We start from the raw sequence: 57,671 nt of genomic DNA on the forward strand, positions 1-57,671 counted from the left end.
TTGCCGCCCGCTTCCTTCAGATTCCGCGTCACCACGGACACCCTTGCGTTAAGCTAACCACTACTTCTGCCTTCGTGGCTCGGGACTTGCACCCTATAGACTACACCCATGCCGGGCGCACTAAAAATGGTTCCAAGCAAATGTTAGTGCTTGGAACCATTCTTTTTTGGATAGTTATGACTCAGTTACTTTTAATTTGACATCCAATCGGTACTTTCCGGGTTATTTTTCCAGAGTGATAGTCTCGCTTCTTCTTCTTTTGTAATATAACCGCTTTCTCGGGCAGCTTCTAGTAAGACTTCGTAGTCCGTTAAAGTGTAATATGTAAGGTCTGCTTCTTTTAGTAACTGTTTCCCTTTTTCTAGTCCGTACGTAAAAATGGCTGCCGCTCCTAACACATCGGCCCCTGCCTCCAATAACGCTTTTTGGACATGAATGACACTTCCGCCAGTAGAGATTAAGTCTTCGATAATAACGACCCGATCCCTACGCTTTATTTTTCCTTCAATTTGGTTCCCTTTTCCGTGAGACTTCGATGAGCCACGTACATAAATCATCGGAAGGTTCATCTGTTCCGCGACAAGTGCAGCGTGAGGGATACCGGCAGTAGCCGTTCCTGCAATCACGTCGACGTCAGGAAAATGTTCTTTGATGAGTCCTACCAATCCATTTCGAATCTCACTTCGTAACGACGGGTAAGAAAGAGTTAAACGGTTATCACAATAAATGGGAGACTTCATACCGGATGACCATGTGAAAGGGTCATCGGGTCTTAAGGCGACCGCTTCAATGTTTAATAATTCGCGAGCGATGCGATGCTTCATTCTTTTCCCCTCCATTCTGTTTTTATTTTTTCATAGGCAGCTTTTGGGTCGTCAGCTGTTGTAATGCTTCTTCCAACGACGATGGCATCGCTTCCTAAGCTTTTCGCTTTTACTGGCGTGACGACTCGCTGTTGGTCGTCATGACTGTCACTTTGTAAACGAATTCCCGGAGTGACCGTATAAAAGGAAGGAGATACTTGTTCTTTAATATGCCCCGCTTCCAATGCGGAACAAACGACACCATGTAGCCCTGCACGTTTTGCATTGTTCGCATAATGAACGACGGTATCTTCAAGGGAATGAGCAATGTATAGTTCTTCTTTCATCATTTCTTCGCTCGTACTCGTTAATTGCGTCACCGCTACACAAATCGGAAGGTCTCCCGTAGTCGTTCCTTCTTTTAACCCTTCCATCGCCGCTGCCATCATCTTTACTCCCCCAGCAGCATGCACAGTAGTCATATCGACGCCAAAAGTAGCGAGTTGTCTCGCCGCTCGTTTCACCGTATTCGGAATGTCATGCAATTTTAAATCTAAAAAAATGCGATGTCCCTCTCTTTTCCAATCTCTCACTAAAGAAGGTCCTTCTTTATAAAAAAGTTCCATCCCTACTTTTAAAAAGAGCGACTCTCCTGAAAATGATGTCAAAAATCGTTCCGCTTCCTGTCTATTTTCGAAATCCATCGCAATGATGACGGGACGGTTCATGCCCAGCCCCCCTTTCTTTTCACATCGCGAAGATGATGATAACCTTTTGCTTCCATCCATTCTTCCAGTTCTTTAATTAATGTCGGACAAATGTAAGGATTGATGAAATTTGCGGTTCCGACGGCGACGGCATCCGCTCCGGCAAGGAAAAATTCAATCACATCTTCGACAGAAGTAATCCCGCCCATCCCGATAATTGGAAGTTCTGTTTGCCTTCTTACTTCCCGGATCATGCGAATGGCAATCGGCTTTATCGCTGGACCGGATAATCCGCCCGTTTCGTTCGCAATCAACGGCCGTCCTGTGTTTATATCGATTTTCATCCCTGTAAGCGTGTTAATCATCGAAAGACCATCGGCACCGGCTTTTTCTACTGCCTGTGCAATGACAACGATGTCTGTCACGTTCGGAGATAATTTGACGTATACCGGAATATCCGAGACGGCTTTTACACGTCTCGTTAATTCTGCTGCCAAATCCGGGTCTGTCCCAAATGCAATGCCGCCTTCTTTCACATTTGGACAAGAGATATTTAATTCTAGTGCGGCCACTTTCCCGGATTGTGAAAGGACTGTTGCTGTTTCTACGTAATCTTCCACTTGCGATCCTGCCACATTGGCTAGAAGCGGTGTCTCAAACTGTTCCAACCAAGGGAGTTTTTCAGAAACAATTTTTTCGACCCCTGGATTTTGCAACCCGATCGCATTTAACATGCCCGCTGGCGTTTCTGCTACACGGGGAGTTTCGTTCCCAAAGCGCGGTTTGTGGGTCGCTGCTTTTAATGCAATGGCTCCGAGCACATTCAAATCATAAAACTTTGCATATTCTTCTCCAAAACCGAAACAACCCGAAGCAGGCATGATCGGATTTTTCATATCAAGCCCCGGTAATTCGACGCGAAGTGCTGTCATAGTACCACCTCTCTCCATGGAAATACCGGGCCGTCACTGCACACTTTCCGGTAATCGTGCCCGGACGCATCCCCTTGCACGTGACAAACGCAAGCAAAACATGCACCAATCCCACAACCCATGCGAATTTCTAACGATAAGCTTCCCACAGCTTCCGGATAGTTCGTCTCTAACGCTTTTAACATCGGAACGGGTCCGCACGCATACAAACGGTCAAAAGAGATGTTTTTTTCTTGAATCACATCGGTGACAAATCCTTTCGTTCCAATCGAACCATCCACGGTACTCACGAACACTTCCCCAAACGATTGGAAAGCTTTTTCATAAAACATCGCTTCTTTATTTTCAAATCCGAGAACCGTTGTAACGTTGGCCTCTCGTTCTTTTAACGCACGAGCAAGATCGTAGAGTGGCGGGACACCGACTCCTCCTCCTACAATCAAGACGCTATCTCCTGCGGACACTTCTTCCACTTGAAAGCCATTTCCAAGCGGACCTAGTACGTCCACAGTATCTCCAGGAGTTTTGTTCGCGAGTAGCGTCGTCCCTTCTCCTTCTCTTCGGAATACAATCGTCAATTCCTTCTCCTCTTGATTGACATGAGAAATGCTAATGGGGCGACGAAGAAGTGGTTGCAGCTGATGGCTCGGTAAAATATGCAAAAATTGCCCTGGCATTTTCACCTCTGTTGCAATGGTTCCAAATAACTTCATTTCATAAATACGATGAGCAATCTCTCGAATCGCCCCCACCGTCATATGTTCTTTTTTCATTTACTCACCTCATTATCCCCTTCTAGTCGCTCTTTCATCACCGGTAGCGCCTCCGCTGAGAAAGTAATCATTTCCAATACGTTTAAGAGAGCATCAGCTGTGTCAATGGATGTGAGACAAACCACTTCATTTTCGACTGCTTCTCTTCGTATACGGAAACCATCTCTTCTTGGCTGCTTTCCTTTCGTTAACGTGTTAATAACAAACTGTGCCTTCCCTTCACGAATAATGTCTAATAAATTCGGTGAGGGTTCCGATACTTTATGGACCTTATCCACTGGAATATCGTACTTTTTCAAATAATTAGCAGTACCTTCTGTCGCTAAAATATGATAGCCAATTTGATGGAAACGACGAGCAAGGGACACTGCTTCTTCTTTATTTTTATCTGCAATGGTAAATAAAACGGACCCATGTGGTGGAATATTCATTCCTGAAGCGATCAGCCCTTTGTAGAGCGCTTTTTCAACTGAAATGTCTCGACCCATCACTTCTCCTGTTGATTTCATTTCCGGACCAAGGCTTATATCTACCCGACGCAATTTCGCAAAAGAGAAGACAGGCACTTTCACCGACACTTCCTTTTTCTCCGGCAACATTCCGCTCTCATAGCCTAATTCTTTTAAACTTCTTCCAGTAATCACTTTTGTTGCAATAGAAGCAATCGGCACACCGGTAATTTTGCTTAAAAATGGTACCGTTCGACTAGCCCGTGGGTTCACTTCAATGACGTACACTTCATCTTCATGAATGACAAATTGGATGTTTAAAAGTCCTTTAATATTTAAGCCGCGTCCAATTGCAATCGTCCGATCTACTAATTTATCCTTCATCTCTTGAGAGAGAGTTTGCGGAGGATAGACCGCAATAGAGTCACCCGAATGAACACCTGCCCGTTCAATATGTTCCATGATCCCAGGAACAAACACATCCTCCCCATCGGAAATCGCATCCACTTCGATTTCTTTTCCGATCATGTAGCGATCAATTAATACCGGATGTTTTTCGTTCACTTTCACCGCACGACGCATATACGATTGTAATTCTGTTTCATTGTCAACAATTTCCATCGCACGGCCACCAAGAACGTAAGAAGGTCGGACTAAAACCGGATATCCAATCTCATTCGCTATTTCTTGCGCTCCTTTGACAGAAGTCGCTGTTTTTCCTAGTGGCTGCGGAATTTCCAATTGTTGAAGCGCTTGTTCAAATTTATCTCTATCTTCGGCACGGTCCATGTCTTCCATCGTCGTACCAATCATCGGAACGCCCCGCTCGTGTAATCCGTCCGCTAAATTAATCGCCGTTTGTCCGCCAAACTGAACGATCACCCCTTCCGGTTGTTCTAATTCAATGACATGCATCACATCTTCTAACGTGAGGGGCTCGAAATATAATTTGTCAGAAATGCTAAAATCGGTAGAGACCGTCTCCGGGTTGTTGTTAATAATAATCGCTTCGTAGCCCTCTTCTTGTAACGCCCAAACGGTATGAACGGTTGCGTAATCAAACTCCACCCCTTGACCAATTCGAATCGGACCGGAGCCAAGAACGAGAATGGATGGTTTATCTGTTTTCTCGCTTTCGTTTTCTTCTTCATACGTCGAGTAATAATAAGGAGTTTCTGTTTCGTATTCCGCCGCACACGTATCCACCGTCTTGAACACCGGTGTGATTCCATGTTCTTTTCGGAATTGATACACTTCTAATTCCGTCCAGTGCCACATGTCTGCAATGGTCACATCCGCAATTCCAACCGATTTTGCTTGCATAAGCTTTTCTATATTTCCTGGAACCTCTTTTAATTCTTCGCTTAATTGTACAATTCCATTAATTTTTTCTAAGAAAAAGCGGTCAATGGCAGTATGTTTATGGACCGATTCCACCGACCAACCACGACGAAACGCTTCTCCGATGACAAATAGTCGTTCATCTTCTGCTTTTTCTAGTTTCGAAATGATTTCATCCTCATCCATCGTTTGATGCGTATCATCGTACAGATGAAGGCGATCCATTTCCAATGAACGAATCCCTTTCATTAATGATTCTTCAAAAGTACGCCCAATTGCCATGATTTCTCCCGTCGCTTTCATTTGTGTGCCAAGAGTACGATTTGCCGCTTCAAATTTATCAAAGGGCCAGCGCGGGATTTTCGTGACGATATAGTCAAGAGACGGTTCGAAGCTGGCATACGTCGTTCCGGTGATAGGATTTTTCAACTCATCAAGAAAATATCCGCACGCTATTTTGGCAGCTATTTTCGCAATTGGGTACCCGGTCGCTTTTGATGCTAACGCAGAAGAGCGACTCACTCTCGGGTTGACTTCGATAATGTAATAATCAAAGCTATCTGGTGACAGGGCGAATTGGACGTTACAGCCCCCTTCAATTCCTAATGCTTCAATGATTTTTAAAGAAGAGTGGCGCAGCATTTGATACTCCCGGTCCGAGAGCGTTAGACTCGGCGCAACAACGATAGAGTCTCCGGTATGAATACCGACGGGATCGACATTTTCCATGTTGCAAATGACTAAACTTTGTCCTTTCGCGTCTCGCATCACTTCGTATTCCACTTCTTTAAATCCGGCGATGCTTTTTTCAATTAAACATTGGGAAACAGGGCTATATTTTAAGCCAGAAGCGACAATTTCTTCGAGTTCTTCTTCATTGTCAACAAGCCCACCACCAGTTCCTCCTAACGTATAAGCAGGACGGACAATGACCGGGTAACCGATTTGTGCGACAAACTCTTTCGCTTCTTCCAACGAATGAATGATTTCGCTTTCCGGCACCGGTTCATTTAATTCGTGCATGAGAGCTCGGAACTGCTCCCGGTCTTCTGCTTGTTCGATCGCTTCTAACTCTGTTCCAAGCAAGGTAATATTAAATTCTTCTAAAATTCCTTCCCGATGAAGCTCCATCGCCATATTTAAACCTGTTTGACCGCCAAGAGTTGGTAAGATGGCGTCAGGTCTTTCTTTCCGAATGACGCGTGATACGAAGTCTAGCGTAATCGGCTCGATATATACTTTGTCTGCCATATTTGTATCCGTCATAATCGTCGCTGGGTTTGAGTTAATTAACACGACTTCGTATCCTTCTTCTTTTAACGCTTGACAAGCTTGCGTTCCGGCGTAATCAAATTCTGCTGCTTGTCCAATGACAATTGGACCTGATCCAATGACGAGAATCTTGTGAATATCAGTACGTTTTGGCATAATATCTCTCCTATTAATACGTAGGTTTCTCCGCATCCATACGCGTGATAAAACTGTCAAAAATATCGTTCATATCCCTCGGTCCTGGACTTGCTTCGGGATGAAACTGTACACCAAATACCGGCTCCGTTTTATGCGCGACTCCCTCAACTGTCCCATCATTGACATGAATGTGCGTCACTTCCAAAGAAGTAGAACGAAGGGATTCACGCGCTACCGTATACGCATGGTTTTGAGAAGTCATATAGACGTGGTTTTTGCGTAAATCTTTTACCGGATGACTCGTTCCGTGATGTCCGGTCGCCATTTTCATTGTTTTCGCACCAGATGCAAGACAAATCAACTGAAAGCCAAGTCCGATTCCAAAGAGAGGAACTTTCCCAATAAACGATTTAACTGTCTTCATGGATTCTCTCACATCTTCAGGGTTCCCCGGACCGTTACTTAACACGATTCCATCAGGATGATATGTCATCACTTCTTCGTAACTCGTGTCGTAAGGTAGGACAAAAATATCGGCTTCCCGTTCAATTAAACTTTTTACGATGCTATGTTTCACCCCGAAATCGAGTAACACCAATCGTTTGCCAGAGCCAGGAACGTGATAGGCATTTTTCGTCGATACTTTTTTGACCCGATCTCGAGATGGCTGAAACGCCCGTAATTCCTCAATTGTATCCGTCTCTTCTCTTTTCATGGAAGTGATTCGTCCTATGAGCGTTCCGTCTTTTTGAAGCATACGTGTCAGCTTTCTCGTATCAATACCAGCAATCCCCGGGATGTCTTTTTCTTTTAACCATTCATCTAAACTCATGATGCTACGAAAGTTACTCGGATACGTTGCATGTTCTTTTACAATCACTCCTCCGACAGAAGGATGGAGAGATTCAAAATCATCCCGATTAATCCCGTAGTTTCCAACGAGAGGATAAGTCATTGTCATTAAATAGTCACAACTAGAGGGGTCAGACAAGAGCTCTTGATATCCGGTCATGCTCGTCGTAAAAATTACTTCTCCCGTACATTCCCGTTCACTTCCAAAAGCTTTTCCTTCGAACACGGCCCCATTTTCTAAGATGAGCTTACGATTCATGGTTACTTGTCCCCTTTCTCATAAACAACATGCCCTTCCACCATCGTCCACACCGGCTCTCCTTTTGCTTTCCAATCGGTAAATGGTGTATTTTTTCCTTTTGAAACAAATGTGCTCGGATCAATTGTGTATTCTTTCTCCAAATCAATGAGGGTAAGGTCCGCTCTTTCTCCTTCTTGAATCACCCCGCCATCGATCTGAAAGACTTCTTTCGGATGAAGGGTAAGAGACGATAATAAAAATTCTAACGAACATGTTTTTGTCTCAACAAAATGTTGATACATTAGCGGAAAAGCAGTTTCAAGCCCAACAATACCAAAGGGTGCTCTCTCTATCCCAACCCCTTTTTCTTCCTCCGTATGAGGCGCGTGGTCTGTCGCGATAAAATCAATCGTTCCGTCTAACCAGCCTTCGATTAATGCCTCTTGATCTTCTTTGGAACGAAGCGGTGGATTCATTTTATAGTTCGGGTCGGGAGACGGAATATCTTCCTCACAAAGTAATAAATGATGTGGGGTGACTTCCGCCGTCACGTGAATTCCCGCTTTTTTCGCATCGCGAATGACGCGCACAGATTCTTTCGTACTGACGTGACAAACGTGATAATGAGCACCCGTTTCTTCTGCTAAAAGCACATCGCGAGCAATATGTACCGACTCACAAACCGATGGAATTCCTTTCACACGATGTTTTTTCGCAAATTGTCCGTCGTGAACACTGCCGCCGTATATTAATGTGTTTTCTTCACAATGAGCGACAATTGGCAGACCTACCCGTGCTGCTTCTCTCATCGCTTCATACATGACCGATGCGTCTTGCACGCCTACTCCGTCATCGGTAAAAGCAAAAGCACCGGCTTCTTTCAGCCCTTTAAAATCCGTCCGTTCTTTTCCTAACTGCCGAATGGTAATGGACGCATATGGTAACACGCGAACGACCGCAGAAGCGCGAATTCTCTCCCACAGCTTATCCATTTCTTCCACCGTATCCGGTACCGGGCGCGTATTCGGCATCGGACAAACGGTAGTAAAACCGCCTTTTGCCGCTGCTTTCGTCCCGGTTGCAATCGTTTCTTTATGTTCTCCCCCCGGCTCCCGAAGATGAACATGGACATCAATAAAGCCAGGAGAGAGTAATTTTTCTTTTGCATCAATGATGATGTTTGCTTCCGTTGGGGCTTTCCCAACTGTTGCAATTTTCCCGTCTTTTACTTCCACATCCGTTTTCACTAATGTTTCGTCTTTTGTAAACACTACGCCATTCGTAATCCAACCGTTCATCGCTACTCCTCCTTCAAAGTATTCTTTATCGTCTTTCTAAAACGTATTCGAGCACGGCCATCCGTACGTACACTCCATTAGTCATTTGTTTAAATATGCGGGAACGCTCACATTCTACTAATTCACTGGCAATCTCTACTCCTCGATTGATCGGAGCAGGATGCATGATGATGCTCGTTGGTTTCATCCGTTTTTCTCGTTCGACCGTCAATCCGTATGTTTCATGGTATTCTGCTGGACCTGCCACCATTTTAACGGCATGTCGTTCATGTTGAATTCGAAGCATCATCATCACATCCGCAATTTCTACCGCTTCATCCATGGTGACGTAACGAGCCATCCATTCCTCCGACATCCATTCTTTCGGACCGGCTACGTATACTTTCGCCCCTAATCGTTCCAGTAAATATATGTTGGAGCGAGCCACACGACTGTGGGAAATATCCCCCGCGATGACAATGTTGACATCTTCAAAAGTTTGAAATTCTTGTTGGATTGTGAGCAAATCGAGAAAAGATTGGGTTGGATGGTGACCGCAACCATCACCGCCATTAATGATCGGAATGTGAATTGCATCCATCAATTCATCAAAATACCGTTCTTGACTATGACGAATGACAACAACATCCACACCGATACTTTCCAACGTCTTTACTGTATCATAAAGAGTTTCTCCCTTTTTAATACTGGACGTATTCGCTTCAAAAGGAAGGACTTGTAAGCCTAATTTTCTTTCTGCCGCTTCAAAACTAATTTTCGTTCTTGTGCTCGGTTCAAAAAATAAATTGGCTGCAAACAACTGTTCATGAATAAAGGAACGAGAAGAAGTTTGAAAAGATTGGGCGCGCTCCAGAAGGGCATAAATCTCATCATTCTCCCAATTTTCCACAGTTAAAACATGCGTTGGCTTTTTCTGTTTATCATAATGATTTCCCATGAAAATCATTCCCTTCCTTTTTCAAATGATCGAAGGTTCTTTCATTTGCTTTGATCTTCTAACGAACGAAACATTGCTCCGTTTCCATAACCTAGTTGTTTCTGTGGCAAGACTTGATGAAGTATCATTCCAAGAATGGTTGCAAGCGCCATTCCTGTGATTTCTAAATGCTCGTTCACAGGAATAAATGCACCGCCAATGCCGGTGACAAGAATAACGGAAGTGATAATTAAATTTCTTTTTTTGCCGATATCGACTTCATTGTCGATAAGCATGCGTAAACCAGAGGAAGCGATAATTCCAAAGAGAAGTATGGAAACACCTCCCATGACGGCTCCTGGAATGCTCGCAATGATCGCTTCCACTTTCCCAATGAATCCGAAAAGAATCGCTAATATTGCCGCTCCGCCAATGACAAATACGCTAAAGACACGAGTAATGGCAAGAACACCGATATTTTCTCCATAAGTCGTATTCGGTGGGCCTCCGATGAAAGAAGCAATCATCGTGGCCACGCCATCTCCTAAAATCGAGCGGTGCAGTCCGGGATCTTTGAGAAAATTTTTTCCTACTACCTTACTTAACACCATTTGATCCCCAATATGCTCGGCAATGGTTACCACTGCGATCGGTGCCATGATAAAAAGAATTGTCCACGACCATTCCGGAGTAAAGGTAACAAACGGAGTGACAAAGGACGGAATATACAACCAAGGGGCTGCTTGAATCTCTGTAAAATCAATGAATCCAATGATAGCCGCAAGAATATATCCACCTACAATTCCAAGTAAAATCGGGATTAAGTTGAAAAATCCCCGAAAAAAGACAGATGCAATAATGGCAATAAATAAGGTGAACAATGCAACGGATAAATGAAGCATTGGGTCCACATATTGCCCGGTCGTCTCATCGAAGTTCATCGCCATGTCAATCGCTGTTCCTGCTAGTCCCAACCCAATCACCATAATTACGGGGCCAACAACAACCGGCGGGAGAAGATTCATTAACCACTCCACCCCTGTCGTTTTCATGAACAAAGCGACAATGCCATACACCATTCCTGCAGCAAAAGTTCCAATCATGACTCCTTCAGGTCCACCGATGGTCATCGCTGCAATAATAGGCATGATAAAGGCAAAGGAAGAGCCGAGATAAGCAGGAATTTTTCCTCTCGTAATGAACAAGTAAGAAAGTGTTCCAAGTCCACTAGAAATTAAGGCAACAGATGGATTTAATCCCGTTAATAACGGAACGAGAATGGTTGCGCCAAACATGGCAAATAAATGTTGAATACTTAGGAAAAACCACGTGTGCCATTTAGGTATTTCACGAATTTTCACATTGATTTGCTCGTCCATTGGATACCTCCCATAAAATCTCCGCCATACCACTCAGACTAATCGATCAGTTACTATATCCTTTTCAGCAAGGGCATAAAAAAACTCTTTCCCTCACATGAGGCAAAGAGGTACAATGTCAAGCGATTCCTGAACAATCGCTTCACTTTATACCTCTTTTCAGCCTCCCGGACTGATTTAAAGAGGGTGCTTATGTCGGACGTTGTTGAATGGTCACGGTTTCTCTATCGTCTGTTTCTTTCAAATGAACAGCAATCATTTCATTTTTTGCTGTCGGTACATTTTTCCCAACGTAATCTGGACGTATCGGAAGCTCGCGATGGCCGCGATCGATTAACACTGCTAGTTGTATTTGCGCAGGTCGTCCGAGATCAATCACCGCATCCATGGCTGCCCGTACAGTACGGCCGGTGTAAAGAACGTCATCTACTAAAACAATTTTTTTGTTTTCAATATTCACCGGTATATTCGTTCCTTTTAACTCCGGGTCTAAACTGTCATTTCGATGACTTAAATCATCCCGATAAAGCGTAATATCCACTTCCCCAACTGGTATATCTACCCCTTCTATTTTTTGAATATTGGACTGAAGGCGATTGGCAATATAAATTCCTCTCGTCTTAATCCCGATGAGAACACAATCATCAATCCCTTTATTTCGCTCGATAATTTCATGGGATATACGGGTAAGCGCTCGGCGAATGGCTTGATCATCTAATAAAACGCGTTCTTCTTTCACAACAATAAAACCTCCTTACATAAAAAATCCTCTCACCCGCAGGGGCAAGAGGATGATATACCTATATGGGCATACAACGAGCGTCCAATTACTTCCATGTTCACTCGCTAGGTGTTTTCATCCTTCTCAGCCTCACGGGACTGATGTTAAAGGAAATGTGATTTGCTTCATTATGACAAAATTCTCTCCATTGGTCAAGGTGTATTTTTTAATTTTTCCAATTCCTTCACCATATCATCTGGAAGAGGTGCTTCAATTGCAATGGTCTCGTCTGTCATCGGGTGTACAAATGTCAACGAAAATGCATGTAACGCTTGTCCGTCAATCGGTAATGTTTTCTTCCGTCCATAAAGAGGGTCTCCTGCAACCGGATGACCGATGTACGCCATATGCACGCGGATTTGATGGGTGCGACCAGTGACTAATTCACATTCGACAAACGTGTAGTCTTGAAATCTTTCCAGCACTTGAAAATACGTTACTGCTTCTTTCCCGTGATGGTCAGTTACTGCCATTCGTTTTCGATTTTTCGGATCTCGACCGATGGGAGCATCGATCGTTCCTTTCTCATGTAAAATGGACCCATGAACGATTGCTTTGTATTTTCTTTCAATGTTTCTATGTTTTAATTGCTCCGCTAATCGTTCATGTACGTCATTATGTTTGGCAATGAGGAGAAGTCCTGAGGTGTCTTTATCAATGCGATGCACAATTCCTTGACGTTCCTCTCCATATACATCCGATAAAGAAGTGTATGCCAAAAGCCCATGTAGGAGAGTTCCTGTCGCATGCCCCGGAGCAGGATGAACAACAAGCCCACGCGGTTTATTGACAATGAGTAAATGTTCATCTTCATAGCGGACATCCAGTGACATCGGCTCTGGTTTGAGGGAAAAAGATGTCCTTTCCTGAATGGCAATACTAATTTCATCATCACGTGCCAATACATAATTATTTTTCACCTGCTTATTGTTAACTAAAATATTCCCTTCTTTAATCAATGTTTGGACCGATTGTCGTGACATATTCGTATGTGCTGCGACATGTTTATCCACTCTTTCCCCGACACCATCTTCAGCGATTTTCCAAGACTTTTTAGTTTCCATGTTGTTGCCTCTTTTCTTTTCGATCGTCCATTATTATTTTCATCATTAACAGAATCACTCCGACAACAAGCGCAGAATCTGCTACGTTAAAAATAGGATAATTGTATGTAAATATATAAACGTTCAAAAAGTCGACCACTTCTTGGAACAATAAGCGATCGATAAAATTCCCGATCGCCCCACCAAGGATGAGAGCAAGAGGGATTCCTATCATACGGCTTTCACGCCCATGTTTTTGTAAATAATAGACGACGAAAAAAATGACCACGATCGTGGCAATGTAAAACAACCACATTTGTCCTTGTAAAATACCAAAGGCTGCTCCAGCATTCCGGTGAGATGTAATGTAAAAAAATGAAGGAATGACTTCGATGCTTTCACCAATTTCCATATAATGAACGACGAGATATTTTGTCAATTGATCGATCCCGATAATAAGGAGGGCAAGCACATAATAGTAAATGACCATAATTCTACCTCTTTATTTTTGTCATGATGGAGAAAGAAGGCGTAAAGACGCCTCCTTTCACTGATTATTGAATCTCGCTATAATGTTCTTCTACAATGGATGCACAACGGGTACATAATGTAGGATGTTTTTCTTCCGTACCGACCGTTTCCGTTACCTTCCAGCAACGTTCACAAGTCTCTCCTTGCGCTGGTTGGACAAGAACTTCCGTTAGTGCAAAGGCTTCCGCAGAAGAAGGAGCGTTCTCGGCACTAATCGTCACATGTGAGACGATAAACAGTTCCGCTAATTCCTCTTCCATTTCTTGAAGCAATGAACGAACGGAATCTTTTGGATAAAGGATGACGGAAGCGGCTAATGACTTACCAATGACTTTTTCATTCCGAGCTTCTTCCAGTGCTTTTAACACTTCATCACGAACTGCCATTAGTTGATCCCATTTATCCCGTAACTGTTCTGATTCTTTTAATGGATATTCATTTGGCATGTCTGTTAGTTGCACGCTGTCTGCTTCTGTCTCAGGAATATAGCTATACACTTCTTCTGCAGTATGAGGCAAAATTGGCGCCACTAACTTTGCAAGCGCAACAATCGTATCATATATGACGGTTTGCATTGCACGACGTTTCGGATGGTTGCTATGTTCAATATAAAGGATATCTTTCGCGATGTCTAAATAAAAGGAACTTAAATCAATCGTGCAGAAATTGTGAATCGCATGATACACGCCGGCAAAATCATAGGCATCATAAGATTCCTTAACCTTTTGAATAACATCATTTCTTTTTAAAATCATATAACGATCTAATTCTGAAAATTGTTCGTCTTGGACGCGATGGCTGGAAGGGGAAAAGTCATGTAAATTTCCTAACATAAAACGGAACGTATTTCGCATTTTCCGATATGCTTCCGACACTTGTTTTAAAATCGAATCTGAAATGCGAACGTCTCCTCGATAGTCTACAGAAGCAACCCAAAGACGTAAAATATCCGCTCCTAATTGCTTCATCACTTTATTTGGAACGATGACGTTCCCGAGCGATTTACTCATCTTTCGCCCTTCTCCATCTAAAACGAAGCCATGGCTTAATACCATTTTATACGGTGCTTTTCCAGTAGTAGCTACACTTGTAGAAAGGGAAGAGTTAAACCAACCGCGATATTGATCCGATCCTTCCAAATACATATCTGCTGGTCGTACTAATTCTTCACTTTCCTCTAGCACCGCTTGATGGGACGATCCACTATCGAACCAAACATCCATAATATCCATTTCTCGCGTGAATTCACCATTCGGGCTATGTTCGGACGTAAATCCTTCCGGAAGTAAGTCCTTTGTCTCCCATTCAAACCAAATGTTAGACCCGTGTTTGCGGAATAAGTCGGAGACATGTTGGATCGTTTCATCCGTAATGATCGGCTCCCCATCTTCTCCATAAAAAATCGGGATAGGTACGCCCCAAGCACGTTGACGGGAAATACACCAGTCACCTCGATCACGCACCATATTATAAAGTCGCTGTTCGCCCCATTCCGGAAGCCACCTTACATTTTTAATCTCTTTTAATAAGTCTTCCCGGAAGTTTTCGATGGAAGCAAACCATTGCGAAGTTGCACGGAAAATCACCGGTTTTTTCGTTCTCCAATCGTGAGGATACGAGTGAGTGACAAAGTCTAGTTTTAACAGCGCCCCTAGTTCTTCTAACTTTTGGGTGACCACTTTATTGGCATCATCATAAAAGAGACCTTCAAATCCTGGCGCTTCTTCGGTAAAATACCCTTTATCATCCACAGGACACAATGTCTCTAACCCGTATTTTTGACCGGCGATATAGTCATCTTCCCCGTGACCTGGCGCGGTGTGAACGCATCCTGTCCCAGCGTCAAGCGTCACGTGATCCCCTAACACGACGAGGGAATCGCGGCCATAAATGGGATGGGTAGTCATGACATGTTCTAATTGATGACCAGGAATGGTACGTGCAACCACCGGCTGTTCCCACTGCAGTTCGTGCGTTAATTGTTCAACCAACTGTTCTGCTACGACAAATTTATTTTGATTCACTTCTACGACAGCGTACGTCACATTTGGATGAACCGCAATCGCTAAGTTCGCAGGAATCGTCCAAGGTGTTGTTGTCCAAATAATAAATTTTTCATCGCCATCTAACACATTTTTTCCGTCTTTCACAGAAAAAGATACGTAAATAGAAGGGGAACGTTTATCGTGATACTCAATCTCTGCTTCTGCAAGGGCTGATTCTGACGATGGAGACCAATAAACTGGCTTCTTTCCTTTGTAAATGTGACCTTTTTTCGCCATTTCCCCAAACACTTTAATTTGAGCCGCTTCATAATCGTGTGTCAAAGTAATGTATGGATTCTCCCAATCACCACGGACACCGAGCCGTTTAAATTGCTCTCGTTGCCGATCAATTTGTTCCAGTGCATATTCTTCACATAATTTTCTAAACTCGGCCACGGACATTTTTTTGCGATCCACTTTTTTATTTTTCGTAAGAGCTGTTTCAATCGGTAATCCGTGCGTATCCCAGCCAGGTACATACGGAGCATGATAGCCACTCATCGATTTGTACCGAATGATCATATCTTTAATGATTTTATTGAGTGCATGCCCAATATGAATATCTCCATTGGCATAAGGAGGTCCATCGTGAAGAACGAATAACGGTCTTCCTTTCGTACGTTCCTGTACTTTTTCATAAATTTTTTCTTCGTCCCACTTTTTTTGCATTTCTGGTTCCCGATTTGGTAAATTTCCTCGCATCGGAAATTTCGTTTTCGGCATTAATAACGTTTCTTTGTAACTCATTCCAATTTATCCTCCTCAACGATACGTTAAAATAAAAAAACAACCCATCCCTGACAAGGGACGAGTTGTACTCGCGGTGCCACCCTTCTTGTATGCACGTGAAAACACGCATACCTACTCATTGTAGTAACGGTTCCAACCGCTGACACTTACTTATTTTTCAGTATCAGAACTCCAGGGTGATGTCTGTTTTGTCGTTTCTACCGTGCTCCCACCATCCACAGCTCGCTAACAGAAACGAATAAAACAGCGCGTCCCTTTCTTCGTTTTTATTTATGTCTTTGTATCACATAAAAAGTGAACTACTTGTCATTAAGATGACGAGCTTCCAGTTCTACGCCACGAACTTTTCGTAAAACGTATACACTGTCGGCGTGTTCAGCACCACTACTCTTTGAGATAAGCTGATTATCTCTTTCTGCGGTGATTCTCCCAAATAGAGAAGTTCTGACCGCTTTATTCTGAAGAAATTATAGAACAATTGGTTTCATTTAGTCAACTTGATTGTGTTCTTGTGTTTCATGCTCTTCCGGTTCTTCATCGATCACTTCATCCCAGCGATCATTATGTAACATTTCTAATTGCGCTTCAATCAACATTTTGAAGCGCATGCGATACACCGATGCTTGTTTCTTTAACTCTTCTATTTCCAACTCAATTTTACGAGATTTCGCTAACGCGTCATTGATAATACGATCGGCGTTTTTTTCCGCTTCCCGAACGATGAGTTCCGCCTCTTTTTTTGCGTTTCTTCTCACATCTTCCGCCGATTCTTGCGCGACAAGAATCGATTTGTTTAATGTCTCTTCCATGTCAGCAAAATGTTCTAATCTTTCTTCCAGTTCATTTACTTTCGCAAACAATTCATTTTTTTCGCGAATGACCATTTCATAATCTTTAATCACTTGATCTAAAAACTCATTCACTTCATCTTCGTCGTAACCACGAAATCCTCTTGTAAATTCTTTATTATGAATATCCAATGGTGTTAATGGCAAATTGCTGCACCTCCAGCCGCTAACGGTTTTATGAGTTATGTTTCGACAACTTTTAAAGATTCCCTTTTTTTAAGTTTCAAGCATTTCTCCATAACGAATACGCAAACGACCTTTTTTCGTTTCTCCATCAATTGCAAACAGTTTTCTTCGACCAAGGCCACGAACAGATAAATAGTCGCCCGCTTCTAAAGGATAGGAAGGATCATCCATCAGTTGCCAATTTACTTTCACTCGTTTTTTTTCAATATATGGGAGTACTTTGTTGCGAGATAGATGATACATTTCAGACAGCAATGCATCCAGACGTAATGAGGATACAAATCCTGTTTTTTCTTTCCATTCTTCTTTCATTGGTAAAAGATGATGGAGTGGTTTTTCCTTTAATGTGACAGACGCTTGTCCCACTTTTTCAAGATTCGTTTGAACGAACATCGAGACTTCTTTTGTGGTGAGGAATTGAAAACAACCTTCCCCTTCAATGATATCACCAAATTTTTGACGGACTAAACCAATATTTAATAGTGCTCCTAAACAATCGCGATGGCTTAATGTAATGAATTTGTTCGGATAAATGATTTCAAATAAAACGAGTTCAAAATCTTCTTCCGTCACTTCTTCATAAAATGGATAAAGAATCGCTCGCTTTCTTTCGCTATTTGCTTGACCGCCCCAAAAGGAAAGGAACACGGTCTCATCTTTTCCAACGATCGACGATAAAATCGCCTGTTCCCTTGGATCTAAAAACTCTGTTAGTTTTCGTTCATAGCGCGTCTCTACTCCTTCTTTCCACTCTAACGCTTGTTCTACAAAAGGATGTTCTTCTTTTCGGAAATGGTCTAATATCGTCATTTCTCTCACCCGAAAAACAATGCTTGTACACCAAAGCGAGCAAAGTGAAGAGCGATAATCGCTACAATCGGTGAAATATCAATCATACCAAGAGGAGGAATAAATTTTCGAAACGGTTCCAAATAAGGCTCTACGATAGAGCCGAGCATTTGCCCAAACGAAGATTCCCTAGCATTAGGAAACCAAGACATTAAAATATAAATAATAATGACATAAGAGTAAATTTGCATACCTATTAATAATATAGCTCCAATTGCTTCCATAAGGCACCTTCCCCTTTAATCCCAATCATTTGACGATTGATGGAACACTTCTGATATCGTTCCGGTGACATCAATATTATCCGGCGTACAGAGAAAAATCCCAGTTCCTACTTTTTGTATGTCACCGCCAATAGCGTATACGGTTCCACTTAAAAAATCAACAATACGTCGTGCCTGTTCTTTTGAAACGCGGTGGGTATTTATCACTACGGCTTTTCTGTTTTTGAGGTGATCGGCAATGTCTTGCACTTCCGCGTAATCTCTCGGTTCGATCAAAATGACTTTTGTCATCTGTTGAACACTTTGTAAACTGACGACATTTTTTTCTGACGACGCTTGTCTTTCGTCTACGTTTCTATTCTCTGACTCTACTTCTACTTCTTCCTCCAACACCTCATCTTCCAATTCAAAAAAACGTCGGAATTTTGATTTGATACTCATGTCTCCTCCCCCTATTCATTCATTAATACCGAGCCGAGACGAACAATTGTAGCACCTTCTTCCACCGCAATATGATAGTCATTGGACATGCCCATCGACAGTTCTGTACATGGTGCATGCGGAAAACGTTGTGATTGTACTTCATCCCGTAATTCTCTTAAGCCTCGGAAGACCGGTCGCGTCTTTTCTGGATCTTCTTCAAAAGGAGCCATGGTCATCAGCCCAATAACTTCAATGGCAGGGTAGTCTTTTAACGATTCAATAAACGGAATGGTTTCCTCAGGTGCAAGACCAAACTTAGAAGCTTCTCCTGACACGTTGACTTGTACAAAACAACGTATTTTTTTTCCTTCTGGACATCGCTTTTGAAATTCTTTTGCGAGCGATGGACGATCTAATGAATGAAAATAATCATATTTATCAATTACTTGTTTTACTTTTCGCGATTGCAACGTCCCAATGAAATGAAAGTTTGCTTGTCCTTGAAAGGCTTCCCATTTTTCCAATGCTCCTTCCACGCGGTTTTCTCCAATGTGTTCTATCCCTGCTTCAAGAACTTCTTTTGTTTTATCGTTACCGACATACTTCGTAACGGCTACAATCGTCACTTCTTCTTTCTTTCGACCGACTTTTTCACATGCTGATTGGATGACTTGATTCACTTGCTGTAAATTTTCTTCCACCGACACTTCGTACGATCTCCTTTCTCTAACAATCCTTCCATCCGATAAAAGTCATCATTCGACCAGTGTGGCCTTGATCTCTTCGATACGAAAAAAACGTTTCTTTTTCTGAATATGTACAATATTGACTGACAGCCATGTTTTCTTTTTTGACTCCAGAGGACAGGAAAAGAAGACGATTCATTTCTTTTAAATCCAATAAATAATGAGAATCTCTCGTTTTTGTCCACGGTGCGCGTGCACCGGGCGGGAGAATAGCTTTCATTTTTTGAATGACTGTATCATCTACTTCGTATACTTTGTGAGAAATAGCCGGACCGATCACAACGTGGACCTCTGATGGATCTATTCGTTCTTCCTTCCTTAAAATCGCGATACTTTTCGGGCCAATTTGCTCGGCCGTTCCTTTCCACCCGGCGTGGAGCAAACCGATTAATTCTCGGGATGGAACGTAAATAAATAAAGGCACACAGTCCGCATAAAAACTAACGAGCAATATATTTTTTTCCGTCGTATACAATCCATCGGCTTCTCCTATCATTTTTAAGCCCAATCGGTCATCGCTCCCTTGATCACTTGTCACTTTCATTAAGCGACGCCCATGTACTTGGGTTGCTCCGCGCCATTGAGACAGTGGGAAAGATATATCAGAAGCGAGCAATTTGCGGTTCTCGTAAACAATCGTCTCATCATCCCCAGTATAGCTTGCCATATTGAAAGAATAAAACGGAGGTGTCCCTTTTCCACCTTGTCTTGTTGTCATTCCCGCCACAAGGCTTTTAGACGTAGAAAAGGGAGGGATGTTTATCGTAAAATACCGCTCGTTCTGTCGAAAAAAAGGATCATTCATAGCCGAAATTTTCCTTTCTTCTTCATCTTTTTCTCTTCTGAATGTTCTTATTTTAACACATTTTGTCTCTTTTCCATAGAAATGCGAGTGCTTTCCTTCATTCTCCTTCATTGTCATACAAATTCACTAATATGACATCGGAACCTATTTTCACTATGTTTGACCACGGAATGATGTATTCTTGATCCCGATTAAATAACGTCATCACTTTCCCTGCTCCACCAATAATGATCGCTTCGATTTGGCCTGTTTCCACGTTGATATCAATATCTCCGGCATGACCAAGTCGTTTCCCCGTATGCATATTGACGATATCTTTCGTTTGCAAGTCTGTTATTCTCATCTTCGTTTCCCCTTTTTCTCCTTTTCTTACTCTCATTGTATGTGACACCTTTTCAAAAAAGAAATGAAAAAGAGGCTGTCTAATAAGTCCTGAAAAATAAATCGAGAGTTCCTTTTAACAATCATTTAGCGCTGAAACGGCGCCATACATCGTGCATGGATTGCTTTCACAATGGTGTTTGGATCGAAACGGTGCCATGATCCATTCATAGCTTGTTTCCATAAACTATTTTTGAATGAAACGGTGGCATGAGCGATCCATGGCTTGCTTCCATTAGCTATTTTTGAATGAAACAGTGTTATGAGCCATTCATGGCCTGCTTCCATTAGCTATTTTTATATGAAACGATGGCATGACTATCCATGACTTATTTCCATCAACCATTTGGTGTTGGAAACATGCCTATTCGGCCAAGAGGCGTTTCCAGAAGCAATTTTTGATGAAGAGGTAACAAAAAAATGTCCAAAAAGTCTTCAATCATGACTTTTTGGACAGCTCCTTGTCTCTTATCACATTGTTGCTCTCCGGTTCATTTGTTTAATCGCTGCCTTTTCTAAACGCGAAACTTGTGCTTGGGAAATGCCAATTTCATCTGCCACTTCCATTTGCGTTTTTCCTTGGAAAAAGCGCATACTTAAAATTAATTTTTCTCTACTATCCAATTGGATCATCGCTTCTTCTAGCGCCAATTGATCGATCCACTTTTTATCTTGGGCGGTGTCATCACTAATTTGATCCATGACGAGAATTGGGTCACCACCATCGTTATAAATCGGTTCGAACAAGGATACAGGATCTTGAATGGAGTCCAGGGCAAATACGACTTGTTCTTTCGAAATCTCAAGCTTGGAAGCAATTTCTTGAACGGTAGGCTCTTTTTCACGATTTTCTTCTGCCATGAGTTGATCGCGAACTTGCAGTGCCTTATAAGCAATATCTCGTAACGAGCGGGAAACTCTAATGGGATTATTATCCCGCAAATATCTCCTCACTTCTCCGATAATCATAGGGACCGCATACGTAGAAAAGCGAACATTTTGTGAGAGATCGAAATTGTCAATGGATTTCATTAATCCAATACAACCTACTTGAAATAAATCATCCATGTATTCACCGCGATTATTAAAACGTTGAATCACGCTTAACACTAATCTTAAATTTCCGTTGACTAATTTTTCCCGTGCCGTGGTGTCTCCGTTTTGCATGTCACGAAAAAGTTTTCGCATCTCATCATTTTTAAGTACTGGGAGTGTAGATGTATCTACTCCACATATTTCTACCTTGCTTCGTGCCACCGTGATCCCTCCCAAGCCTTGATGTCGAGGATAAAATATCCTTCATGTATGTTCATGTTCAGTATGTCCTGAGAGAGAAAAATTATGCAGAACGAGAAACTAGGAACTGTTTGGCACCGATGCAATGGAATAGAAAAAAGCTATTTTTCGCCGACCTTTCGCACGAAAAATAGCTTTTAGGAAAATTAAACCATTTTGTTAAACTCTTTTCGCAATCGTTTGATAATTCTCTTTTCTAAACGGGAAATATAAGATTGGGAAATTCCGAGCAAATCCGCCACGTCTTTTTGGGTTTTTTCTTTGCCACCAGATAACCCAAAGCGCATTTCCATAATTTTTTTTTCCCGAGGATTTAGCACTTCCATTGATTTCCGCAGGAGACGGCGATCTACTTTATGTTCCAACCCTTTCGTAATAATATCTTCTTCTGTTCCTAAAATGTCGGATAGTAACAACTCATTTCCATCCCAATCCACATTTAACGGTTCATCAAAAGATATTTCTGAGCGCAATTTGTTTGTTCGTCGTAAATGCATAAGAATTTCATTTTCAATACAACGGGAAGCATAGGTCGCTAATTTTATTTTCTTTTCCGGGTTAAATGTATTGACAGCTTTAATTAAACCAATCGTTCCAATGCTGATTAAATCTTCAATATGAATACCGGTATTTTCAAATTTTCTGGCAATATATACGACAAGGCGTAAATTTCTTTCGATGAGGATTGAACGAGCTTCTTCATCCTCTTTCGGTAATCGCTGAATGAGATGTTCTTCTTCCTCTTTTGAAAGCGGGGGAGGCAGCGCTTCACTTCCTCCAATATAATAAAGTTCGTCCGGTTTTAAACCACACTTTTTTAACACTTTATACCAGAATAAGGTCAATTTTAATTTAAGCACTTCCCTTACCTCCTATCCCCAATTTATGCAATTGTCTCCCATGATTCATGGAATGCATCGGCAGGAAATACGATTTGAAATTCACCGGTGGAGGACAGTTCTTTTTTGTCTAAACCGATGAGGAAAGATTGAAAAGAAACGTCATGATCTTGGTCGTGCACGATAACGACGTCTGAACAGAGAGCAAGCATGATATTCATTTCATGTCCGGCCGTTCGATACGGGATCAATCGAAATCTATCTTCCCAATAGTTAAGAGAGCCCACTTCTTCCCAATTTTTTTTCGCAACGATTTCACTTAAATGGGCATACTGTCTATCCGTAAGTATTGTTTTTAATAATGACAAATTCATAATCAAGACCGGTTTTTTCGTGAATGGATCTTTTAATTGATTTCCTGTATCAATAAGTCCTATTCCTTCTATCCATTTGCCATCAATAGAAATAGATATTTTTTTATTTTTTTGGTGAGCCATTTTGCGTACTTTCATTGTTTTATCCATCCATACAAGCCCTCCCCACAATACTGGAAGAGAAAGAAAGATCAATGCTTGACGAACCGGGCTAAACAATACGGTTTGGGGAAGTGGTGCGGTTGGATGAATCGCTGACATATAAAAGGAATGAAGTCCGATGAGAATTCCCGCTGTGACAAAACTTGTCATATAAAACATGCATAACGTTTTCAGAAACATACGAAAAGAGCGATATCCAAAACCGATCCATACTAAGACGAGAGACCATACTATTTTTCCAACTGGGTGTACTAACCATTCTTCAAAAGGAGTGAGTACAATAAAAACGGTTGATGCACCAGCACTTGAAGCAATGAAAAGTCTCTTCGTGGTAATGGTTGTCTTTAAAAGACGTGCAGTACCTCGAAACAAAATGAGATGAATGCCTACATTGAGAAGAAACAAAATATCTAAGTAATATATGTATATCACCCACTCTCTTCTACCTCTTCTTGTAACCATGATTATATATGCAGTCTATTTAAAAGTCTGTCAGATTATGATAGGGATTTTAGCTTCTTTTCATCTCTTTTGTAAAATCTTCTTGTATGCAATAAAAGAGTGATTTGCCAGACTGGACAAATCACTCTTTTATTATTTCTTCTGTTACTGTTTCCGACGACGGCGATTACGTAAAAATGTCGGAATATCTAACGTATCCGGTTCTTCTTGTTTCAGTTCTTCTCTTCTCATCACGGTCGCTGCTTCTTCAGTGATTGGTCGCTCTTCCTTTTGCGTCACCGTGCGATTCGGAGCTGTGTTCGTACGGCGCTGAGAGCGAGTGCTAGCTTGTTGTTCCGGTTGCTCATCAAACCCTGTCGCGATCACAGTGACGACAATTTCATCATCTAAATTCTCATTAATAACCGAACCAAAAATCATATTTACTTCATGGTCTGCAGCACTAGATACGATTTCTGCAGCTTCATGGACTTCAAAAAGGCTTAAATTGTCTCCGCCGGTAATATTCATGAGCACTCCTTGGGCACCGTCCACAGAAGTTTCAAGTAGTGGACTTGAAATCGCTTTTTTCGCAGCTTCTGCAGCACGGTTTTCACCGGTGGCAACCCCGATGCCCATTAACGCTGAGCCTTTGTCACTCATAATTGTCTTCACATCGGCAAAGTCTAAGTTAATGAGACCTGGTACTGCAATGAGGTCCGAAATACCTTGCACCCCTTGACGAAGTACATTATCCGCTTCCCGAAAGGCTTCTAACATAGGGGTACTTTTATCTACAATTTCCAATAAGCGATCATTTGGTATGACAATCAATGTATCTACTTTTTCTTTTAACGCACTAATTCCTGCCACTGCTTGTGTCGCTCGTTTTCTACCTTCAAAAGTAAACGGTCGAGTCACAACCCCTACCGTTAAAGCGCCAATTTCCTTCGCCACTTCTGCAATGACCGGAGCAGCGCCTGTTCCGGTACCGCCACCCATTCCAGCAGTAATAAATACCATATCGGCGCCGGTGAGCGCTTCTTCAATTTGTTCTTTACTCTCTTCCGCTGCTTTTTTTCCAATCTCCGGGTTGGCCCCGGCTCCTAACCCTCGTGTTAACTTTGCCCCGAGTTGCAATTTTGTTTCCGCTTGGGAAAGCTGTAATGCTTGGGCATCCGTATTCACTGCAATGAACTCTACTCCTTGGAGTCCATGCTCAATCATGCGATTGACTGCGTTGGAACCACCGCCTCCAACACCAATTACTTTTATTTGTGCCAGCTGTTCCATATCCATTTCAAATTCCAACATTCAAGGTCCTCCTAATCGTCAAATCTTCTTTCAACCATTTTTTACTCAAAGAACACTTTGAAAAAGTTTTTCACTTTTGTTTTCATCCCCGGTCCATTGGAACTTTTCTGCTTTTTTGTCTTTTTTTCTGAAACGAGCAATTCTTCTTCGTTCTCATCTTTTGGTTGTACGGTAAATGCTGCTTCTCTAATTTGCATGTTAACGTGTTGATGAGCAAACTCAATTAACCCGACTCCTGTTGTATAAATAGGTTCACGAACTCCTATGTAATCTGGCACTGCCACTCGCACGTTATGACGCAAAATGTCTTGTGCAAGTTCTAATGCTCCTGGTAACATCACTGTACCACCTGTTAAAATATAGCCACCAGGAAGTTCCGGATAACCGAGTTTAAATAGTTCATCTTCAATAAGAATAAACATTTCTTCCATTCTAGGTTCAATTATGTGGGCAATTTCATATTGGGAATATTCTTCTGTCTCTTCACTTCCAATTGTCTGAACGTCAAAAGTTACTTCATCTAATGCTTCGTCAATATACGCATGTCCATGTTCTCTTTTTATTCGTTCTGCTTCCTCTTTCGTTGTGCGAAGTCCGACAGAAATATCATTTGTAATATGGTCACCACCAATTGGGATGACAGATGTCGCTTCTAAACGCCCTTCCCGAAAGACAGAAACAGTCGTCCCGCCTCCCCCCATATCTACTAGCGCAACTCCCAAGGATTTTTCATCTTTCGAAACCGCAACAGTACCAGCAGCAAGTGGGGATAAACAAATGTCTGCGATCGTTAAACCTGCTTTTTCCACACAACGAAGTAAATTATGTAATGCTGTTTTTGTTCCTGTAATTATGGTACCTTCCATTTCCAATCGAACCCCTAGCATTCCGCGGGGGTCATGAATACCATCGAGACCATCCACGATAAACTGCGTTGGAATAACATCGATGATTTCTCTTTCTGGAGGGACAGAAAGAACTTGCGCAGCATCAAGGACGCGCTCGATGTCTTCATTTCGTATCTCTCTATCTGTACTTGATACAGCAACAACACCATTACACGGCTCAATTTCAATGTGATTTCCGTTCACGCCGACAATGACTTGTTTAATTTCAAGTCCGACCATTCGTTCCGCTTCTTGTACTGCTTCCCGAATAGATTTTACTGTTTCATCAATATCTACGATTGCTCCTTTTTTCAATCCTGTTGATTTGGCACTGCCAACCCCGATTACTTTGAGGGACCCACTCGACATGTCTCCGATAATAACCCGAACTCCGGATGTACCGATATCAAGGCTGACGTAGATATCTTCGTTGTTCAATGTGTGGCACCTCCGTTTCATCTATTTCCTGCTTCATTTTCACACTGTTCAATTTACTCCTTCTTTCTATCATAGCATGGTTTTATACATGAGATGACGTATTTATGAGAAGTCATCGTTACGATTACTTTTCAATACTATTACAATTCCACAAACAAATAGAATTTCCTTTCAAAAAAAGTATTTTCTATTTTCCTGCAAGTTTACATGATAATCGCAAGAAGGAAAAGCATAACCTGATTTCTCGTATAAGGTTAGGAAAAAAGTATGAAAAGAAAAGCAATTACTCCATCTGTTCTTCATCTTCACTTTCTACCTCAAAGGACTCAAAATACGGACTCATTTTCATATGGAGAACGCCTGGTTCATTCGGATCAATTTCTTGCGCTACCCCTGGATATGTTGCCATATGTTCGGAAAAAGAAGCGATTGTGCTAATTACTTCAATGCCATCCGTCATGTATAGATGAACTTCTCCGTTTTTCGCCAATTGTTCCGTCAAGTGTACTTCAGAAATTCTGTTTGCTACTCCATCCCCTAATTTGCTCAACTCTTCTGTGAATGTGCGGAGAAGCGTCTCATCTGAAAATCCATGTAAAATAGGGGCTTCGGCATCAATATGACTCACCGATTGTTCTGTTAAAATCGTTCCATTTTCAAGGACTGGGATATAGCGCCCGTTCTTATCAACATACGCAATTCGCTCGTGTTCTGTAATCGTAATATGTATGGTGGATGGGAGCGATCTTTCTATATGAACATCCGCTACTTCTTCTAACTGATGGATGTTTGTCATCGCTTCCTCTTTATCAATATTCCACATACTATTTCCTATTTTGATTCCACTTTCATCAACAATCCATCGTTCATCGACATGCTCTGCACCTTCCACTGTAATATGACGAATGTGGCTGAGAGGGGATTGGAAATACACGACGAACAAAATAAGAAGAAAAAAGAAAGTGAGATAAAAAATAAGGCGACGATTGGCGCGTTTTTTTCGTTGGGATTGAAGTGCAGGTATGCGATCATCGAGAGGAATTACTTTTTTATCCGGCATTCTCTCCCCCTCCCATCTCATGAATTTGAGCGTGTCACAATTTCTACTTCCGTCTGCAACTCAATTTGAAACTCTTTTTTTACCGTTTTTTGAGCGTGTTGAATGAGCGCTAACACATCCGACGCCGATGCCTCATTTACATTGACGATAAAATTTCCGTGCATTGGTGATATTTGGGCACCGCCAATTTGGAATCCTTTTAATCCGGCTTTTTCAATCAGCGCTCCCGCATGGTGGGGAAGTGGGTTACGAAATACACTTCCGGCGCAAGGATGATCCCACGGTTGTGTTTCGCGACGATATTCTTTATGCTTTTTCATTTCTTTTACAACCGTTTCTTTCTCTCCTTTTTTTAATTGTAAACGGGCTTCCACACAAATCCCCTTCTCTTTTTGCAGACACGATGTTCGATAGGAGTAGTCCATTTCCTTATTGGATAGCCAAAGGAGCCTACCGTCCGGATAAAGGATGCGAGCTTCCAGTAAAATTTGGGACATGTCTGAGCCGTGTGCTCCAGCGTTCATGAAAACTGCTCCACCTACCGAACCAGGAATTCCTCCTGCAAATTCCAAACCGGAAAGACCTTTCATGCTAATAACGGTAGCGAGACGAACAAGGGGAAAACCCGCTCCAACACGAACCACTTCATCGTTTATCTCCAAATGATCTAAATGTTTTCCAATCTTAAAGACGACCCCTTCAATGCCTCGATCATCTACTAATAAATTGGAACCGCGACCAATAGCGCGCCATGGCAAATCGTTCGATTGAATAATCTCCATCGCTCGAACGAGCCCTTCCACGCTATCCGGTTCAACGAAAATATCGGCCGGACCTCCAATTTTCCAAGTTGTATGATGTTTTAAAAGCTCTTTAGTTCGCACACTACCAACGTTTGCTTTTTTTAATTCATCTACAATCCTTTGCACACTTCTCACTCCCACCTTATTTTGAAGGAGTTATCAATTCCTCCATTAGTTGATACATTTTCTGAGCAGCTTCGGGATAAGCCAATTGTAATGATCTTTGATGCATCAACTTCCATTTTTTTTCATCTGATAAAATTTTGTCGATATCTTGTAATAGCACTTTCCCATTTATTTCATGTTCTTTTCGTAAAATGGCCGCTTTTTGATCGCTCAATGTTTTTGCATTTTTTTCTTGATGATTGTTCGTGACGTATGGGCTTGGAATCAAAATGGCAGGTAATCCAAGGGCGGTAATTTCCGCCAGCGTCGTCGCCCCCGCGCGAGCCACAATTAAATCAGCATGTCGCAACACGGCTGGCATCTCATGAATAAAAGGTTTAATGACCACATTTTTTGGATTTCCGACTTCTTCAACTTCCAATATAATTTTATCATAGTGAATAGAACCAGTTATATATAAAAATTGCCACTCCTTCTCTTTCACATGAGGAAGAGCTTCAATAAAAGCGTCGTTGATTGGGCGAGCTCCCCTACTTCCTCCGACAATGACGACCGTCTTCTTTTTCGTAGACAAACCGATTGCTTCAAAAGGATTATCCCCTCGTGCATGGATCACCTCTGATGCTCGTGGGTTACCTGTTACTACTACTTTTTCTTTAGGAAAATAAGATGCCGATTCACGAAAAGAAACGGCAACCCGATCGACGTAGCGGCTTAAAAATTTGTTGGTGAGGCCCGGCACGCTATTTTGTTCGTGGATAATCGTTGGCACCCCCATTTTCGCTGCCGCATAGACGACTGGTCCTGCCACATATCCACCTGTGCCAATGACGATGTCTGCTTGAAAAGAAGCGATCAGTTTCCTCGCACGTTTGATGGCACGTAAAAAACGCCACACCGTCCGAACGTTGTGAAAAGATATCTTACGCTTGAAACCACTAATGTTGATTGTTTGAAAGGGGATGTTTGCCCGTGGTACAATGTCACTTTCCAATCCATTTTCTGTTCCGACGTACAAAAATTGTGCGTCGGAATTGAATCTTTTCATTTCCTTGATGAGGGCTAAGGCAGGATAAATATGACCACCTGTACCGCCCCCGGTAACGATTACTTTCATAGTATCCTCCTACTTAAGAAACGCGCATTCGATGTCGAGTAATATTTAATACGATCCCTACAGCTAATAACATCAAAGTTAGCGATGAGCCTCCATAGCTCAAAAATGGTAGCGTAATTCCTGTCACCGGAAACAACCCGATAACCACTCCGATATTTATCATTACTTGAATAAAGATAACACCGGTGACACCAATGGCCAAAAAAGAACCGAATAAATCCGGTGCATGTAAAGCAGTCACCACTCCGCGCCACAACACCATTCCAAATAATACGAGCACGAAAGCACCACCAATAAATCCGGTCTCTTCCGCCAAAATAGAGAAAATAAAATCGGTTTGAGGCTCTGGCAAATAGTAAAATTTTTGCCGGCTTTCCCCAAATCCGAGTCCAAATAATCCGCCTGGACCGACAGCGTAGAGAGATTGTATGATTTGAAACCCTGTATTTAACGGGTCGGACCACGGATCTATAAACGAAGTAATCCGCGCCATTCGATAAGGAGCAGAAACGATAAGAAATACAAATCCCGCCACTCCTATCAAACCTAAGTAAATAAAATGAAGGATTTTTGCCCCGGCTGCAAATAATAGCACGAAACAAGTCCCAAGCATCACTGTCCCTGTGCCGAGATCCGGCTGTAACATGATTAAACCAAAAGCAAGAAACATGAGCATTAACGCTGGCAACATCCCTTTTCTAAAATGAGTCATCCATCGTTGACGAAGTACGATATAATGGGATAAAAAAATAATCATTCCTAGTTTCATAAACTCTGCCGGTTGAATGGAAAATGCACCAACACCAATCCAGCTCCGCGCACCACCGCGAACAATTCCTATTCCGGGGATTAAGACAAGTATAACTAGCGCAAAGCATACAATTAAGATCACAACAGACCAACGTTGCCAAGTCCAATAATCGATATAAGATATCCCAATCATGAGCGCAACCCCTGTCCCGGCAAATAACAGTTGTCTCTTAACAAAGTAAAATGGATCGTTTTCTAAATGCATCCCCCAAGCAGAACTTGCACTATACACCGTTAACATCCCTATTACTAAAAGGCAAAGAACAGCTGTAAATAATAGGACATCGAAGGAACGTCGACCCTCCATATCTGTTCACCTCATCTAAAAAACCAATGGTTCTTTTCTTTTCAATGTATGCAAAAATGAAGTGAACATGCTTATATTCTTATGAACCCGCTAATTGTTGAACAGCGTGAATAAAGGTTTTCCCTCTTTCTTCAAAGGTGTTGAATTGATCCCAACTAGCGCAAGCCGGTGACAGCAAAACAATATCTCCCTTTGTTGAGTAAGAAAAAGCTTCTTTCACCGCTTCTTCTAATGTTTCGGTCGTTTTCACCCTAGGAACATTTGCCTTTACTGCTGTTGCTTTTAATTGTTCCTTCGTCTCACCATAAAATACTGCTGCTTTCACATGAGCAAGGGAAGGGATAAGCGGTGAAAAATCTACCCCGCGATCTAATCCTCCCCCAATTAACACAATTGGGTCGGAAAAAGCAGTTAATGCTTTTTCTGTCGATTCAATATTCGTTGCTTTTGAGTCATTGTATACTTTCCTACCAGCCACATTTCCTACATATTGGAGACGATGTTCCACCCCTTGAAATGTGCGTAGTACTTGTTGAATAGAAGAAAGGCTTGCGCCATGAAGAAGACTTGCACAGATTGCGGCAAGCATATTTTCTTCATTGTGGGCTCCGGGTAAAGAGACTTCTTCTATCTCCATTACTTTTTTTCCTTGAAAATAAAAAGCGCCGTTCTCTTTATACCCACCGTTGTTGATTTTTTTTGCTAAAGAAAAAGGGAGTAACTTCCCTTTCGCATCTTTCACTAACCTACTAACCGCTGGGTCATCCGCGTTATAAATAATCGTATCCTTTGCGGTCATCCGTTGAAAAATCTTGGCTTTGGACATTTCATAATCTTCCCTCGTCCCGTGATAATCAAGGTGGGCATCCGAAATGTTTAGAAGGATAGCCGTTTTAGGGTGAAAAAATTGCGTACCTTTGAGTTGAAAACTAGACACCTCCGTGACCATCACTTCATCTTCTTTTACGTTCTTTGCTACATCGGAGGCGACAAGACCTATGTTTCCAGCAAGATGCGGGTGGCAATTTCCTTCTTTTAACATGTGATAAATTAACGTGGTTGTCGTTGTTTTTCCGTTTGTCCCGGTAATTGCTACAATCTCCCCTTTACAAACGAAACTTGCTAACTCGATTTCCGTGACAACGGGAATTCCTTGTTTCTGCGCTTCTTGAACGAGAGGGTTGTGATACGGAATCCCTGGATTTTTGACGACATAATCCCACGATCTTTCCATGAGAGACCGGGGATGACCTCCGGAAACAATGTCTACATTTTTTTGCATAAGATGACGCGCTTCTTCTGTATGAGTGATGTCTTTCGCATCATTAACCGTTACATGTGCCCCTAACTTTAATAATAGTAAAGCAGCATGATAGCCACTTTTTGCAAGCCCTAAGACGAGCACATGTTTTCCTTGAAACCAATGTTTATCCATCATACCCACACCTCAATGTATATACCGAACACGGCACAAACGAGTCCGGCAATCCAAAAAGTAACAACCACCCGCCACTCCGACCAACCTGATAATTCAAAATGATGGTGAAGCGGACTCATTTTAAAAATTCGTTTTCCACTGGATTTATAAGAAATTACTTGGATGATGACCGACAGCGTTTCAACAACAAAGATTCCTCCAATGATAACGAGGATGAGCTCCATCTTTGTGACAATCGCAATGGCAGCAATGGCACCACCTAGTGCAAGAGAACCGGTATCCCCCATAAATACTTTGGCAGGATGGGCATTAAACACTAAAAATCCGAGCAGTGCACCAACGATTGTCGCTGAAAAGACAGCAACTTCTATCATTCCGATATGCCATGCCAATAAGGCATAAGCTCCAAAGGCAATCGCACCGCATCCAGCGAGCAATCCATCTAATCCATCCGTTAAATTCACAGCGTTAGAGGAACCGACGAGCATAAAAATGACGAGTATATAATAGAGAATTCCAATGTCTACTCCCAAACTTGTGCCTGGTACGTACACGTGAGTGTCAAATCCCGTCCGATGCAATATAAAGAAAAAAAGGAGAGAAATAATCAGTTGCCCGATCAATTTCTGCTTCGAAGTTAATCCGAGATTTCTTTTCCATTTTATTTTAATAAAATCGTCAAGAAATCCTACGAATCCAAAACCTAATGTAACAAATAACAAAAGAATGACTTCTGTTGTAAATGAGAGAACAAATCCTTGGATGACGATGGTTGTCACCAACAAGGCAAAAAGAATCATAATGCCCCCCATGGTTGGGGTACCGCCTTTTTTTAAATGCGTTTTTGGTCCATCTTCCCGAATACTTTGCCCAAATTTTAACTGTTTTAACATGGGAAGGAAGAATGGCGCAACTATGACAGTCACAAAAAAAGCGAGGGCAAGTGCCCAAAATGTCGTCGCAGCCACATCGCTTCCTCCTCTCTAGTCGTCCTTTTCCATCTTTTTCAATGCTTTAATTGCTTTTTCTGCTTCGACACGATCATCAAAAGGAAATGTTTGATGACCGATTATTTGATATGTTTCATGCCCTTTTCCTGCGATTAAAACAACATCTCCTCGACGTGCTTTTCCAATCGCTTCTTTTATTGCTTCTTTTCGGTTGACTAGGACGGTATAATTCGTTTCTCCGCGCACACCGGTAACCATATCTTGTAAAATTTTTTCCGGATCTTCTGTCCGCGGGTTATCTGAAGTAAAAATTGCATAGTTACTGTACTTTGTGGCGATACTTGCCATCTCCGGACGTTTCGTCTTATCTCTGTCGCCCCCACAACCGACGACTGTATAAATATTTCCTTCCGTCATCATTTGGATGGTAGAAAGAACGTTTTCTAAACTGTCCGGTGTATGGGCATAGTCTACAATGACGGCAAATGATTGACCGACATCCACCGGTTGAAAACGGCCGTCTACACTTTCCGCTTGTTCTAAGGCAGAAACAATATTAGTCAGTGAAACTCCCTCCACCAAACCGACAGAAGCTGCAGCAAGAGCGTTATAGACATTAAATTTTCCCGCTAGCGGATAGTGCACTTGTTTTTCTCCCCATGGGGTCACAAGTTGGAAATTTGATCCAAACGGGGTCATCTCGAGCTGTCTCGCTTCGATATCGTTTCCTCTTTCTATTCCATATGTAAGTATTTGATGTGCACTCATTTTTTCAAAGTATGAAGAAGTTGGATCGTCTCCATTTAATATGACCATTTTTCTCTCATCATACGTGTTACCAAGCTGTGCAAAAAGTAATCCTTTTGCTTGCGTGTATGCTTCCATTGTTTCATGATAATCTAAATGATCCTTTGAAAGGTTTGTAAATACTGCTGTATCAAAAGAAACCCCTCGTACTCTTCCAAGATCCAACGCGTGAGACGATACTTCCATAATACAGTATTCAATTTCCTTCTTGATCATCTCCGCAAAAGTCTGTTGCAGTAATATTGATTCTGGGGTCGTATTTTTCGTTTCAAATCGATCAGAGCCAATTTTTGTATATAAGGTTCCAATCAATCCTGTTTTTTTATTATTTTGTTGTAATATCGATTCTATTAAATGACTTGTCGTCGTTTTTCCATTCGTTCCTGTAATCCCGATCACGCGAAGTTTTTCACTCGGATGGTGATAAAAATAAGCAGATAAAATCGCCATGGCTCGTTTTACATCCCGTACAAGTACAACTGGGATGTCGACATCCACCATGCGTTCCGCTACTATTGCTACCGCGCCATGTTGTTCCGCTTCTTTTGCAAAATCATGGCCATCTACACGATAGCCTTTTACGCAAAAAAAGAGGCTTCCTTCCGTCACTTCCCTAGAATCCATCACAAGGGAAGTGACGGTTGGATTATGTGGTTTCGTTACAGTTTTCACGAGTAATTGTTCTGTTAATTCGTGTAAAGTCACCATATGTTTACTCTCCTAAAATCAACAATTGATATGAATGATATCCGACATATATTGTAATTGGTTGTATCTCATTTGTCACGAAGATAAAGTCTGATCGTGCCACCTTCTTTTATTTTTTCTCCTGGCTGAGGAGATTGCATTACAATTCTATCTCCATTTCCCACCGTTTCCACATGAAGCGGATAATAAGCTTCATGCACTTCTTTTAAAGTTAAAGAAATGAGGTCTGGTACTTCAATATACGTTTGGTCATTCCAATCCATTTCTTTTTCCAAACCATCAGTACGTTTTTTTACTCCCATCGCTTTTAAACTATCTTCAATAATCGTACCGACAATTGGAGCTGCAACGACGCCACCAAACTGAACGGTATCTTTCGGATTGTCCACTGCTACATAGACCACTATTTGAGGATCATCGGCGGGAGCAAAACCGATAAATGAGACGATATGATTGTTTTCTAAATATCTTCCTCCTTTTGCTTTTTGTGCCGTTCCTGTTTTTCCTCCCACCCGATAACCATCAACATATGCCCCTTTTCCTGTTCCTTTAGCAACTACATGTTCTAGTGCATTCCGTACTTTTTCAGATGTTTCTTGTGAAATCACCCGTTCTTTTTTAACTGGCGGATACGTTTCTTTCACTTGTCCTGTTTCCGAATCAATCCATTCTTTTGCAATTCGTGGTTGATACAAATAGCCTCCATTAATGGCCGCAGACACTGCTGTCACTTGTTGGAGCGGTGTCACTGAAACACCTTGACCAAAAGACGTCGTCGCAAGTTCTAACGGTCCGATATTTTCCGGTTGAAATAATATCCCTGTGCCTTCTCCTTGTAAATCAATGCCCGTTTTTTTCCCGAAGCCAAAGGCGTCAATGTATTGAAATAAAGTATCCTTTCCAAGTCGTTCTCCTAGTTCGACAAAGCCTGGGTTACAAGAATTTTGAACGACTTCTAAAAAAGTTTGCTGTCCGTGACCTCCTTTTTTCCAGCAACGGAGTCGACTCCCACCGACCTCCACATGGCCGTGATCATGGAATGTATCATGTTCCAAATCTACTTTTCCTTCTTCCAAAGCCGCTGCTAACGTAATGATTTTAAACGTAGACCCCGGCTCGTACGTGGACCAAATCGGTTTGTTTTGATTATATACTTCCGGCGGCGTCTCCAAATATTCTTCCGGATGAAAATCCGGTCTACTACTCATCCCTAAAATGTCCCCGTTATTTGGATCGATCGCAATGGCAAGGGCTCCATCCGGATTGTAGGTAGCTTCTGCAATGTCTAGTTCTCTTTCTATGATCGTTTGGACGCGGTCATCAATCGTGAGCTTTAAATGGTCCCCTTTTTTTGGTTCCGTATATTGATCTGCAAGACCTGGCATTTGTTTTCCTTTTGCATCCGCATAATAAGAAACGGCCCCACGCTCTCCTTGTAACTGTTCATCATAATATGCTTCAATGCCGGTTAATCCTTGGTTATCAATCCCTACAAATCCTAAGACGTGAGACAAATATTTTCCTTTTGGATAGTGGCGCTTATTATCTTCCGCAATATACACACCGGATAATTCTAGATCGTGTACTTCTCGTGCTTTTTCTTTGCTTATTTTGCGACCTTCGGGGTTTAAACGAACAATTCTTTCGTTTTTCGTCACCCAATCGTAGGCTTTATCTTCACTCACAAAAAGAACTTCCGCTAATTTTTTTGCCGTTTCTTCTCGGTTCTCTACTTGTTTCGGAACAACAAATACCGATGGAGCACTAATATTTGTCGCAAGTAATTCTCCATGACGGTCTAAAATATTTCCTCGTTCTGCTTCAAATGGAACCGTTTGACTCCAGGAGTCCTCGGCAAGATTTGTAAGCCAATCTCCCATTACAAACTGCACGTAGCCAAGGCGAACTAGTAGAATAATAATGGACACGAGACCAATGAGAAGTATGATAAAGAGGCGTTTCCGCACGACGACGGCAGTTGCACGCATACAAACACCACCATAAGGTTGATAATAAAGTTCTATATACCTTATGCAAGTGTGTACAAACTCAGAACATTGTGCCGTAAACGTCGATACAAACAAAGTGCTTGAATCACGCTAATTCGTTTCTTTTTTCTCTTCCTCATTTTCATCCTCATCGTTTTCCGCCTCTTCGCGAAGTTTCTCTGGTTCTTGTAATTCTACGGTAATAAAATCATTCTCTTGCACAATGCTTCCTGGCTCAATATTTTGATCTGTTACGTAGCCTGATCCTAAATGATCTACGCGAACGTTTAGTAGATCACCAAGACGTTTCACGTCCCGTAACGACCATCCTGTCATATTCGGCATTGTTCGCTCACCGTTTGTTAACAAAAATACCTTTTCTCCAAAAACGAGCGGTGCACCTGCTTCAGGGAACTGAGCGACGATTTTATTTCCATTTCCTATAATTATCGGTTTTAATCCGACTTCTTGTAAGGAGGTGGATACTTCTTGCGTTTCACGCTGCACATAATGGTCGATGTTCATCCCGCTATCTTCATAAATTTGTCCACCTTCTTCTTCAGAAAGGGATAAATTCATGTAAGATAGACTTTGTTTCATCACTGGATTAAATATTTTGGAAACAGGGGCAGATCCCGTTTCATCCGCAGGTAATTGTGGTCGATCCACTGCGACATAGACGATAATTTTCGGGTCATCTACCGGTGCCATCCCTAAAAAAGAGAAAATATTTTGGTTCCGCCCTGACAAATAACCTCGCCCATTCGGGTTACTAATTTGCGCTGTTCCTGTTTTTCCAGCTACATCCAATCCTTCAATGTAATAAGACTTCCCTGTACCATGTTCTCCAATAATGACTTGTTCTAATTTTTCCCGTACAATCTTTGCCGTTTCTTCACTGATCGGACTTCCTGCTACTTCCGGTTCAGCTACGTATTGATATTCACTCGTATTCGGATTATACATTTTATCAATCACGTATGGTTTCATCATTTTGCCGTCATTTGCGATGGCTGTAGCTGCTTGTACTAGTTGAATCGGAGTAAAAACACTTCCTTGTCCATAAGACGTGACAGCCGCATTAATGTTTTTCATATCCAGGATGGTACTCGTTGCTTCATGGGGCAAATCAATGCCCGTTTTCTCATGAAACTGAAAAGCTTTTAAATAATCATAGAATCGCTCTGGGGTAAGCTTTTCTAATGCTAACTTTGCAAAAGCAACGTTGGAGGAGCGCTGTAATCCTTCATCATACGTAATCGTTCCCCACCCGACACCGTTATTATGGTCTCCTATCGTCGTATTTCCTATCGTATACGTTCCTGATTGAAAGGTTTCATTTCCGTTATATACACCTTCTTCAATGGCGGCAGCAAGGGTAAACATTTTCATGGTTGAACCGGGTTCAATGCGGTCGGAGATTGCATAATTAGTATAATTTGTAATTGTTTCATATTCATTCGGGTTAAAGCTCGGGCGATTTGCCATTCCTAGAATTTCGCCCGTTTCTGCATTGGCAACAATGGCGGTAATTTTTTTTGGTTGATATTCTTTGTCCACTTCCGTCATCGCTTGTTCTAAAACAGTTTGTATGTTTGTATCTATTGTAAGATACACATCATTTCCATTTTCCGGCTCCGTAAAAATTTCATCTTTCTTCCATAAAGGAATACCGCGTGCATTCCGTTTGTAAGAAAGCGAACCGTGTTTCGGAGAAAGAGCTTCGTTTAATCCTGCTTCTAAACCGATGTGCGCCTCGCTCATATCTTTTGAAGTATAACCTAACACGTGAGAAGCAAATACTTGTTTCGGATAGTAACGTAGCGGTTCGGTGCGAAAATAAATTCCCGGTAATTCCAAGGCTTCAATCTCTTCTTTTTCCGATAACGTTAAAAACTTTGATCCCGGTCCTAATTCCACTTGAAATCGATCTCGACTTAACAATTCCACTAATTTTTCTTCTTCCATGTCAATATATGGAGCAAGAAGTTCTGCTGTCTTTTCCACATCCTCCACATGTCCCTCAAATTCTTTATCCAATACAGCATAAGCAGTATATGATGTGATTTCTTCCGCAAGGGTACTGCCATCACGATCAAAGATGGTCCCACGTTTTCCTTCCAACGTTTGAGAAGTGGTCCAGCGACTTTCCCCCATCGCTTCTAAGTCATGTCCTTTCACTTCTTTTCCTACTTGTATGTAAACGATTCTTCCGCTAAACAAGAGAAAAATGAAGAAAATGGTTGTTAATAGTAGCAGTGCGCGCTTCATGATTATTTTTCGTTGTTGTTTCAATCGGAATCCCACCTTGTTCGGCTTTTGTGCTCAAACAAGACAAAGCCTGTCCATTAGAAAAACTCGGCATCTTCCCGAGTCTTATAATGATGCCGTATGTTTTTCTTAACCTGCTTACCATCTCACAGTAAAAAAAGAACAGTCTGAAAGTGACATCCCCTTTCGACCGCCCTTTTTGTCACTTATTCCTGTACGTTTTCCTTTGGTGCTTTTTCTTGAATGATCCGTACTTGCTCATCATTCAGTGACATTCCCAACTCTTCTTTTGCATAATACATGATTCTTTCCGGAGCACTTAATTCCGCAACTTTCATTTGTAAGTTCTCATTGATCTGTTGTTGCTCCGCAATATGTTGTTCTAACTGAACTATTTCTTGTTCTTTCGCATAAATGTTAGCATAATTCGTTACGACAAAAATACATAGAACAATGGTTGCAATGAACATGAGGGCCATGAGACATTTTTCTCCCCGAGTAATTCGTGCTCTTCGGATACGCCGCTGTATTTTTTTCGTTTTGACATCAGGGGATTGTTCTACCATGAGAGAACGAGCTCTGTTAGCCATGTCATTCCTCCTATCTTTTTTCCGCAATGCGAAGTTTAGCTGAATGGGCCCGATGATTTCTCTTTAATTCTTCTTCTGAGGCGGTAATTGGTTTTTTTGTGATCAGTTTTAAGATAGGCTCCGCTCCTTCTGGAATGACCGGGAGACCTTTTGGTAAAGTCGGATTGGAACTCTTTTTTTTAAACAATCGTTTACAAATACGATCTTCCAAAGAATGAAACGTAATCACCGCAATTCGGCCTTTTTTATTTAACAAATGAATTGCGTCAGTAAGGGCTGTCTCTAATACTTTTAATTCATCGTTGACTGCAATTCGAATTGCTTGAAACGTTCGCTTTGCCGGATGGCCACCTTTTCTTCGCGCAGGAGCTGGTATTGCTTCTTTCACTATTTCCGTTAACTCTAAAGTTGTTTCTATCGGTTTCTTTTTACGTTTAGCTTCAATCCGTCTTGCAATTTGTTTCGCAAACTTTTCCTCACCGTATCGAGAAAGAATGAAGTGAAGGTCTTCATAACTCCATTCATTCACAACCTCTCTTGCTGTTAGTGATTGCTTGCGGTTCATACGCATATCAAGGGGAGCATCGAATCGATAACTAAAACCTCGAGATGACGAATCAAATTGAGGGGAAGAAACTCCAAGGTCAAATAAAATACCATCAACCCCGTTCACACCCCGAACACGCAATTCTTCTTTGATATGTATAAAGTTTGAGTGGATGACGGTAAATTGTCCTTCAAATGGAGACAACCGTTGTTGTGCTGCTTTGATAGCGATATCATCTTGATCAAAGGCATAAACATGACCAGAACCCGCCAATTTCGTTAATATTTCTTCCGTGTGTCCACCGCCACCAAGCGTACAATCCACATATATGCCATCTCGCTTAATGTTTAACCCTTCCATCGTTTCTTGTAACAGCACAGACTCATGTTGAAAAGACGACAACCTTTCTTCCCCTTTCTGTCACAAACATTACCAATCAATATCCATCATATTTTCCGCAATGTCAGAAAATGAACTTTCGGATTCATTGAAATAGTCTTCCCACAATGGTTTGCTCCATACTTCCACCCGTGTCGAAACACCAATAATGACACATTCTTTTTCCAACTTGGCGTACGCTCGTAAATTGGCAGGAATTCTCACTCTACCTTGTTTATCCAATTCACATTCCGATGCGCCAGAAAAGAAAAAACGCGTAAATGCTCTTGTATCTTTTTTCGTGAAAGGAAGTGATTTTAATTTTTGCTCAAGACGTTCCCACTCCGAAAATGGATAAATGAACAAGCAACCGTCCATTCCCCGGGTCACGACAAAAGTAGAACCGAGTTCTTTTCGGAAACGGGAGGGGATAATCATCCGACCTTTATCGTCTATGTTGTGTTGATACTCCCCCATGAACATAAAAATACATCTCCCTCCACTTCTTAATATAAAGTTACCACATCCCCCCACTTTGCACCACTTTTTTTATCATTTTTTTCCCGACAAAAAAAGCTCCCTGTTTCATAGGGAGCTAACAAAAAATAAGGTCTTTCTTCACCATTCATTGGGTATTTTTACAAAAAAATGACAGTATGTTCCGACTTATGAGGAAATGAAAGGGTTTGAAGACCCGAAATAAAATCCAAACCATATTCATTGACAAAATAAAACACATTCAAAATTCGTTCTTGAGGCTTATTTAATGGATGTAAAAACATGCGACATTGCTGTATCCTCTCAAATCGTCGTGATTCACGCATTTCTTGCGCTTTATTTATTTTTTTTGCAAAAAAATATACTTCTTTTTCAATTCGTTTCCAATTCTTTTCCCCGACACTTTTTTCTGATGGGGCGATTTGTTCCCACGATTGTTTCATTTCGTCATGATAAGGAGCCATCACATGGAGTAAATTTTCGGCAAGATGAAAACCGTCGATTTGAACCATTTCTTTACGAATCGTTTCTTCATAGCTAAAACCACCTGTTTCAATCCACTCTTTTAAAGACAACTGTTCCTTTCGAAGAGTGGATTGAATCTGTCTAGGAACAATCGTCCATTCATAGCGAGGCTGTACGGGCGGAACTTTCATATGAAAGATATGAAACAGTGGTCGCAGAAGAGACCAATAGTTTATTTCCCCAGGCCCCGCGATAAATGAAAGTACTGGGAGGAGCGCTTCTTGTACGAGCGGACGTGTCATCACATTGGTGCTAAACCGCTCGGGCTCCTTTTGATGAAGAGTTAATAACTCGTCTGTTGTGAAGGTGAGATTGTTCCGTTTATTTATAAAACGTCTTTCTTCATTTTGGTATAAAAGCTCCCGTCCATGTTTATCATGATAAAACAAGTGAGCACTATCAAAAGAAATCCCAGCCGGAATCGAATAATGGCGCTTTCGTCTTTCCACGCCTGCTCGCACCGCTTCTGTCACTCGTTCATTTTGTGCGATAAGCTTTTGAAATATATCTTTTTCCAATTGTCGTAGCTCGAGATGATTGCTATCAAGAAGAACCAAACCACTGTCTCGAAACAACCAGCTCATCAACTCTCCAAAAAACTCTGTCACCGTCTTCGCTCGCTCAATACAGCTGGCAATCATCTTTTGGATCGCTTTTGAAAAGGCCGTTTCCGGGATCGATTCCATGAACTGATGGAACCATAGATGAAATTTTTCTTGATCAAGCGGTTGCAAAGAGATGGGTTGCCCCGGATAATAGAAGCCCTCATAAGTATGTTTCTCTATTTTGTTTTGCACAGGATAATAGATATGATTCACTTCTTCCCAGTCATGGTCTTCTCCTGCAATCCAAAAAATGGGCACGACTGGAATGCCGTGCGTTTCTTCTAATCGTTCTGCTTCCTTTACAATGGTCAAACCTTTTGAAATCGTATACATCGGTCCGGTAAGAAGTCCTGCTTGCTGACCACCTACTACGACGACCGCATCAGAATGCTTAAGTTTTTCCACTTGTTTTAAGGAATTATCACTATAAAGAAACTGCTTATTGTATGTATACAAGTGATGATATAACGCCTCTCTATCAAACGAATCTTTTTTATTTCTTAATTCTTGCAAACGTTTTTTTTCTTCCGTCGCTGATAGACCGTAGTCAAATAAAGAAGTTGCTCGTTTATCGCCCATGATGTAATCAGTGACAAACGAATCATGGTGGAGCAAAAATCGTTCCGTTACTTCCATGAAAGATCCTGCCTTTCTACGTTTTTCAACTCTATCTCACACATTATCATAAACGAGAAGTAATACGCAAAAAGGAAGGACTACGTAACGAAGGTGGAGAGTAAAAAGAGAACAATTCCACAAACAGAAAGGATGACGTAGCCTATTCCAAATAGAATAAAATTGAATCGCCAAATTCCCCGTAAAAGACGAAAAAACTCCACATCATGTTTGTTTTTGTAATGAATAATTGTACATCCGACGCCAGCAAGTAAAATAATAACTAATAAGACCCAAAACAACGATTCGCCCCAAATGGCAATGATAAGAAAATGAACCGCTGCAATAAATAGGATCGTAGACACGTCAGCGGCAAGACGTATGGCTTTTCCTTTACGTTTCGTCCATTTTACCGTCACGATATAAACAAGGTACCACGCTAAAATAGGTACAGTAATTATCGTAGCTACGACACCTGCCAAAATGTCACCCAAATTCCTACCTCTCCTTTCCTCATCTTTCTTTTTAGATTAATCAAGAAATGAAAACCATGCAAGTTCGTTTTTAAAGAAGATTGGCTTCCATCCGCTCTGGGTGGACGCTTTCACCCATTTGTGTACAAGGGCTAAAAACAAGACCTTCATTTTATGTAATGGAAACAAAAGAAGCGGCACCGCAATAAGAGATTGCAGTTATCCGCTTTCTTCCATTCTTGCTTGCTTCTCTTGTAAATAAGGTAACGAGTGTTCCGTCAATGCTCGCGCTTTATCCATGACATCAATTAACTTTTTGTAATCTTCTTTTAGTCGTTCATAGTCCCTTTTCATTGTTTCTAGTTCGCCTTCTAACGATTGAACTTCTTTTTCAAGCGTATTCTTTTCTTGCACGAGAACCGTGACAGAATTATCATTTTTTTCGTTCAACTCTTGCGATAGCTCTTGTAAAAAAGCGATCGTTTTTTCTATTCCATCCACCCACTTTTCGTCTTCTTTCTCTCTATGATCGGTAGGAACATTTGCTTCTATTGGATTTTCATCTTTCTTTTGTCTTTGTTGTTTTGCCAGTTCCAGTGCCGCTTCATAGTTAGAACGAAGACAAGCATTCCAGCGAAAACCACAAGCAGCTGCAGTGCGTGACAATTTTTCACTCGCTTCCTCAAATGCCTTTAACTGCGTACTTCCTTCGCGAACATGTCTTAAAACAATTTCTGCAAGCAATAAATCATCTTCTTCTGACCATGCATCTTGGCGTGATAATCCACCCATTGACACCCCTCCGTTCTCGATTTAGACGTTTCTATAACATATGTGAGAATATGAAAAATAGAATCGTCTCTATCAAAAGATTATCGCCGAAGTGGAAGAAAATTATTCGGTATTTTCTTAAAAAGAAGGGGTGATCGTGATGAAATTGCTAGTCATCATTTCTTTTTATTGCGAAATGCTTCTACCGCTTGGTGATGCTCATCTGACTCCCATAGAATCGAGCATTCCGTGACTTCCTGATGGACCCGGCTTTTCAGTCGTGTCAAGTCTATCGCATCCAACTTTCTTTTCTTATAGGCCCGTAGTACAGCGGAAGAAACTTGTTTCCATGACGAAAAATAGTTTTCCAATTCTTCTCGATTCGCCTTTCCATCTAGTACGTGTTGTACGTAGCCAATTTCATGGGCTTCTGTTGCAGTATACATCTTCGTCGTCGTGAGCATGTGAAAAGCTGTTTCTGTTGGTAATTTTTCGAACAAATACGTAGCTCCTCCCCACCCCGTTGTAATGGCCAATTTACCTTGCACAAATCCGATGTTGGCATGGTTGGCAGCTACACGATAATCACAAGCGGTTGCCAATTCTGCGCCACCGCCCACTGCGGTCCCGTTTATCAGCGCAATGGTTGGAATTTCTAATGTGAAAATTTTGTATAGCACTTTACTCATTTTCGAAAGCATCTCATAAGCATCTTCTTTCGTTCGTAACGCGTGAAACACTGACAAATCTCCACCGGAACAAAAAGCTTCCTCCCCTTTTCCGGTAATAACAAGAACCCGATCTTTTTGACTGTTTTCCACATCATCTAATAAATCATCCAACAGTTCAATCGTCTCGTGATCGATGGCATTACGCTTGTCTGGTCGCTCAATCGTAATATATGTAAATAAATCCGTTCTTTCAAATGATACTTTCATCTCTTGTAGCAAAGGTTATAAAACCTTCACTTCCTCCTTTCATGGCTCTCTAGAAAAAGACAAATGCAAAAAAAGAGCTGTCAAACACCTTGTCACAACCTCGGTGAACAGCTCTTTCCTCCGGCTTATTAGCCATTTTCTACAACGGTCTCTCCTTTATAAGAACCGCAGTTTTTACAAACTCGGTGAGAACGTTTCATTTCCCCGCAGTCCGGGCATCTCGTTAGCCCTTTAATAACTAATTTATCATGCGCCCGACGTTGGTCTCTACGAGCTTTCGATGTACGTCTTTTTGGTACTGCCATGATCCCCACCTCCTTCAGGAAAAATTCATTCAAGTTTCATTAGATTTATCAAAGAATTTGGCTAATTCAGCCATTCTTGGATCCAAAGTATCTTTTTCTTCCTCTTCATGATGAACGACTTTCCAGCCATTTCCTTCTTGTGGAGCAATTGGATCTTTTCCTTCCACGTTTTCAGCAAATATTTGCATCGGAATCTCCAACAAGATGTTTTCTTTCACGTATGGAATAAGATCAACATACCCTTGGTCCAATTCATGCATATGAATATCCGCTTCATCCGCCGGCAATCCATCCAATCGGAAACGTTCGACCGTTTCGATATCGAATGGAAAACGAACATCCAGTAAGGTGCGAGAACAAGGTAACGTCATCTCTCCAGTAATACGAAGATGAAAAGTAACCACTTCTTTCTCTTGAAATGTCGCTTCTCCAGTAACATGGGCAGGAGAAATATCTCGTATATTGGAATCACGCTGTTTCAAATCCGTTACTTGAACATCTTTATCAATCTGGAGTCCTGTTTGACGTTTGGCCAGTAGCTGTTGAACACTCCATCTCATCGATATCACCTCTGGACAACAAGAGTAATTATATCTTTCACAAAACTGTTTGTCAATGCATTTTCTTTACATTATACTTATGAAACAGATGTTACATTCATCATACCACGAATAAAAAATAAGATACAGTCACCGGGGGGACAATGGATGAAAGCAGTTGGATTAATCGTAGAGTACAACCCGTTTCATAACGGCCATTTGTATCATCTGGAAACTTCGAAAAAGAAAACGGCAGCGGACGTCGTCGTTTGCGTCATGAGCGGTTATTTTTTACAACGGGGGGAACCGGCACTTCTACCAAGAAAAGAGCGAACGTTAATGGCATTAAAAGGTGGAGCAGATCTTGTTATTGAACTTCCTTATATCTTTTCCAGTCAACATGCCAATTGGTTTGCACGCGGGGCTGTTAGTGCTCTTCATCATCTCGGGGTGGATGTGCTTTGTTTCGGAAGCGAACACGGAAATGTTTCCTCTTTTCAAGAACTCGTTCAATTTTTAACGGAAAATGATGACGTTTACCAACAAGCGGTGCAAACGTATATAAAAAAAGGGTACAGTTATCCAAAAGCAACAGCAATGGCCTTTCAAAAACTAGAGTCTACTTCTTCTTTACCCGACTTAAGTAAACCGAATAACATCTTAGGCTTTCATTATCTAAAAGCAATCGAAGAGTTAAACAGCTCCATCAAAGCGGAAACAATTCCAAGAAAACAAGCCGATTTTCACGATGAAACAATTACGACAAAGACCGTTGCCAGTGCAACAAGCATCCGGCGTGCTTTGCTAACTAATCCGTCAACGAAAAACATTGAACATACCATTCCCGCATCAACCAAACAGCAATTGGTATCCTTTATGCAAAGGGAAGAAGGATTTTATGAGTGGGAACGATACTTTCCTTTTTTGCAAGGTAAAATTCTCACTACCCCTCTCAAATACTTATCGTCGATATATGAAGCAGAAGAAGGATTAGAACGACGTTTTTACAATGCCATCAAAAAGTGTTCTTCCTTTCGTTCCTTTATGGAAGAAGTGAAAACGAAACGATATACGTGGACTCGCTTACAACGATTCGCGGTTCAAATTTTAACCGGTACAACGAAAGAGGAAACAAAGGAAGCGTTGTCATGCGGAGGGGTCGATCATCTGCGCGTATTAGGGATGAACAAAAAAGGACAAGCATACTTAAGTCAAATAAAAAAACATGTTGATATTCCAATTTACACCAACATGCCTAGGGAAAAAACCCCTCAACAACAGTTAAATGAAAGAGCAGCCCTTACCTATTATCTCCCCCTTTCTCCAGAAAAAAGACAAAAAAAATGGAAGGAAGATTACGCTCTTCCCCCAATGATTTTGAAAGAGTAAATGGAGGTTACTTACTTCCTGTTTTTTTAGGATATGTTTTTAAATAGTGAAGCGCTTCGTTAAAATGGGTCACAGGAACAATTTCCATATCCGTTTCAATAGCTTCGGCCGTTTTTACTGCTTGTTCGTAATTCGATGGTGAAAATTCATCATCAGGTGCAAAGAAAACATCCATCTGTGCTTGATCGGCAGCAATCACTTTCTGCTCCACCCCACCAATCCGGCCAACATTTCCTTCTTCATCAATACTGCCTGTTCCTGCAATTTTTAAGCCATGTGTCCAGTCAGTTGCCGTTAACTGATTATAAATTTCTAGAGAAAACATGAGTCCTGCGGAAGGACCGCCGATGGACCCCGCTTCAATCGTCACGTCCGGATTAAATGTAACGTCTCTTTCGGTCACCGGAAAAGAGATTCCAAGACCGGTTCTTCCGGTGTCATCAATATCTTCTGGGAAAACATCAATCATTACACGCTCTTTCACCATTTCTCCGTTTCTTTCCAATAAAATGGTTACTTCCTCTCCTCTTTCTTTCTTCTCAAGTTGTTCATTCATTTCTTCCACGGTTTTCACTTCTTTTCCATCGACTTGTTGAATTAAATCTCCTTCTTGTAAGTGATTGGCAGCATCCATCCCTTCTATTACTTGTGTTACACGTATTCCTCGGTAATCGACGTGATACTCTTTTTTTGCTGCTTCATAAGCAACTATTTTTGCTGCTTCTTGCGCACTTTTCATCAAGAGTGTTTGCCGATGAAAATATTGTTCATCCGTTTCATTTTCCCTTAAATAATGTTCGCGTGGAATAAGTTCTCGATAAGGAGAAAATTGCGCCCACAAGTAGAGAGGGATATTGGCTCTTCGTTGTCGAATCGTCGTTAAATAAAACTCTCCTTCTTCTTCATATCCTTCCTCCACGGTAATCATCTCTTTCAGTGAGGACGCTTCTCCTGGTTGGGAATAATAGTAAGGTAATGGGATTTGTTGAACGAGGATAAGTAAGATGACAAATAAATAGATGAACCACCGTTTACGTTTGTTCATTGTTTTTTTCGTTTGATTCTCGGTCATTGTTGTTCTCCTTCCATTGAGCAATCTTCCTCTTTAATTCATTAAGTTGACGATTCATTGCTGTGCGTCCATAGGTGATGTATTCCTCTGCACGTTTAAAATCAATTAGATGACGTCCGGTCACTTTTGGGCGAATAAATACATCTGCTTCTTTTTCTACCATACGAATAAATTCTTTTCCCATGACATCCATGCTTTGTAAAATGACATCGTACACGTAGCGAATATTCGGCGTGTGATTGTAAAACGATACGTCCACCGCAATGGTGATGTCCGCCCCCATTTCTTTTACTGTTCGAATTGGCAAGCGATCAGCCACTCCCCCGTCCACAAAAAGTCGTCCTTTATAAGAATACGGAACAAACACACCTGGAATGGAAATGCTTGCCCGTACTGTATCTGCAACCGGACCCTGTCGAAATACTACCGCTTCACCAGAATACAAATCTGTCGCTACCACCCCAACCGGTATGTTTAACTCTTCCAAATGTTTATGTTGAGAAAGCATGCGAATGACATGCTTGATTCGTTCCCCTTGAATGAACCCCTGCTTAGGCAGCGTAAAGTCAAGGTAAAACGTCTGATTAAATAAGCGAGTAAAAGTTTCTAATGTGGAAGGAGAGTGTCCCACTCCATACAAAGCGGCAATTAAGGCACCTATACTGCTGCCGGCAATCATATCGATCGGTATCTGATTTTTTTCTAATTCACGTAGCACGCCAATGTGCGCAAAACCTTTGACCCCTCCTGCACCAAGGGCTAATCCGATGAGCGGTCGACTTTTTTCCACGAAACGTACCCCCCCTTAAAAGAAAAGAGAATGTGGTCTAAAATATGTCCTCTTTCTCATAAACATGTACATGAGACAACCATGTGCAAACGTGCAGGAAGTTTTTTCGTTTTAAGGAGGCCAATACATGTTACGGAATCAAAGTGTCGGAGGGATGAGCGCTTTTCTCATTGTATGTTTTACCATCCTACTTATTTTATATCCAAAAGATGTGTTAGAAGCATCTCAAAATGGATTAAAAGTGTGGAGTGAATCTGTTCTTCCGGCTCTTTTACCTTTTTTCATTACGGCAGAGTTACTGATTGCTTTTGGAGTCGTAAGTTTCGTTGGCGTTTTGTTAGAACCATTCATGCGTCCTTTATTCAATGTTCCCGGACAAGGTGGATTCGTTTGGGCGATGGGACTTGCTTCTGGCTTTCCGGCCGGAGCAAAATTAACCGTAGAGCTACGAAAAAAGAAACAGCTCACAAAAGAAGAAGCAGAGCGATTAATTTGTTTTACGAATTCATCCAGCCCTTTATTTATTTTCGGTGCAGTGGCGGTTGGTTTTTTTCACGATGCAACACTCGGTTTACTTCTTGCTGCTTCTCATTATAGCGCCAATACATGTGTCGGGATTTTTATGCGATTTTACAAACGATCTGCTCCACCTTCTCAAGCAGCTTCCTCAAAAACAAATTTGAAAATGGCTTTTCATGCTTTGTTGGAAGAACAACAACGAAACAAAAAACCGTTTGGACAAATCTTAGGAGATGCCGTCGTTTCATCGATTCATACTCTTTTTATGATTGGTGGTTTCATCGTTTTATTTTCTGTGTTATATCGAATCTTACTCGTTACCGGAGCTATTCATTTTTTCTCCCTCATCCCATCTTTTTTTCTTTCTCTTTTTTCGTTGGCTGAAGTGTTAGCATTTCCATGGTTATCTGGATTTTTTGAAATCACGATCGGAAGTAAATTGATTAGTGATTTAACCGACGTTCCCTTAATCGAAAAAGTTGTCATCACCAGTTTTGTTCTCGGTTTTAGTGGTTTTTCCGTGCAAGCGCAAGTTGCCAGTTTGTTAGCAAATACCAATATTCGTTTCCTTCCTTATTTTATCGCTCGCTGGATTCACGGGATACTTGCGGCCGTGTTTTCTTTATTATTTTGGGACGTTTTATACGTAAGAAGATGGGATCATCCAGTGATCACCACTCCGGAGGGAGAAGATGTGTTGACGCTCATTTGGATGAAAACGATCGAATGGTTTTCTCAGCATGGAGTGAAGGTGACAATATTATCATTATTTTTATACATTTTTCTGCTACACAGACATAGAAGCCCCAGTAAGTGAAAACTATCACTCACTGGGGAAGCTGAAATGATTCCACTATGAAACTAACTTTGTCGGTATTTCTCTTTTAACGCACGTTGGACAATTGGTGGCACGAGGTCTTCCACATTCGCATCATATTTCGCAACCTCTTTTACAATGCTGGAACTTAAATATGAATATTGATTGTTTGTCATCATAAAAAATGTTTCAACTTGTGGATATAGTTTTCGGTTGATTGAAGCTGCTTGCATTTCATATTCAAAGTCTGATACAGCGCGTAATCCTCGAACAATGGTTGTAGCGTCTTTCTCTTGTACATAGTCAACTAAAAGACCATTAAAAGAGTCGACCTCTACGTTCGCAATATTTCTGACAGAATCAGCGATCATTTCCATCCTTTCTTCTACGGTAAACAGCGGTACTTTATTTCGATTATGTAAGACCGCGACAATCACTTTATCAAAAACACGCGCGCTACGTTCGATAATATCCATATGGCCATATGTAATCGGATCAAAACTACCAGGATATACCGCAACCGCTCCCATATGATCCCCCTCCTTTACAATTCGTTCACAAATAATGACACGCTTGTATCTCCATATTCGTAGGTCTGTTGACAATGTAACGATGAGATGTATCGTGGCGCTTGATACGTCGAGCGGTGTTCACAATAGATGAGTCCGTCCTTTTTTAATAATTGGTGTTGCGCTAATTTTTTTAAAACTTGTTCAAAATTTGAATCATTATAAGGTGGATCCATACAGATAAGATCAAATGACTGTTTTTGCCGAAAAAGCCGTAAAATTGCTCGCTCTACATCCATCTGATACACTTCACATACCGAAAGTGCCTCTAACGTTTTCAAGTTACTGCGAATGGCATGACATGCACTTCGATTTTTATCTACAAAAATAAACGACGAAAATCCTCTACTTAAAGCCTCAATACCTAAATTCCCAGAACCAGCGTATAAGTCTAAACCGCTCCCCCCATCAAAATAAGGACCTATCCGATGGAACATGGCTTCTTTCACTTTATCGGAAGTTGGACGTGTTTTCATTCCGGATGGGGCTTTTAAGAGACGACCTTTCCATTTTCCTGAAATTACGCGCACACAAACCTCCACCTTTACTCTTCGTCAACATGATCGCTTTTTATCCTATCACAAAATAATTCTCCGGCAAAGGAAAGATTTTCACCACTTTTTTTGTAATGAAGTATAAAAGTTGATAAATTGTCCATAATGACTACCAGCAGCATGTAATCCATGTTGCTGTAACCGCGGAGAAGGCTTACGTTTCCCCATAAGTTCTTCCTCCGGTTTCTCCTCTCCCATCGCCCGAAAAATATACGGGCAAGGCTGTTTCTCGTATTGAGAAACAGCCTTATTTTTTACGTGCTTCTGTTTTTCATGCGGGGAACGATGTTTTTTTTCATCACAACTAGGCCGATGATGAGTAGGAAGGAAGAAAATAGAAATAAGCTTCTAATTCCTAATTGAGCTGCTATCATACCTGCAGTCATGGGCCCAAGCATGTTCCCGAGAAATAGAAAACTATTGGAAAATCCGTACGTTCTACTTTCCATCCCTTCCGGCGCCAAACGACGAATTAACGCATTTGCAGCTGGGAGAAGACCACCAAGACATAACCCTATCATAAAACGCATCGTAATTAACTGCCATAATTCTGTGACAAACGCTTGCGGAATGGAAAATAGGACAGCCCCGATAAGCGCAGCCAACAATACATATTGGGCTCCTTTTTTATCACTTAATTTTCCTAATTGAGGAGAAGCAAGCATGTTAGCAAATCCCATCGCAGACACCGCTAGTCCTGCATAAAAAGCACTGTTTACACCAGCACTTAATTCATCCACAAAAAGTGAAATCATCGGGTTAATTCCGACCAATGCAAATTGAATTAAAAATACAACGAGAAAAATCGACGGTATCGGTCGAACGGATACGATTTTTTTGAAATCTTGTTTCGTGCTCGTTTTCTCTTCATTTTTTGGAGCTTGAAAGGATTCCTTCACAAGAAAATAAACCGCAATGGTCGCAATACCAATGAAAATACCGGTTAAATTAAAAATAGCCCGAAAGCCAAAAACATTCGCCAAAAGTCCACCAAATAACGGGCCGCAAATACTTCCAGAAACCGAACCTGCTTGTAAAATGCCTAACGCATAACCGACATGTTTTTTTGGAGTATTTGTCGATACGAGGGTAATGGCCGCTGGATTAAATCCTGAAATCACACCATTTAATAACCGAAAGAAAAAAAGACTCCACGGCCCCGTGGCAAATCCCATCAATACCATGACAATCGACATACCAACGCCAGATCGTAACACCATGAGTTTTCTTCCGTATCGATCGGCCAACTTCCCCCATAAAGGAGAGACGAGAAAAGCACTAAAAAAGTTGATACCAAAAATAAGACCTGACCAGATGCTTACCTGCTCAGGGTCAGTGACTCCTAATTGTTGTAAATATAATGGCAAAAAAGGAATAATCATGGTCATACCTGCCATGACAATGAATACAGATACCGTTAAGATATAAAGATTTTTCTTCCATTCTTCCATGCGCGCATACTCCTTTTGCGTCCATCCTATTATACCGTTCTATACGAGCAAACTCAAAATATGCGCACACTTATATGCCAATATTGTAATCAAATCTCTCGCGCGGATGGAGCGGCTTTTTAAATTCAGTTTTCACTTCCGGCTTTTTGGAAAGCTCTACTTTTTCTATAAAAGGAAGAAGACGAAGTTGTTTGACCGTTTTCTCCGCATCATCTTGATTACAGTAAAGAATGACATAGTTGAACCGCTTCGATACGTGATGAATGACTCCGTACTTGCGCAATTGTCGAATTTGTTTTTTGGACCGAACCCACACGGCAATTCCCACCCGCTTCGTAATCATCATACACACTCCTTGTCTCCGTTCCTCGCGGGAAAACGTGTCGTTTTCTTTTAAGTGTAGCATTCACCCCTTCTATTGACAAATGGATTTTCGTTAGTTTGCTTGACAACGTCCTCTCCTTTCTCGGATACTAGTAGACGAGAATAAAAGGGAACAACCGTTGTTCTCATAAAGGGAATGAAACGGAACTCTTCCGTCCTTTACGGGGACTGAAGAGTTTTTTGTTACATCTTTGTATCATAAACAAATTTATATGTCTAAACTTAGGTGATCATAGTGAAAAAAGAACGAATCGTTGTTAAAATAGGTAGTAGCTCTCTTACTCGTCCGGATGGTAGTTTAAGTCGCTCGCAACTGAATCATTATGTGAAAGAAATTGCTTCCTTGCGCGCTCTTGGGCATGAAGTGATTCTTATTTCCTCAGGTGCCGTGGCAGCTGGATTTGGAGGACTAAAATATCCTTCCCGTCCCGTCACTCTTCCAGGAAAGCAAGCGGCTGCTGCAGTTGGTCAAGGACTACTCATGCAAGCTTATACAGAAGCTTTTGACGAGTACGATATCGAAACCGGACAAATTTTGCTTACAAGAAGTAACTTTTCTAACAAGGAACAGTACCAAAATGCTTACGCGACGCTCACGGAACTGTTACGTCGAGGCGTGTTGCCTATTATTAATGAAAATGATTCTATCGCCGTTGACGAATTAACCTTTGGAGACAATGATATGTTATCTGCTCTCGTTGGTGGTCTCGTTCATGCGGACTGTCTCCTCATTGTTACAGACATTAACGGAATTTATGACGCCAATCCAAAAGAATCCGAAAATGCAAAAAAATATCATTTTATTACTGAAATTACGGAAGAGCTTTACAAAGAAGCGGGAGACGCCGGGAGTAATGTTGGCACTGGAGGCATGCGCTCAAAGTTAGAAGCAGCAGAAACAGCCTTGAACTTAGGGTTACGGGTATTTATTGGAGTTGCTGATCAAGAAGGTTCTTTTATGGACATTATGGAAGGAAAAGGGGACGGCACTTATATCGGTTTTTCAGGACAATTCATCTTAACAAATAAAAAACAGTGGCTCCTTCTTCATTCCTTACCAGCTGGAGAAGTGTACATTGATGATGGGGCGAAAAAAGCACTTTTACACAAAGGAAAAAGTTTGCTTCCGGTTGGTGTCATCAAAGTGACTGGTTATTTTGAACGTGGTGCCGTCGTAGAGGTAAAGGACGAAAAAGGAAATTTATTAGGAAAAGGACAAGTGAACATGTCCTTTGAAGAATTAGAAGCCATTAAAGGAAAATCAACACAAGAAGCAAGCGAACAAATTGACATGAAACGACCAGAAGTGATTCATCGCGACGATTGGGTCGATATTACAAAGGAGAGATTTAAATATGAGCATTATGACGGAACAAGGTAAAAAAGCAAAACGTGGGAAAGAGGTTGTTTCTCAACTTCCCACCGAAAAGAAAAATCAATTACTGCAAAGGATGAGTGAGCAGCTGTTACTAGATAAAGAATCAATTTTAGCTGAAAACAAAAAAGATTTGGAAGCAGGTGAAAAAAACGGCCTATCCACTGCTTTGTTAGATCGGCTCCGGTTATCAGAAGAACGATTGCAAGGGATGGCAGATGGCTTTAAGCAAGTGGCGCAACTGGACGATCCAATTGGCGAAATACTGGATCGTTGGACAAGACCAAACGGCCTTCAAATAGAACAAGTGCGAGTTCCAATTGGAGTATTGGGGATTATTTACGAAGCGAGACCGAATGTTACCGCGGATGCGGTCGCTCTTTGTTTGAAAACGGGAAACGCCGCTTTTTTACGAGGAAGTTCTTCCGCTTACCATTCTAACCGTGCCATTATCGCTTCTATTTATCGAGCAATGGAAATGGAAGGCGTAACAACAGATGCCGTTCAACTCGCTGAAGATCTGTCCCGAGAAGCAGCCGCGGAAATGTTTACGATGAACGACTATATCGACGTTCTCATCCCGCGCGGTGGCGCAGATCTTATTCAAACTGTCGTCAAACAATCAACCATTCCCGTACTAGAAACCGGGGTGGGAAATTGTCACGTTTATATTGATGCGTCCGCATCAAAAGAAATGGGGATCTCCATTGCCGTGAATGCAAAAACAAACCGTCCTTCTGTTTGTAATGCAGCTGAAACGATTTTATTGCACGAAAAATGGGCAAAAGATCATGGAAAAGATCTCATTACAGCGCTATTAGAAGAGGACGTAGAAATCCGCGGTGATGAAGCGATTCAAACGTTATCAGAAAAAGTGATCCCAGCAACGGAAGACGATTGGAAAGAAGAATACCTTGATTTAACTGTTGCCATGAAAACGGTCACAGACACAGAAGAAGCCATTACACACATTCGACATTACGGTACCGGCCATTCAGAAGCGATTGTCACTGAAACAGAAAAGCATAAAGACATGTTTATGGCAGAAGTCGATGCAGCAGCGCTCTATCACAATGCTTCCACTCGTTTTACAGATGGAGAGGAGTTTGGTTTTGGCGCGGAGATTGGAATTAGTACACAAAAATTACATGCCCGCGGACCAATGGGACTCCAGGCGTTAACTTCATTTAAATATATCGTATCTGGAGATGGACAAATCAAACGATAAAGGAGAGCGTCTTCATGCTTAAAAATAAAAAAATTGCATTTATTGGTGCCGGATCCATGGCCGAGGCCATCATTGCAGGATTAATTAGAAAAGAAATCATTTTTCCGGAGCAAATCATTGCAACAAACAAGTCGAACAAAGAGAGATTGCAATATTTAGAAAAAACTTACGGAATCGAGACAACATCTTCTCAAGTAGAAGCAGTAGACGTAGCAGATATTGTCATTCTTGCGATGAAACCAAAACATATGGAAGATAGTGCCGTAACCATTCGAAAGCAAATACACGAAGACCAGTTAGTTGTTTCGTTACTTGCAGGCACTTCTTCTTCCTATATTGAATCGTTACTTGAAAAAGAAATAGCTGTTATCCGTACGATGCCAAATACTTCCGCCCATGTGGGAGAGTCAGCTACAGTCATTAGCAAAGGAACATTTGCATCGGAGGAACACGTGAAGATTGCCGCTACCCTTTTTCAGGCCATTGGAACGGTCACCGTTTTAGCAGAAACAGACATGGATGTAGTTACTGGTATCTCCGGAAGTGGCCCTGCCTACTTCTACTACTTTACGGAAGCAATGGAAGAGGTTGCGCAAGAAGCCGGTCTTTCTCCACAAGATGCAAAGGAACTTATCTGTCAAACGATTCTCGGAGTTGCGAAAAGATTAATACAGACAGACAAATCACCAAAAGAATTGTATGAAGAAGTGATGAGTCCCGGAGGTACGACGGAAGCTGCTTTTCATGTTCTCAAGGAAAATGGCGTAAAAGAATCTTTTAAAGAAGCCATTCAAGCATCTATACATCGTTCCTCGGAATTAGGAAACGATAAAAAATCAGCAACGTTAAAATAATGTGTTGGATCAATAAACAATACGAGTCGAGAATGCACTTCCTTCGACTCGTATCTTTGTTGATTTATTGCAATACGTCTTTCGCCGCAAAAAACTCTCCGTATAGTCCTCGAATGGCTTTATCGGCATCTTCCTCACTAATAGCAAAGGAAAGGGAGACTTCTGAAGAACCTTGGTTAATCATATCAATATTGATGTTCTCTTTCGCCAATGCTTTTGTCGCTCTTGCGGCAATTCCGATGGTTTCATGCATTCCTTCCCCGACAAGCATAATCATTGCGAATCCTTTTTCAATATGAGCATCATCCACCTCAAGTTCTTCTTTAATACGGCGAATAATCGTTTCTTCTTTTTCCTTTGTTAACTGATCCGCTTCTAAGATGACAGATGTGTCATCAATTCCTGATGGGATATGTTCGTAAGAGATACATTCATCTTCAATAATTTCCAGTAAACGGCGACCGAAACCAATTTCCCTGTTCATTAAATATTTACGAACGTAAATGGTTGCAAAACCTTTTTGAGCAGCAATCCCAATGACTGGATTCTCTGAATATTCCCGCTCGCTTTCAATCATTGTCCCGCTACCATCCGGATTATTCGTGTTTTTTACACATACGGGAATATTGCTTCGAAAAGCAGGAATCAATGCTTCGTCATGGAAAACACCAAATCCGGCATAGGAAAGTTCCCGCATTTCTCGAAATGTCATTCTTTTAATTGGCGTTGGGTGGTCTACCACATTCGGATTGGCGGAGAAAACGGAATCTACATCAGTAAAGTTTTCATATAAGTCCGCTTTCACACCGGCAGCTACGATGGAACCAGTTATGTCGGAACCACCACGTGGGAAAGTAACGATGCGACCACTTTTTGAATAGCCGAAAAATCCTGGAATAATTAAAATTCCATCTTTGTTTCGCAATTCATATAAGTGATCATATGTCTCCGGAAGGACTTGCGCATTCCCCGGTGTATCCGTCACATAAAGACGGGCGGTTTTCGGAGAAACGTATTGCGCTCTGTGACCGAGATG

At 41.5% G+C, this 57,671-nt stretch carries 56 protein-coding genes and 1 other annotated feature (1 of these 57 running past the window's edge); of the genes, 5 read left to right on the forward strand and 51 right to left on the reverse strand.

Translation table 11 applies throughout. From position 1 onward, the window contains the following. Positions 1–191: 191 nt before the first annotated feature. The 44 genes from pyrE to GJS40_RS13635 all read right to left on the reverse strand — a co-directional run bounded on the left by pyrE (position 192) and on the right by GJS40_RS13635 (position 45,654). Positions 192–824 (reverse strand): orotate phosphoribosyltransferase, encoded by a 633-nt coding sequence (gene pyrE, locus GJS40_RS13420; protein ID WP_270898362.1) that lies wholly within the window; start codon positions 822–824, stop codon positions 192–194. Beyond that, positions 821–1,531, reverse strand: a complete 711-nt coding sequence (gene pyrF, locus GJS40_RS13425) for an orotidine-5'-phosphate decarboxylase (RefSeq protein WP_270898363.1) — start codon at positions 1,529–1,531, stop codon at positions 821–823. Before pyrF ends, pyrE begins: the two co-directional genes overlap by 4 nt. After that, positions 1,528–2,442, reverse strand: a complete 915-nt coding sequence (locus GJS40_RS13430; protein ID WP_270898364.1) for a dihydroorotate dehydrogenase — start codon at positions 2,440–2,442, stop codon at positions 1,528–1,530. The genes pyrF and GJS40_RS13430 overlap by 4 nt, the downstream gene beginning before the upstream one ends. After that, a complete protein-coding gene (locus GJS40_RS13435) occupies positions 2,439–3,215 on the reverse strand; it encodes a dihydroorotate dehydrogenase electron transfer subunit (protein WP_270898365.1) in 777 nt (258 codons plus the stop codon). Before GJS40_RS13435 ends, GJS40_RS13430 begins: the two co-directional genes overlap by 4 nt. After that, positions 3,212–6,433, reverse strand: coding sequence for a carbamoyl-phosphate synthase large subunit (gene carB, locus GJS40_RS13440; RefSeq protein ID WP_270898366.1), 3,222 nt, complete (start codon positions 6,431–6,433; stop codon positions 3,212–3,214). Before carB ends, GJS40_RS13435 begins: the two co-directional genes overlap by 4 nt. 13 nt (positions 6,434–6,446) lie before the next feature. After that, the gene (locus GJS40_RS13445) at positions 6,447–7,526 is read right to left on the reverse strand and encodes a carbamoyl phosphate synthase small subunit (protein WP_270898367.1); all 1,080 of its coding nucleotides are present in this window, start codon (positions 7,524–7,526) and stop codon (positions 6,447–6,449) included. 2 nt (positions 7,527–7,528) lie between these two features. Further along, complete coding sequence (locus tag GJS40_RS13450) at positions 7,529–8,806, reverse strand: dihydroorotase (RefSeq protein WP_270898368.1); 1,278 nt, start codon at positions 8,804–8,806, stop codon at positions 7,529–7,531. Positions 8,807–8,831: 25 nt separating this feature from the next. Beyond that, positions 8,832–9,743, reverse strand: a complete 912-nt coding sequence (locus GJS40_RS13455) for an aspartate carbamoyltransferase catalytic subunit (protein WP_270898369.1) — start codon at positions 9,741–9,743, stop codon at positions 8,832–8,834. A gap of 41 nt (positions 9,744–9,784) precedes the next feature. Beyond that, positions 9,785–11,101: a solute carrier family 23 protein gene (locus GJS40_RS13460; RefSeq protein ID WP_270898370.1), complete on the reverse strand. Its 1,317-nt coding sequence runs from the start codon at positions 11,099–11,101 to the stop codon at positions 9,785–9,787. Positions 11,102–11,291: 190 nt separating this feature from the next. Then, positions 11,292–11,840, reverse strand: coding sequence for a bifunctional pyr operon transcriptional regulator/uracil phosphoribosyltransferase PyrR (pyrR, locus tag GJS40_RS13465; RefSeq protein WP_270898371.1), 549 nt, complete (start codon positions 11,838–11,840; stop codon positions 11,292–11,294). A gap of 194 nt (positions 11,841–12,034) precedes the next feature. Beyond that, complete coding sequence (locus GJS40_RS13470; RefSeq protein ID WP_270898372.1) at positions 12,035–12,946, reverse strand: RluA family pseudouridine synthase; 912 nt, start codon at positions 12,944–12,946, stop codon at positions 12,035–12,037. Next, a complete protein-coding gene (gene lspA, locus GJS40_RS13475; RefSeq protein ID WP_270898373.1) occupies positions 12,936–13,415 on the reverse strand; it encodes a signal peptidase II in 480 nt (159 codons plus the stop codon). Before lspA ends, GJS40_RS13470 begins: the two co-directional genes overlap by 11 nt. A 64-nt stretch (positions 13,416–13,479) precedes the next feature. Next, a complete protein-coding gene (gene ileS, locus GJS40_RS13480; protein ID WP_270898374.1) occupies positions 13,480–16,248 on the reverse strand; it encodes an isoleucine--tRNA ligase in 2,769 nt (922 codons plus the stop codon). A 53-nt stretch (positions 16,249–16,301) separates the two neighbouring features. Continuing rightward, positions 16,302–16,521: a binding site (T-box leader), on the reverse strand. A gap of 218 nt (positions 16,522–16,739) precedes the next feature. Continuing rightward, the gene (locus tag GJS40_RS13485; RefSeq protein WP_270898375.1) at positions 16,740–17,246 is read right to left on the reverse strand and encodes a DivIVA domain-containing protein; all 507 of its coding nucleotides are present in this window, start codon (positions 17,244–17,246) and stop codon (positions 16,740–16,742) included. 69 nt (positions 17,247–17,315) lie between these two features. After that, entirely contained in the window at positions 17,316–18,095 is a 780-nt protein-coding gene (locus GJS40_RS13490) for a YlmH family RNA-binding protein (protein WP_270898376.1), read from the reverse strand. Between the two features lie 5 nt (positions 18,096–18,100). After that, entirely contained in the window at positions 18,101–18,358 is a 258-nt protein-coding gene (locus tag GJS40_RS13495; RefSeq protein ID WP_270898377.1) for a YggT family protein, read from the reverse strand. A 15-nt stretch (positions 18,359–18,373) separates the two neighbouring features. Then, the gene (locus tag GJS40_RS13500) at positions 18,374–18,799 is read right to left on the reverse strand and encodes a cell division protein SepF (protein ID WP_270898378.1); all 426 of its coding nucleotides are present in this window, start codon (positions 18,797–18,799) and stop codon (positions 18,374–18,376) included. An 11-nt stretch (positions 18,800–18,810) separates the two neighbouring features. Beyond that, positions 18,811–19,488: a YggS family pyridoxal phosphate-dependent enzyme gene (locus GJS40_RS13505; protein WP_270898379.1), complete on the reverse strand. Its 678-nt coding sequence runs from the start codon at positions 19,486–19,488 to the stop codon at positions 18,811–18,813. A gap of 19 nt (positions 19,489–19,507) precedes the next feature. Then, complete coding sequence (gene pgeF / locus GJS40_RS13510; RefSeq protein WP_270898380.1) at positions 19,508–20,332, reverse strand: peptidoglycan editing factor PgeF; 825 nt, start codon at positions 20,330–20,332, stop codon at positions 19,508–19,510. Between the two features lie 97 nt (positions 20,333–20,429). Continuing rightward, on the reverse strand, positions 20,430–20,711 hold the full coding sequence (locus GJS40_RS13515; protein WP_270898381.1) for a YlmC/YmxH family sporulation protein: 282 nt from the start codon (positions 20,709–20,711) through the stop codon (positions 20,430–20,432). A gap of 89 nt (positions 20,712–20,800) precedes the next feature. Then, a complete protein-coding gene (locus GJS40_RS13520) occupies positions 20,801–21,001 on the reverse strand; it encodes a hypothetical protein (protein ID WP_270898382.1) in 201 nt (66 codons plus the stop codon). Positions 21,002–21,184: 183 nt separating this feature from the next. Further along, positions 21,185–21,970 (reverse strand): RNA polymerase sporulation sigma factor SigG, encoded by a 786-nt coding sequence (gene sigG / locus GJS40_RS13525; RefSeq protein ID WP_333723945.1) that lies wholly within the window; start codon positions 21,968–21,970, stop codon positions 21,185–21,187. Between the two features lie 185 nt (positions 21,971–22,155). Next, complete coding sequence (gene sigE / locus GJS40_RS13530) at positions 22,156–22,869, reverse strand: RNA polymerase sporulation sigma factor SigE (protein WP_270898383.1); 714 nt, start codon at positions 22,867–22,869, stop codon at positions 22,156–22,158. Between the two features lie 23 nt (positions 22,870–22,892). Further along, on the reverse strand, positions 22,893–23,816 hold the full coding sequence (locus GJS40_RS13535; RefSeq protein ID WP_270898384.1) for a sigma-E processing peptidase SpoIIGA: 924 nt from the start codon (positions 23,814–23,816) through the stop codon (positions 22,893–22,895). Positions 23,817–23,990: 174 nt separating this feature from the next. Further along, positions 23,991–25,139: a cell division protein FtsZ gene (ftsZ, locus tag GJS40_RS13540; protein WP_270898385.1), complete on the reverse strand. Its 1,149-nt coding sequence runs from the start codon at positions 25,137–25,139 to the stop codon at positions 23,991–23,993. A gap of 41 nt (positions 25,140–25,180) precedes the next feature. Then, a complete protein-coding gene (gene ftsA, locus GJS40_RS13545) occupies positions 25,181–26,464 on the reverse strand; it encodes a cell division protein FtsA (RefSeq protein WP_270898386.1) in 1,284 nt (427 codons plus the stop codon). Positions 26,465–26,747: 283 nt separating this feature from the next. Further along, positions 26,748–27,524 (reverse strand): cell division protein FtsQ/DivIB, encoded by a 777-nt coding sequence (locus tag GJS40_RS13550; RefSeq protein WP_270898387.1) that lies wholly within the window; start codon positions 27,522–27,524, stop codon positions 26,748–26,750. Between the two features lie 17 nt (positions 27,525–27,541). Beyond that, the gene (gene murB / locus GJS40_RS13555; RefSeq protein ID WP_270898388.1) at positions 27,542–28,453 is read right to left on the reverse strand and encodes a UDP-N-acetylmuramate dehydrogenase; all 912 of its coding nucleotides are present in this window, start codon (positions 28,451–28,453) and stop codon (positions 27,542–27,544) included. Positions 28,454–28,469: 16 nt separating this feature from the next. Next, positions 28,470–29,570 carry an undecaprenyldiphospho-muramoylpentapeptide beta-N-acetylglucosaminyltransferase gene (gene murG, locus GJS40_RS13560; RefSeq protein WP_270898389.1) on the reverse strand — a complete coding sequence of 367 codons (1,101 nt, stop codon included), beginning with the start codon at positions 29,568–29,570 and terminating at the stop codon, positions 28,470–28,472. 13 nt (positions 29,571–29,583) lie between these two features. Next, on the reverse strand, positions 29,584–30,687 hold the full coding sequence (gene spoVE, locus GJS40_RS13565) for a stage V sporulation protein E (protein ID WP_270898390.1): 1,104 nt from the start codon (positions 30,685–30,687) through the stop codon (positions 29,584–29,586). A 79-nt stretch (positions 30,688–30,766) separates the two neighbouring features. Then, the gene (gene murD, locus GJS40_RS13570) at positions 30,767–32,125 is read right to left on the reverse strand and encodes a UDP-N-acetylmuramoyl-L-alanine--D-glutamate ligase (protein WP_270898391.1); all 1,359 of its coding nucleotides are present in this window, start codon (positions 32,123–32,125) and stop codon (positions 30,767–30,769) included. Further along, the gene (gene mraY, locus GJS40_RS13575; protein WP_270898392.1) at positions 32,122–33,093 is read right to left on the reverse strand and encodes a phospho-N-acetylmuramoyl-pentapeptide-transferase; all 972 of its coding nucleotides are present in this window, start codon (positions 33,091–33,093) and stop codon (positions 32,122–32,124) included. Before mraY ends, murD begins: the two co-directional genes overlap by 4 nt. Before the next feature lie 15 nt (positions 33,094–33,108). Continuing rightward, on the reverse strand, positions 33,109–34,587 hold the full coding sequence (locus GJS40_RS13580) for a UDP-N-acetylmuramoyl-L-alanyl-D-glutamate--2,6-diaminopimelate ligase (RefSeq protein WP_377901731.1): 1,479 nt from the start codon (positions 34,585–34,587) through the stop codon (positions 33,109–33,111). Positions 34,588–34,658: 71 nt separating this feature from the next. After that, positions 34,659–36,578 carry a stage V sporulation protein D gene (locus GJS40_RS13585; RefSeq protein WP_270898394.1) on the reverse strand — a complete coding sequence of 640 codons (1,920 nt, stop codon included), beginning with the start codon at positions 36,576–36,578 and terminating at the stop codon, positions 34,659–34,661. A gap of 111 nt (positions 36,579–36,689) precedes the next feature. Beyond that, complete coding sequence (locus GJS40_RS13590; RefSeq protein WP_270898395.1) at positions 36,690–38,873, reverse strand: penicillin-binding protein; 2,184 nt, start codon at positions 38,871–38,873, stop codon at positions 36,690–36,692. Between the two features lie 182 nt (positions 38,874–39,055). Then, the gene (ftsL, locus tag GJS40_RS13595; RefSeq protein ID WP_270898396.1) at positions 39,056–39,439 is read right to left on the reverse strand and encodes a cell division protein FtsL; all 384 of its coding nucleotides are present in this window, start codon (positions 39,437–39,439) and stop codon (positions 39,056–39,058) included. Between the two features lie 10 nt (positions 39,440–39,449). Next, a complete protein-coding gene (gene rsmH / locus GJS40_RS13600; protein WP_270898397.1) occupies positions 39,450–40,388 on the reverse strand; it encodes a 16S rRNA (cytosine(1402)-N(4))-methyltransferase RsmH in 939 nt (312 codons plus the stop codon). 27 nt (positions 40,389–40,415) lie between these two features. After that, a complete protein-coding gene (mraZ, locus tag GJS40_RS13605; protein WP_270898398.1) occupies positions 40,416–40,847 on the reverse strand; it encodes a division/cell wall cluster transcriptional repressor MraZ in 432 nt (143 codons plus the stop codon). A 155-nt stretch (positions 40,848–41,002) separates the two neighbouring features. Continuing rightward, entirely contained in the window at positions 41,003–42,628 is a 1,626-nt protein-coding gene (bshC, locus tag GJS40_RS13610; protein ID WP_270898399.1) for a bacillithiol biosynthesis cysteine-adding enzyme BshC, read from the reverse strand. Between the two features lie 80 nt (positions 42,629–42,708). Then, entirely contained in the window at positions 42,709–43,101 is a 393-nt protein-coding gene (locus GJS40_RS13615) for a DUF3397 domain-containing protein (protein WP_270898400.1), read from the reverse strand. Between the two features lie 198 nt (positions 43,102–43,299). After that, positions 43,300–43,872 (reverse strand): RsfA family transcriptional regulator, encoded by a 573-nt coding sequence (locus GJS40_RS13620; RefSeq protein WP_270898401.1) that lies wholly within the window; start codon positions 43,870–43,872, stop codon positions 43,300–43,302. 155 nt (positions 43,873–44,027) lie between these two features. Then, positions 44,028–44,801 (reverse strand): enoyl-CoA hydratase/isomerase family protein, encoded by a 774-nt coding sequence (locus tag GJS40_RS13625; RefSeq protein ID WP_270898402.1) that lies wholly within the window; start codon positions 44,799–44,801, stop codon positions 44,028–44,030. A 116-nt stretch (positions 44,802–44,917) separates the two neighbouring features. Continuing rightward, positions 44,918–45,094, reverse strand: a complete 177-nt coding sequence (gene rpmF / locus GJS40_RS13630; RefSeq protein ID WP_270898403.1) for a 50S ribosomal protein L32 — start codon at positions 45,092–45,094, stop codon at positions 44,918–44,920. Positions 45,095–45,123: 29 nt separating this feature from the next. Next, entirely contained in the window at positions 45,124–45,654 is a 531-nt protein-coding gene (locus GJS40_RS13635) for a YceD family protein (RefSeq protein WP_270898404.1), read from the reverse strand. Positions 45,655–45,801: 147 nt separating this feature from the next. Here GJS40_RS13635 and GJS40_RS13640 point away from each other — a divergent pair, with 147 nt between their 5' ends. Beyond that, complete coding sequence (locus GJS40_RS13640; RefSeq protein WP_270898405.1) at positions 45,802–47,022, forward strand: nucleotidyltransferase; 1,221 nt, start codon at positions 45,802–45,804, stop codon at positions 47,020–47,022. 7 nt (positions 47,023–47,029) lie between these two features. Here GJS40_RS13640 and GJS40_RS13645 read toward each other — a convergent pair whose 3' ends face one another. After that, positions 47,030–48,094 carry a SepM family pheromone-processing serine protease gene (locus GJS40_RS13645; RefSeq protein WP_270898406.1) on the reverse strand — a complete coding sequence of 355 codons (1,065 nt, stop codon included), beginning with the start codon at positions 48,092–48,094 and terminating at the stop codon, positions 47,030–47,032. Continuing rightward, positions 48,054–48,884 carry a patatin-like phospholipase family protein gene (locus GJS40_RS13650; protein WP_270898407.1) on the reverse strand — a complete coding sequence of 277 codons (831 nt, stop codon included), beginning with the start codon at positions 48,882–48,884 and terminating at the stop codon, positions 48,054–48,056. The genes GJS40_RS13645 and GJS40_RS13650 overlap by 41 nt, the downstream gene beginning before the upstream one ends. Before the next feature lie 127 nt (positions 48,885–49,011). On the opposite strand from GJS40_RS13650, the gene ylbJ reads away from it, so the two are divergent. Further along, positions 49,012–50,220, forward strand: a complete 1,209-nt coding sequence (ylbJ, locus tag GJS40_RS13655; protein WP_270898408.1) for a sporulation integral membrane protein YlbJ — start codon at positions 49,012–49,014, stop codon at positions 50,218–50,220. A 44-nt stretch (positions 50,221–50,264) separates the two neighbouring features. Here the strand turns inward: ylbJ and coaD are convergent, their stop codons facing one another. The 4 genes from coaD to GJS40_RS13675 form a co-directional block, all read right to left on the reverse strand. Next, entirely contained in the window at positions 50,265–50,750 is a 486-nt protein-coding gene (gene coaD, locus GJS40_RS13660; RefSeq protein ID WP_270898409.1) for a pantetheine-phosphate adenylyltransferase, read from the reverse strand. Positions 50,751–50,764: 14 nt separating this feature from the next. Next, positions 50,765–51,319, reverse strand: a complete 555-nt coding sequence (rsmD, locus tag GJS40_RS13665) for a 16S rRNA (guanine(966)-N(2))-methyltransferase RsmD (protein ID WP_270898410.1) — start codon at positions 51,317–51,319, stop codon at positions 50,765–50,767. Positions 51,320–51,597: 278 nt separating this feature from the next. Next, positions 51,598–52,794, reverse strand: coding sequence for an MFS transporter (locus GJS40_RS13670; RefSeq protein WP_270898411.1), 1,197 nt, complete (start codon positions 52,792–52,794; stop codon positions 51,598–51,600). Between the two features lie 70 nt (positions 52,795–52,864). Then, positions 52,865–53,137 (reverse strand): YlbG family protein, encoded by a 273-nt coding sequence (locus GJS40_RS13675; RefSeq protein ID WP_270898412.1) that lies wholly within the window; start codon positions 53,135–53,137, stop codon positions 52,865–52,867. A gap of 276 nt (positions 53,138–53,413) precedes the next feature. Here GJS40_RS13675 and proB point away from each other — a divergent pair, with 276 nt between their 5' ends. The 3 genes from proB to proC are packed head-to-tail and all read left to right on the forward strand — an operon-like array spanning position 53,414 to position 56,635. Continuing rightward, complete coding sequence (gene proB, locus GJS40_RS13680; protein ID WP_270898413.1) at positions 53,414–54,559, forward strand: glutamate 5-kinase; 1,146 nt, start codon at positions 53,414–53,416, stop codon at positions 54,557–54,559. After that, entirely contained in the window at positions 54,534–55,781 is a 1,248-nt protein-coding gene (locus GJS40_RS13685) for a glutamate-5-semialdehyde dehydrogenase (RefSeq protein ID WP_270898414.1), read from the forward strand. Before proB ends, GJS40_RS13685 begins: the two co-directional genes overlap by 26 nt. A 14-nt stretch (positions 55,782–55,795) precedes the next feature. After that, entirely contained in the window at positions 55,796–56,635 is an 840-nt protein-coding gene (gene proC, locus GJS40_RS13690) for a pyrroline-5-carboxylate reductase (RefSeq protein ID WP_270898415.1), read from the forward strand. 64 nt (positions 56,636–56,699) lie between these two features. Here proC and GJS40_RS13695 read toward each other — a convergent pair whose 3' ends face one another. Next, positions 56,700–57,671 carry the 3' portion of an aspartate kinase gene (locus tag GJS40_RS13695; RefSeq protein WP_270898416.1) on the reverse strand. The gene runs 396 nt beyond the window's last position, so the window shows 972 of its 1,368 coding nt (coding positions 397–1,368); its start codon lies beyond the right edge, outside the window — the gene reads right to left on this strand; its stop codon occupies positions 56,700–56,702.

The sequence above is a fragment of the Aliibacillus thermotolerans genome (genome assembly GCF_027853235.1).
In the GTDB taxonomy this organism is placed as follows: domain Bacteria; phylum Bacillota; class Bacilli; order Bacillales; family Marinococcaceae; genus Aliibacillus; species Aliibacillus thermotolerans.

Excerpts from the sequence above, each read along its gene's own strand:
- pyrE (WP_270898362.1), bottom strand. The coding sequence starts at position 824 with ATGAAGCATCGCATCGCTCGCGAATTATTAAACATTGAAGCGGTCGCC.
- pyrF (WP_270898363.1), bottom strand. The coding sequence starts at position 1,531 with ATGAACCGTCCCGTCATCATTGCGATGGATTTCGAAAATAGACAGGAA.
- GJS40_RS13430 (WP_270898364.1), bottom strand. The coding sequence starts at position 2,442 with ATGACAGCACTTCGCGTCGAATTACCGGGGCTTGATATGAAAAATCCG.
- GJS40_RS13435 (WP_270898365.1), bottom strand. The coding sequence starts at position 3,215 with ATGAAAAAAGAACATATGACGGTGGGGGCGATTCGAGAGATTGCTCAT.
- carB (WP_270898366.1), bottom strand. The coding sequence starts at position 6,433 with ATGCCAAAACGTACTGATATTCACAAGATTCTCGTCATTGGATCAGGT.
- GJS40_RS13445 (WP_270898367.1), bottom strand. The coding sequence starts at position 7,526 with ATGAATCGTAAGCTCATCTTAGAAAATGGGGCCGTGTTCGAAGGAAAA.
- GJS40_RS13450 (WP_270898368.1), bottom strand. The coding sequence starts at position 8,806 with ATGAACGGTTGGATTACGAATGGCGTAGTGTTTACAAAAGACGAAACA.
- GJS40_RS13455 (WP_270898369.1), bottom strand. The coding sequence starts at position 9,743 with ATGGGAAATCATTATGATAAACAGAAAAAGCCAACGCATGTTTTAACT.
- GJS40_RS13460 (WP_270898370.1), bottom strand. The coding sequence starts at position 11,101 with ATGGACGAGCAAATCAATGTGAAAATTCGTGAAATACCTAAATGGCAC.
- GJS40_RS13470 (WP_270898372.1), bottom strand. The coding sequence starts at position 12,946 with ATGGAAACTAAAAAGTCTTGGAAAATCGCTGAAGATGGTGTCGGGGAA.
- lspA (WP_270898373.1), bottom strand. The coding sequence starts at position 13,415 with ATGGTCATTTACTATTATGTGCTTGCCCTCCTTATTATCGGGATCGAT.
- ileS (WP_270898374.1), bottom strand. The coding sequence starts at position 16,248 with ATGAGTTACAAAGAAACGTTATTAATGCCGAAAACGAAATTTCCGATG.
- GJS40_RS13490 (WP_270898376.1), bottom strand. The coding sequence starts at position 18,095 with ATGACGATATTAGACCATTTCCGAAAAGAAGAACATCCTTTTGTAGAA.
- GJS40_RS13495 (WP_270898377.1), bottom strand. The coding sequence starts at position 18,358 with ATGGAAGCAATTGGAGCTATATTATTAATAGGTATGCAAATTTACTCT.
- GJS40_RS13500 (WP_270898378.1), bottom strand. The coding sequence starts at position 18,799 with ATGAGTATCAAATCAAAATTCCGACGTTTTTTTGAATTGGAAGATGAG.
- pgeF (WP_270898380.1), bottom strand. The coding sequence starts at position 20,332 with ATGAATGATCCTTTTTTTCGACAGAACGAGCGGTATTTTACGATAAAC.
- GJS40_RS13515 (WP_270898381.1), bottom strand. The coding sequence starts at position 20,711 with ATGAGAGTAAGAAAAGGAGAAAAAGGGGAAACGAAGATGAGAATAACA.
- GJS40_RS13520 (WP_270898382.1), bottom strand. The coding sequence starts at position 21,001 with ATGGAAGCAGGCCATGAATGGCTCATAACACTGTTTCATTCAAAAATA.
- ftsZ (WP_270898385.1), bottom strand. The coding sequence starts at position 25,139 with ATGTTGGAATTTGAAATGGATATGGAACAGCTGGCACAAATAAAAGTA.
- GJS40_RS13550 (WP_270898387.1), bottom strand. The coding sequence starts at position 27,524 with ATGCCGGATAAAAAAGTAATTCCTCTCGATGATCGCATACCTGCACTT.
- murG (WP_270898389.1), bottom strand. The coding sequence starts at position 29,570 with ATGAAAGTAATCGTTACCGGGGGCGGTACAGGTGGTCATATTTATCCT.
- spoVE (WP_270898390.1), bottom strand. The coding sequence starts at position 30,687 with ATGGAGGGTCGACGTTCCTTCGATGTCCTATTATTTACAGCTGTTCTT.
- murD (WP_270898391.1), bottom strand. The coding sequence starts at position 32,125 with ATGATGGATAAACATTGGTTTCAAGGAAAACATGTGCTCGTCTTAGGG.
- GJS40_RS13585 (WP_270898394.1), bottom strand. The coding sequence starts at position 36,578 with ATGCGTGCAACTGCCGTCGTCGTGCGGAAACGCCTCTTTATCATACTT.
- ftsL (WP_270898396.1), bottom strand. The coding sequence starts at position 39,439 with ATGGCTAACAGAGCTCGTTCTCTCATGGTAGAACAATCCCCTGATGTC.
- mraZ (WP_270898398.1), bottom strand. The coding sequence starts at position 40,847 with ATGTTCATGGGGGAGTATCAACACAACATAGACGATAAAGGTCGGATG.
- bshC (WP_270898399.1), bottom strand. The coding sequence starts at position 42,628 with ATGGAAGTAACGGAACGATTTTTGCTCCACCATGATTCGTTTGTCACT.
- GJS40_RS13620 (WP_270898401.1), bottom strand. The coding sequence starts at position 43,872 with ATGGGTGGATTATCACGCCAAGATGCATGGTCAGAAGAAGATGATTTA.
- rpmF (WP_270898403.1), bottom strand. The coding sequence starts at position 45,094 with ATGGCAGTACCAAAAAGACGTACATCGAAAGCTCGTAGAGACCAACGT.
- GJS40_RS13635 (WP_270898404.1), bottom strand. The coding sequence starts at position 45,654 with ATGAGATGGAGTGTTCAACAGCTACTGGCCAAACGTCAAACAGGACTC.
- GJS40_RS13640 (WP_270898405.1), top strand. The coding sequence starts at position 45,802 with ATGAAAGCAGTTGGATTAATCGTAGAGTACAACCCGTTTCATAACGGC.
- GJS40_RS13645 (WP_270898406.1), bottom strand. The coding sequence starts at position 48,094 with ATGACCGAGAATCAAACGAAAAAAACAATGAACAAACGTAAACGGTGG.
- ylbJ (WP_270898408.1), top strand. The coding sequence starts at position 49,012 with ATGTTACGGAATCAAAGTGTCGGAGGGATGAGCGCTTTTCTCATTGTA.
- coaD (WP_270898409.1), bottom strand. The coding sequence starts at position 50,750 with ATGGGAGCGGTTGCGGTATATCCTGGTAGTTTTGATCCGATTACATAT.
- GJS40_RS13670 (WP_270898411.1), bottom strand. The coding sequence starts at position 52,794 with ATGGAAGAATGGAAGAAAAATCTTTATATCTTAACGGTATCTGTATTC.
- GJS40_RS13675 (WP_270898412.1), bottom strand. The coding sequence starts at position 53,137 with ATGATTACGAAGCGGGTGGGAATTGCCGTGTGGGTTCGGTCCAAAAAA.
- GJS40_RS13685 (WP_270898414.1), top strand. The coding sequence starts at position 54,534 with ATGAGCATTATGACGGAACAAGGTAAAAAAGCAAAACGTGGGAAAGAG.
- proC (WP_270898415.1), top strand. The coding sequence starts at position 55,796 with ATGCTTAAAAATAAAAAAATTGCATTTATTGGTGCCGGATCCATGGCC.